Annotated in this window: 55 protein-coding genes (2 of these 55 only partly in view); 35 read left to right on the forward strand and 20 right to left on the reverse strand. The window is 67.2% G+C overall.

Features of this window, described 5'->3' with window-relative positions:
* From AC1D3B_RS04315 to AC1D3B_RS04325, 3 genes are all read right to left on the reverse strand, one after another.
* Positions 1–882, reverse strand: partial view of a GAF domain-containing protein gene (locus tag AC1D3B_RS04315; protein WP_478189417.1) — the 5' portion only. It extends 480 nt beyond the left edge of the window; the window shows 882 of its 1,362 coding nt (coding positions 1–882); it begins with the start codon at positions 880–882; its stop codon lies off the left edge, out of view.
* A complete protein-coding gene (locus AC1D3B_RS04320; protein ID WP_478189418.1) occupies positions 879–1,385 on the reverse strand; it encodes a hypothetical protein in 507 nt (168 codons plus the stop codon). Before AC1D3B_RS04320 ends, AC1D3B_RS04315 begins: the two co-directional genes overlap by 4 nt.
* A 91-nt stretch (positions 1,386–1,476) precedes the next feature.
* Positions 1,477–2,454 carry a LysR family transcriptional regulator gene (locus AC1D3B_RS04325; protein WP_478189419.1) on the reverse strand — a complete coding sequence of 326 codons (978 nt, stop codon included), beginning with the start codon at positions 2,452–2,454 and terminating at the stop codon, positions 1,477–1,479.
* Positions 2,455–2,611: 157 nt separating this feature from the next.
* Here AC1D3B_RS04325 and AC1D3B_RS04330 point away from each other — a divergent pair, with 157 nt between their 5' ends.
* The 7 genes from AC1D3B_RS04330 (at position 2,612) to AC1D3B_RS04360 (ending at position 11,890) form a co-directional block, all read left to right on the forward strand.
* A complete protein-coding gene (locus AC1D3B_RS04330) occupies positions 2,612–3,589 on the forward strand; it encodes a Bug family tripartite tricarboxylate transporter substrate binding protein (RefSeq protein ID WP_478189420.1) in 978 nt (325 codons plus the stop codon).
* Positions 3,590–3,949: 360 nt separating this feature from the next.
* The gene (locus AC1D3B_RS04335) at positions 3,950–4,885 is read left to right on the forward strand and encodes a lysophospholipid acyltransferase family protein (RefSeq protein WP_478189421.1); all 936 of its coding nucleotides are present in this window, start codon (positions 3,950–3,952) and stop codon (positions 4,883–4,885) included.
* A gap of 66 nt (positions 4,886–4,951) precedes the next feature.
* A complete protein-coding gene (locus AC1D3B_RS04340; RefSeq protein ID WP_478189422.1) occupies positions 4,952–6,151 on the forward strand; it encodes an HlyD family secretion protein in 1,200 nt (399 codons plus the stop codon).
* Positions 6,152–6,153: 2 nt separating this feature from the next.
* Positions 6,154–8,277 (forward strand): peptidase domain-containing ABC transporter, encoded by a 2,124-nt coding sequence (locus tag AC1D3B_RS04345; RefSeq protein ID WP_478189423.1) that lies wholly within the window; start codon positions 6,154–6,156, stop codon positions 8,275–8,277.
* Positions 8,270–9,742, forward strand: a complete 1,473-nt coding sequence (locus AC1D3B_RS04350; RefSeq protein ID WP_478189424.1) for a TolC family outer membrane protein — start codon at positions 8,270–8,272, stop codon at positions 9,740–9,742. The genes AC1D3B_RS04345 and AC1D3B_RS04350 overlap by 8 nt, the downstream gene beginning before the upstream one ends.
* A 115-nt stretch (positions 9,743–9,857) precedes the next feature.
* The gene (locus AC1D3B_RS04355) at positions 9,858–10,601 is read left to right on the forward strand and encodes an NADPH-dependent F420 reductase (protein ID WP_478189425.1); all 744 of its coding nucleotides are present in this window, start codon (positions 9,858–9,860) and stop codon (positions 10,599–10,601) included.
* The gene (locus tag AC1D3B_RS04360; RefSeq protein WP_478189426.1) at positions 10,598–11,890 is read left to right on the forward strand and encodes an NTP/NDP exchange transporter; all 1,293 of its coding nucleotides are present in this window, start codon (positions 10,598–10,600) and stop codon (positions 11,888–11,890) included. The genes AC1D3B_RS04355 and AC1D3B_RS04360 overlap by 4 nt, the downstream gene beginning before the upstream one ends.
* A 26-nt stretch (positions 11,891–11,916) precedes the next feature.
* Here the strand turns inward: AC1D3B_RS04360 and AC1D3B_RS04365 are convergent, their stop codons facing one another.
* Positions 11,917–12,282: a hypothetical protein gene (locus AC1D3B_RS04365; RefSeq protein WP_478189427.1), complete on the reverse strand. Its 366-nt coding sequence runs from the start codon at positions 12,280–12,282 to the stop codon at positions 11,917–11,919.
* A gap of 190 nt (positions 12,283–12,472) precedes the next feature.
* On the opposite strand from AC1D3B_RS04365, the gene AC1D3B_RS04370 reads away from it, so the two are divergent.
* The gene (locus AC1D3B_RS04370) at positions 12,473–13,885 is read left to right on the forward strand and encodes a M20/M25/M40 family metallo-hydrolase (protein WP_478189428.1); all 1,413 of its coding nucleotides are present in this window, start codon (positions 12,473–12,475) and stop codon (positions 13,883–13,885) included.
* Positions 13,886–13,888: 3 nt separating this feature from the next.
* Here AC1D3B_RS04370 and AC1D3B_RS04375 read toward each other — a convergent pair whose 3' ends face one another.
* Positions 13,889–14,767: a CoA transferase gene (locus AC1D3B_RS04375; protein WP_478189429.1), complete on the reverse strand. Its 879-nt coding sequence runs from the start codon at positions 14,765–14,767 to the stop codon at positions 13,889–13,891.
* A 104-nt stretch (positions 14,768–14,871) separates the two neighbouring features.
* On the opposite strand from AC1D3B_RS04375, the gene AC1D3B_RS04380 reads away from it, so the two are divergent.
* A complete protein-coding gene (locus AC1D3B_RS04380; RefSeq protein WP_478189430.1) occupies positions 14,872–15,774 on the forward strand; it encodes an SDR family oxidoreductase in 903 nt (300 codons plus the stop codon).
* 16 nt (positions 15,775–15,790) lie between these two features.
* Here AC1D3B_RS04380 and AC1D3B_RS04385 read toward each other — a convergent pair whose 3' ends face one another.
* Genes AC1D3B_RS04385 through AC1D3B_RS04400 form a run of 4 tightly spaced genes read right to left on the reverse strand, consistent with a single transcriptional unit; the run spans position 15,791 to position 19,924 of the window.
* Positions 15,791–16,777, reverse strand: coding sequence for an SDR family oxidoreductase (locus tag AC1D3B_RS04385; protein WP_478189431.1), 987 nt, complete (start codon positions 16,775–16,777; stop codon positions 15,791–15,793).
* Positions 16,778–16,780: 3 nt separating this feature from the next.
* Positions 16,781–17,707, reverse strand: a complete 927-nt coding sequence (locus AC1D3B_RS04390; RefSeq protein ID WP_478189432.1) for a bile acid:sodium symporter family protein — start codon at positions 17,705–17,707, stop codon at positions 16,781–16,783.
* A gap of 2 nt (positions 17,708–17,709) precedes the next feature.
* Positions 17,710–19,041 (reverse strand): flavin-containing monooxygenase, encoded by a 1,332-nt coding sequence (locus tag AC1D3B_RS04395; protein WP_478189433.1) that lies wholly within the window; start codon positions 19,039–19,041, stop codon positions 17,710–17,712.
* 34 nt (positions 19,042–19,075) lie between these two features.
* On the reverse strand, positions 19,076–19,924 hold the full coding sequence (locus AC1D3B_RS04400) for an SDR family oxidoreductase (protein ID WP_478189434.1): 849 nt from the start codon (positions 19,922–19,924) through the stop codon (positions 19,076–19,078).
* 90 nt (positions 19,925–20,014) lie between these two features.
* Here AC1D3B_RS04400 and AC1D3B_RS04405 point away from each other — a divergent pair, with 90 nt between their 5' ends.
* On the forward strand, positions 20,015–20,803 hold the full coding sequence (locus tag AC1D3B_RS04405) for an IclR family transcriptional regulator (RefSeq protein WP_478189435.1): 789 nt from the start codon (positions 20,015–20,017) through the stop codon (positions 20,801–20,803).
* A 20-nt stretch (positions 20,804–20,823) separates the two neighbouring features.
* Here the strand turns inward: AC1D3B_RS04405 and AC1D3B_RS04410 are convergent, their stop codons facing one another.
* Positions 20,824–21,222, reverse strand: a complete 399-nt coding sequence (locus AC1D3B_RS04410; RefSeq protein ID WP_478189436.1) for a DUF488 domain-containing protein — start codon at positions 21,220–21,222, stop codon at positions 20,824–20,826.
* 27 nt (positions 21,223–21,249) lie between these two features.
* Positions 21,250–23,106, reverse strand: coding sequence for a PhoX family protein (locus tag AC1D3B_RS04415; protein WP_478189437.1), 1,857 nt, complete (start codon positions 23,104–23,106; stop codon positions 21,250–21,252).
* Positions 23,107–23,180: 74 nt separating this feature from the next.
* On the opposite strand from AC1D3B_RS04415, the gene AC1D3B_RS04420 reads away from it, so the two are divergent.
* Complete coding sequence (locus AC1D3B_RS04420) at positions 23,181–24,008, forward strand: crotonase/enoyl-CoA hydratase family protein (protein ID WP_478189438.1); 828 nt, start codon at positions 23,181–23,183, stop codon at positions 24,006–24,008.
* 34 nt (positions 24,009–24,042) lie between these two features.
* Here the strand turns inward: AC1D3B_RS04420 and AC1D3B_RS04425 are convergent, their stop codons facing one another.
* Positions 24,043–24,714, reverse strand: a complete 672-nt coding sequence (locus AC1D3B_RS04425; protein WP_478189439.1) for a nitroreductase — start codon at positions 24,712–24,714, stop codon at positions 24,043–24,045.
* Between the two features lie 77 nt (positions 24,715–24,791).
* On the opposite strand from AC1D3B_RS04425, the gene AC1D3B_RS04430 reads away from it, so the two are divergent.
* From AC1D3B_RS04430 to AC1D3B_RS04500, 15 genes are all read left to right on the forward strand, one after another.
* The gene (locus tag AC1D3B_RS04430; protein WP_478189440.1) at positions 24,792–25,010 is read left to right on the forward strand and encodes a hypothetical protein; all 219 of its coding nucleotides are present in this window, start codon (positions 24,792–24,794) and stop codon (positions 25,008–25,010) included.
* 101 nt (positions 25,011–25,111) lie between these two features.
* On the forward strand, positions 25,112–25,912 hold the full coding sequence (locus tag AC1D3B_RS04435) for a GntR family transcriptional regulator (RefSeq protein ID WP_478189441.1): 801 nt from the start codon (positions 25,112–25,114) through the stop codon (positions 25,910–25,912).
* Positions 25,913–25,949: 37 nt separating this feature from the next.
* Positions 25,950–27,155: an ABC transporter substrate-binding protein gene (locus AC1D3B_RS04440; RefSeq protein WP_478189442.1), complete on the forward strand. Its 1,206-nt coding sequence runs from the start codon at positions 25,950–25,952 to the stop codon at positions 27,153–27,155.
* Between the two features lie 17 nt (positions 27,156–27,172).
* Positions 27,173–28,045: a branched-chain amino acid ABC transporter permease gene (locus AC1D3B_RS04445; RefSeq protein WP_478189443.1), complete on the forward strand. Its 873-nt coding sequence runs from the start codon at positions 27,173–27,175 to the stop codon at positions 28,043–28,045.
* Positions 28,042–29,040: a branched-chain amino acid ABC transporter permease gene (locus AC1D3B_RS04450; RefSeq protein WP_478189444.1), complete on the forward strand. Its 999-nt coding sequence runs from the start codon at positions 28,042–28,044 to the stop codon at positions 29,038–29,040. Before AC1D3B_RS04445 ends, AC1D3B_RS04450 begins: the two co-directional genes overlap by 4 nt.
* Complete coding sequence (locus AC1D3B_RS04455; RefSeq protein ID WP_478189445.1) at positions 29,033–29,806, forward strand: ABC transporter ATP-binding protein; 774 nt, start codon at positions 29,033–29,035, stop codon at positions 29,804–29,806. Before AC1D3B_RS04450 ends, AC1D3B_RS04455 begins: the two co-directional genes overlap by 8 nt.
* Positions 29,803–30,513, forward strand: a complete 711-nt coding sequence (locus AC1D3B_RS04460; RefSeq protein ID WP_478189446.1) for an ABC transporter ATP-binding protein — start codon at positions 29,803–29,805, stop codon at positions 30,511–30,513. Before AC1D3B_RS04455 ends, AC1D3B_RS04460 begins: the two co-directional genes overlap by 4 nt.
* A gap of 38 nt (positions 30,514–30,551) precedes the next feature.
* A complete protein-coding gene (locus tag AC1D3B_RS04465) occupies positions 30,552–31,508 on the forward strand; it encodes a tripartite tricarboxylate transporter substrate binding protein (RefSeq protein WP_478189447.1) in 957 nt (318 codons plus the stop codon).
* Positions 31,505–32,791: a 3-isopropylmalate dehydratase large subunit gene (locus tag AC1D3B_RS04470; RefSeq protein WP_478189448.1), complete on the forward strand. Its 1,287-nt coding sequence runs from the start codon at positions 31,505–31,507 to the stop codon at positions 32,789–32,791. Before AC1D3B_RS04465 ends, AC1D3B_RS04470 begins: the two co-directional genes overlap by 4 nt.
* Positions 32,788–33,294: a LeuD/DmdB family oxidoreductase small subunit gene (locus AC1D3B_RS04475; RefSeq protein ID WP_478189449.1), complete on the forward strand. Its 507-nt coding sequence runs from the start codon at positions 32,788–32,790 to the stop codon at positions 33,292–33,294. The genes AC1D3B_RS04470 and AC1D3B_RS04475 overlap by 4 nt, the downstream gene beginning before the upstream one ends.
* Positions 33,287–34,990 carry a hydantoinase B/oxoprolinase family protein gene (locus AC1D3B_RS04480; RefSeq protein WP_478189450.1) on the forward strand — a complete coding sequence of 568 codons (1,704 nt, stop codon included), beginning with the start codon at positions 33,287–33,289 and terminating at the stop codon, positions 34,988–34,990. Before AC1D3B_RS04475 ends, AC1D3B_RS04480 begins: the two co-directional genes overlap by 8 nt.
* A complete protein-coding gene (locus AC1D3B_RS04485) occupies positions 34,987–37,050 on the forward strand; it encodes a hydantoinase/oxoprolinase family protein (RefSeq protein WP_478189451.1) in 2,064 nt (687 codons plus the stop codon). Before AC1D3B_RS04480 ends, AC1D3B_RS04485 begins: the two co-directional genes overlap by 4 nt.
* Complete coding sequence (locus tag AC1D3B_RS04490; protein ID WP_478189452.1) at positions 37,047–37,661, forward strand: cysteine hydrolase family protein; 615 nt, start codon at positions 37,047–37,049, stop codon at positions 37,659–37,661. Before AC1D3B_RS04485 ends, AC1D3B_RS04490 begins: the two co-directional genes overlap by 4 nt.
* Entirely contained in the window at positions 37,658–39,100 is a 1,443-nt protein-coding gene (locus tag AC1D3B_RS04495; protein ID WP_478189453.1) for an FAD-dependent oxidoreductase, read from the forward strand. The genes AC1D3B_RS04490 and AC1D3B_RS04495 overlap by 4 nt, the downstream gene beginning before the upstream one ends.
* A complete protein-coding gene (locus AC1D3B_RS04500; protein ID WP_478189454.1) occupies positions 39,090–39,953 on the forward strand; it encodes an isocitrate lyase/PEP mutase family protein in 864 nt (287 codons plus the stop codon). The genes AC1D3B_RS04495 and AC1D3B_RS04500 overlap by 11 nt, the downstream gene beginning before the upstream one ends.
* Positions 39,954–39,977: 24 nt before the next feature.
* Here the strand turns inward: AC1D3B_RS04500 and AC1D3B_RS04505 are convergent, their stop codons facing one another.
* Positions 39,978–41,000 (reverse strand): glycosyltransferase family 2 protein, encoded by a 1,023-nt coding sequence (locus tag AC1D3B_RS04505; protein ID WP_478189455.1) that lies wholly within the window; start codon positions 40,998–41,000, stop codon positions 39,978–39,980.
* A 194-nt stretch (positions 41,001–41,194) separates the two neighbouring features.
* The gene (locus AC1D3B_RS04510; protein ID WP_478189456.1) at positions 41,195–41,674 is read right to left on the reverse strand and encodes a hypothetical protein; all 480 of its coding nucleotides are present in this window, start codon (positions 41,672–41,674) and stop codon (positions 41,195–41,197) included.
* 31 nt (positions 41,675–41,705) lie between these two features.
* Between AC1D3B_RS04510 and AC1D3B_RS04515 the strand changes: the two genes are divergently transcribed.
* On the forward strand, positions 41,706–42,038 hold the full coding sequence (locus tag AC1D3B_RS04515; protein ID WP_478189457.1) for a M23 family metallopeptidase: 333 nt from the start codon (positions 41,706–41,708) through the stop codon (positions 42,036–42,038).
* A 14-nt stretch (positions 42,039–42,052) separates the two neighbouring features.
* Here the strand turns inward: AC1D3B_RS04515 and AC1D3B_RS04520 are convergent, their stop codons facing one another.
* Positions 42,053–42,829, reverse strand: a complete 777-nt coding sequence (locus AC1D3B_RS04520; protein ID WP_478189458.1) for a sulfite exporter TauE/SafE family protein — start codon at positions 42,827–42,829, stop codon at positions 42,053–42,055.
* 95 nt (positions 42,830–42,924) lie between these two features.
* Between AC1D3B_RS04520 and AC1D3B_RS04525 the strand changes: the two genes are divergently transcribed.
* Positions 42,925–43,863 carry a LysR family transcriptional regulator gene (locus AC1D3B_RS04525; protein WP_478189459.1) on the forward strand — a complete coding sequence of 313 codons (939 nt, stop codon included), beginning with the start codon at positions 42,925–42,927 and terminating at the stop codon, positions 43,861–43,863.
* On the opposite strand, the gene AC1D3B_RS04530 is transcribed toward AC1D3B_RS04525, so the two are convergent.
* Positions 43,847–44,665, reverse strand: a complete 819-nt coding sequence (locus AC1D3B_RS04530) for a class I SAM-dependent methyltransferase (protein WP_478189460.1) — start codon at positions 44,663–44,665, stop codon at positions 43,847–43,849. The genes AC1D3B_RS04525 and AC1D3B_RS04530 overlap by 17 nt on opposite strands.
* A gap of 143 nt (positions 44,666–44,808) precedes the next feature.
* Between AC1D3B_RS04530 and AC1D3B_RS04535 the strand changes: the two genes are divergently transcribed.
* Positions 44,809–45,147, forward strand: coding sequence for a hypothetical protein (locus tag AC1D3B_RS04535; RefSeq protein WP_478189461.1), 339 nt, complete (start codon positions 44,809–44,811; stop codon positions 45,145–45,147).
* A gap of 13 nt (positions 45,148–45,160) precedes the next feature.
* Here the strand turns inward: AC1D3B_RS04535 and AC1D3B_RS04540 are convergent, their stop codons facing one another.
* Together AC1D3B_RS04540 and AC1D3B_RS04545 are read right to left on the reverse strand one after the other, a co-directional pair.
* Positions 45,161–45,775 (reverse strand): DUF2939 domain-containing protein, encoded by a 615-nt coding sequence (locus AC1D3B_RS04540; protein ID WP_478189462.1) that lies wholly within the window; start codon positions 45,773–45,775, stop codon positions 45,161–45,163.
* 75 nt (positions 45,776–45,850) lie between these two features.
* Positions 45,851–48,439: a hypothetical protein gene (locus tag AC1D3B_RS04545; RefSeq protein WP_478189463.1), complete on the reverse strand. Its 2,589-nt coding sequence runs from the start codon at positions 48,437–48,439 to the stop codon at positions 45,851–45,853.
* A 443-nt stretch (positions 48,440–48,882) separates the two neighbouring features.
* On the opposite strand from AC1D3B_RS04545, the gene AC1D3B_RS04550 reads away from it, so the two are divergent.
* Positions 48,883–49,404, forward strand: a complete 522-nt coding sequence (locus AC1D3B_RS04550; protein ID WP_478189464.1) for a BON domain-containing protein — start codon at positions 48,883–48,885, stop codon at positions 49,402–49,404.
* 11 nt (positions 49,405–49,415) lie between these two features.
* On the opposite strand, the gene yccS is transcribed toward AC1D3B_RS04550, so the two are convergent.
* Entirely contained in the window at positions 49,416–51,692 is a 2,277-nt protein-coding gene (yccS, locus tag AC1D3B_RS04555; protein ID WP_478189465.1) for a YccS family putative transporter, read from the reverse strand.
* A gap of 241 nt (positions 51,693–51,933) precedes the next feature.
* On the opposite strand from yccS, the gene AC1D3B_RS04560 reads away from it, so the two are divergent.
* Positions 51,934–52,167 carry a DNA-directed RNA polymerase subunit alpha C-terminal domain-containing protein gene (locus AC1D3B_RS04560; protein WP_478189466.1) on the forward strand — a complete coding sequence of 78 codons (234 nt, stop codon included), beginning with the start codon at positions 51,934–51,936 and terminating at the stop codon, positions 52,165–52,167.
* Positions 52,168–52,189: 22 nt separating this feature from the next.
* On the opposite strand, the gene AC1D3B_RS04565 is transcribed toward AC1D3B_RS04560, so the two are convergent.
* Complete coding sequence (locus AC1D3B_RS04565) at positions 52,190–52,387, reverse strand: hypothetical protein (RefSeq protein WP_478189467.1); 198 nt, start codon at positions 52,385–52,387, stop codon at positions 52,190–52,192.
* Positions 52,388–52,518: 131 nt separating this feature from the next.
* On the opposite strand from AC1D3B_RS04565, the gene AC1D3B_RS04570 reads away from it, so the two are divergent.
* The 4 genes from AC1D3B_RS04570 to AC1D3B_RS04585 form a co-directional block, all read left to right on the forward strand.
* A complete protein-coding gene (locus tag AC1D3B_RS04570; RefSeq protein ID WP_478189468.1) occupies positions 52,519–53,793 on the forward strand; it encodes an NUDIX hydrolase in 1,275 nt (424 codons plus the stop codon).
* Positions 53,794–53,835: 42 nt separating this feature from the next.
* On the forward strand, positions 53,836–54,387 hold the full coding sequence (locus AC1D3B_RS04575; protein ID WP_478189633.1) for a peroxiredoxin: 552 nt from the start codon (positions 53,836–53,838) through the stop codon (positions 54,385–54,387).
* Between the two features lie 20 nt (positions 54,388–54,407).
* On the forward strand, positions 54,408–55,343 hold the full coding sequence (locus AC1D3B_RS04580; RefSeq protein ID WP_478189469.1) for a DUF5996 family protein: 936 nt from the start codon (positions 54,408–54,410) through the stop codon (positions 55,341–55,343).
* 91 nt (positions 55,344–55,434) lie between these two features.
* Positions 55,435–55,463 carry the 5' portion of a hypothetical protein gene (locus AC1D3B_RS04585; RefSeq protein ID WP_478189470.1) on the forward strand. It continues 1,291 nt past the right edge of the window, so the window shows 29 of its 1,320 coding nt (coding positions 1–29); the start codon lies at positions 55,435–55,437; the stop codon falls past the right edge of the window.

Below are 55,463 nucleotides of genomic sequence, written 5' to 3' on the forward strand. Positions count from 1 at the left end.
GCTCTCGACGAACAGCGCGCCCAGCAGCCGTCCGCTGGACATGATGGGAACGGCCAGTTGGCTGTGCGGCTCCGGCAGGCCCGGGAAGCAGATCTCGGTGTCGAGCACCAGGCCGGGCTCCGTCTCGCGCATGCTGCTGCGCACCGCATGGCTGTAGCTGGCCGCGTTGGTCATGTGGCTGATGCGCACCGGCGTGCGCTCGCGGGCGGCCACGCCGATCACGCCGTGGCCGATTTCGATCTCGGAACCGACGCCCGATGTCGCATACCCGCAGCTCGCCACCGTGTAGAGGCGCTGCGTGGCGGCGTCCAGCATGAGCACCATCGCGTGGCGCACGTCGAGGTGATCATTCAGCACGGCGAGCACCGTCTGCAGCAACTCGTCGGTCGCGCCGCATGCCGCCAGGCGTTCGGCCGAACGCCGCACGCCGGCGAGCAATCCCAGGCGCGGAGGCTGGGGTGGAAGGCGCTCGCCTTCGACGCTCTCGACGGCCTCGACTTCGTACACATCCGAACCCAGGAGCCGGAACACGCCGGCCATGCCCGAGTACGAGGCGATGCCGGCCAGTTGCGCCTTCATGCTCTCGAACATCGGGCCGCTGGTTTCGGTGCGCAGGTAGTGCAAGTGCAGCCGGTAGTAGGCCGCGCTGGCCGGATCGATCAGCAGCACGCTGGCGTAGGGATTGGCAAGGATGTTCTGCCGTGTCTTGTTGAAGAACTGGAAGGACAGCGCCACGTGCCGCTCGTCCACGTAGTTGACCTGCGAGATGTAGGCCACGTTGGGCGTTCCGTCCGCCGCGCAGGTGGACATGATGGCCGGGATCGCGCCTTCGAAGCAGCCGCGGATCTGGTGCAGCGAGACGGGCGGGGAGGCCGGGATCATGCCGTTGCCGATGCGGGCAGCGCGCTGCCTGCCTTGGGGCCGGGGGTCTGGTCGAAGGCTTCGTTGGGGTGGAAGCGAACAGCCACCAGGTCCTCGAGCCGGAACGCGAGGATCGTGCGCACGAAGATCGGGTCGCAGCGGACGAGGCCCAGCTCGTACTCCATCGATGCAAGGTAGCGGCGGAGGACCGGCAGATCCTCTTCACCGGCCGCGCGGAGCTCGGCCGTGCGCGCCTTCACCTGCACGGTGCGGTGGCTCAGCGGCTCGCTGAAGACGACCGCGATCTGGCCCGTGGCGGCAATGTCCTGGAGGAGTTGTCGCCCCTGGCCGCGTGCGACGAAGACCGTGATCTCCGTCCCGTCAGGCGAAATGCGGGCCCCCATCGCGCGCATCAGGCTGGGCCGCAGCGCGGCATTGCGCGACGAGACGATGGTCGACACGCCCTTGTCGATCATCGCGATGTGTTCGGGTTTCAGCAGCGGGCGGGGAGGGGCGTCGGACATGGGGCAACGGCCGGGCGTGGGAGAACGGCATTGTGATTCAAAGCCCTCCCCAGCGCATGGAAATCGCGCCGTCCCGGCGTCCGTACGTGCCTCAGGCGTACTGGCGCATGGCCCGGTCGACCGGCGGCGGCGACACCCGCAGGTGCCGCGTTGCGCCCGCCGTGCGCATGACCGCCGACAGCAGCGATCGGAACCAGATGTGCCCCGGCGCCTGCTGGTTGCGCCCATGCCAGAGCTGGTAGAAACGCATCGGCGGAAAGTCGATGGGCGACTGCACGACCGCCAGCGGCAGCATCGCCGCGAAGTGCTGCGCGAAGTGGCGGCTGGTGGTGAAGATCAGGTCGGTGCCGGGCAGCAGGTGCGGCGCCATCGAGAAATAGGGCACCGTGACCGTAGGCGCACGCGACAGCCGCTGTGTCGCGAGGTGCGTTTCGACCACGCCGCGCTGCAGCGTGCTGTAGAGCTGCGGCACGACGTGGGAGCCCTCCAGGTAGTCGTTGACCATGAGGCCGTTCGCGCCCGGATGGTCGCGGTCGACCAGGCAGACGACCTCGTCTTCCAGCAGCAGCGTGGTGCGGAGATGTTCGGGCGGCTGCGGCCAGTTGCCGATGACCACGTCGAGTTCGCCTTCGGCGAGTGCGGCATCGAAGTCGTAGTCCGGGCCGAGCGGCTGCAGGAACAGGCGTGCGCCCGGCGCGGTGGTGCGCATGTAGTGGACGACGGCCGCCATCAGTGGCGGCGCGAGGTAGTCGGGCGAGCCGATGCGGAAGGTCTGGCGCGTCGTCGCGGGGTCGAAGACGTCGCCGGGCGACAGCAGCGCGTCGATCTCGCCGAGCACCACGCGCACCGAAGCCTCCAGTTGAAGCGCACGCTCGGTTGGCACCATGCGCTGCTTGTCCTTGATGAGCAATGGGTCGTCGAAGACGTCCCGCAATCGCTTGAGCGCCGTGCTGATGGCGGGCTGCGACTGGTTCAGCCGCGTGGCCGCGCGCGAGACGCTGCGCTCGCTCATCAGCGTGGTGAAGACACGCAGCAAATAGGTGTCGAATGGGTCGTTGGAGCGTGACATGGTCTGTTGCCGCACAGCTTTGGTGCCTCGGCGCACCGGCGACAGTCGCCAGCGGGCTCCGGGGCGGCCCTTTGCTATGCCGCTGATACGGCGCAAGCGATTGGCGTGCCATGTCCGCGTTCCTACAGTTCAGGCATCCCTTTTGCTGCACGACATCATGACCACCACCCACCCCACGCGCCGCGGCGCGCTCCAGTTGCTGGCGGCCGGCGCCGCTTCGTTGGCATTGCCCGCCTTTGCCCAGTGGCCGGACAAGCCGATCAAGATCATCGTGACCTTTCCTGCGGGCGGCTCGAGCGACATCCTCGCTCGCGTGATGGGTGAGCAGCTCTCCAGGAAGCTCGGCCAGGCGGTCGTGGTCGACAACAAGCCGGGCGCGGGCGGCACCATCGGCGGGGGCCAGGTGGCGGCGGCGGCGCCGGATGGCTACACCCTCATGCTGTCGAACACCACGCCGATCGCGCTGGGTCCGTTCACGCTGGAGAAGCAACCTTACGACCCGATCACGGCCTTCACGCACATCGCCTCGCTCGGCTCCGCGCCGCTGGTGATCATGGCGAGCAAGCCATCGGGCATCACCACCTTTGCCGAACTCGATGCGCGGGCCCGCAAGGACGGCCGGCTGGACTTCGGCTCCGGCGGCCCCGGGTCGATCGGCCACATCCACGGGGAGTTGATTCGCAAGGTGACCGGGGCCAATCTCGTGCACGTGCCCTACCGAGGCGGCGCCCCGATGACGACCGACCTGATAGCGAACGTGATCCCGGTCGGGATCGACGTCATCACGGCCTACGTCCCCTACTTCAAGGGCGGCCAGCTGGTGCCGCTCGCCGTGACGGGCACCGCGCGCTCGCCGCTCATGCCCGACGTGCCGACCATCGTCGAACTGGGCCAGCCCAAGCTGGTGCTGGAGAACTTCTTCGGCCTCAGCGGCCCGGCCAAGATGCCGCCGGACATGGTGGCGAAGCTCAACACTTCGTGCAATGAAGTGCTCGTCATGCCCGAGGTGCAGAAGAAGCTGATCGAGCTCGGCATCGTCGCCAAGCCGGAGAGCACCGCGCGTTTCGAAGCCATCGTGAAGGAGCAGGTCGGCGTGCTGGCGCCCACCGTGAAAGGTGCCGGCATCAAGCTTTGAACGCGGCAAGCGGCACCTGAACGTCGAGCGCGCGCTGGTTGTCTGGGATTAATCTGAAAATGAATGATTGACGTCGATCCATAAAGAATCAATGCATCCGCGATGTAGACTTCGGCCGCCCTCAATCGAGGGCGTTCTTTTTGAAACATCCTAGGGAGCATTAAAAAATGCAAAAAATCGATCGCGAAGCGTTGGCGAATTCCATGATTGCGGGTGGCACTGCCAAGTGCTGCAAGCCAAAGTCCTGCGCGCCGACGCCAACCCCCACGCCCACGCCCACGCCGACGCCGACGCCGACGCCGCCGGTGGTCGTTCCCACTCCCTAAATAGCAGGAGGACGGACCGCAAGGTCCGTTTTTCATGGGAGCGGAAATCACACGCTGGCGCCAGCGGCTGAAGCTCATGCGCCACCATTGCGGAGGTGCACTGTCGGGCCGGCTGCCATTGGCGCTGTCCGGGCGCCTGGTGCCCGTGGCATGGTGGATCGCGAGTCTTTTCAGTGCCCGAGTCCGGGCGAGCGGAAATGCGCGGGTCGAAATCGGACGGGAAGTGCTGGGGCTTTCAACGCGGCAGGTCCGACGCGCAAGCTCAATGGCATTGCAGGAAAGCCTGATCGATCGGCGTATTTATTTCGGCAGGCAGAGATGCGCCAATGAGAAATGGCCCGATCTTGGAGAAATTTCCGTAGCACTCGCAAAAGAAATTTCTCGATTGAAAGCCGAATACGGCGGACGTCCTGTCATTGTTTCGCCGTTTCACTACGTTTCCCAGTACGCGAATATCTATGTCATTGACGAGTTGCGCGCGTTATTGGGAATTGAATCGATCGCGGTCGTTTCCGGTGTGCCCCGAAATCTGTACGGCGACGACGACGCGCAAATACCTGGCGTCAAGGTGCTCTACACATTCGGCGACGAGGATCGCAATGGCCTGGGATTGCGCGTTGCCCGGGCATTGAAGCGCCACGGCGTCATCGTCCTCTTCGCCGACGTGCCGCCGTTCATGATGCACCGCTTCCCGACGCAGACGGTCGGCGTCACGATGTTCGGACGCCCGGCACGCATCCACAACGGAGTTTTCCGCCTCGGGTCACCTTTCGACGCGGTGTTGCTTCCTTTCTGCCTGCGCTTCGAGCGGGGCCGGTTCAAGGCGGATCTGTTCGACGCCATCCCGCTCTCCGCCACGGACGCGCCGCAGCACCTGGCCGCCTGCATCGAAACGGCGTTGACCGCCAACTACGCGAACTGGCTGCCCGCGGGGCATCCGTCCATGTACGCGTTCGCACCCTCCAAATAGAGCGATCGCATCCGCGTCCAGACACGCGACGCGATCCTCCGATCGGGCCGATGGCCAGTTGAAATCATGAAATCAGTCGACCTCCCTCGCTTTCAGGACGTGTCCTGGCGATGGGTCTCCTACACGGCATCGGTCTTCATCGTTGTCGCCGTCGTTTTCGCCTTCGTTCACGAGATCGAACTCAAGCAGGACGTGCAGGGCGAGATCGTCTCTCCTTCGGACGTCAAGATCCGCGGGCTGAGCGGACTCGTGTCCGTGATCCATGTCCAGCCGTCCGCAGAGGTGGCGGCAGGAGCGCCGCTCTTCGTGCTCGACAAGAACCTTTCCCTGTCGAGCGACGGTCGCCAGCGCCCGCAGTTCGACGAGCAGATGCGCAGCGAACAGACCGGCACGATGCGGACCCAGTACGACCAGCGCAGGACCGGCCTGGTGGCCCGGCTGGAAGCTGCACGCCTGACCAAGGCGAGCCGACAGGCCGAAATGGTCGCCCTCGATGCGCAGGGCGCGCAGAACCGCGCCCTGGTGAGCGAGGCGGAGAAGAAGCTGTCCAGGCTGAATTCGGTTTCGGACTACCTGCCTGCCGACCGGATCGAGCAGGCCCGTAGCGAGATGCGCCAGAGCCGGGTGGTGCTGGCACAAGGGGCGGCCCGGCGCCAGCAATTGCTGGGCGAGCTGGCTGCGTCGCGGAGTACCCAGGCCGAACTGGAGGTGCAGATCGAAGCCCTCGAATCGCAGCATGCGCGCGACTTGCAGGACCTCAACGTCCGCTTCGAGGAGTCGCGCCAGAGCATGACGATTTCCGCCCCCAAGGCCGGCGTCGTGACCTTCTCCAACCTGGTGCCCGGGCGCACACTGGAGGAAGGCGATGTCGCGCTGGTCATCGGCACACGGGAGGGCGGGCCGCTGCGTGCCGCGTTGCGGATTCCATCGCGACGCCGTGGTTTCGTGCACGAGGGCCAGACCGTCAGGCTCAAGTTCGATGCCTTCCCCTACGAGCGCTTCGGCAGCTATGCCGCGCGCATCGATTCGATCTCGGGCACCACCGTCCAGTCATCGACCGAGCCGACGGGTCCGTCCGTGTCGAAAGGCGGTAGCGAGGGCGATGATTACATCGCCTGGGCAACGCTCGAGGGCGATACCTTCGATTTCGACCGGCAGAAGTTCAGGATCCTGTCGGGCATGCGGGCCACCGCCAGCATCGTCGTCGAGCGGCGGACCATTGCCGAATGGGTGCTCGCGCCCCTCTTTCGCGTGTTGAGGGGGTGACGGTGCGGACCATCTACCAGAATGAAGTCGCCGAGTGCGGCTATGCCTGCCTGGCGATGGTGCTGTCGCACCTCGGGCGAGCCACCGAAGTGCGGGAACTGTCCGCCTTCCGGCCGATCTCGGCGAACGGGCTGTCGCTCATGGACCTGCACGACATGGCGGTCGATTTCGGCCTCTCCGTCCAGGCCTATCGATTCGATCCGGCGGACCTGTCGGGCATCGCGCGGGGATCGATCGTCCACTATGGCGGCGCGCACTTCGTTGTCTTCGAGAAATGCCGCCGCGGGTACGTGCACATCATCGATCCGGCCACGGGTCGGCGACGGGTGGCGATGGACACCTTCTCGACCAACGTGTCCGGCTACCTGATCGAGTGCGCGCCGACGCCGGAGATGCCCCGCATCCGCGCCAGGTCCGGCGTGCCGGCGGCCCTGGCCCGGGTCCGCGCCTGCAATCCGGAGCTTCGCGGGCGGATCGCGAAGGTGCTCTTCGTGGCGCTCGGCAGCCAGTTCGCCATCCTGGCGATGCCCTATCTCGGCAATCTGGTGCTCGACCACGTCGTGGCCACGGACAACCTCAACCTGCTGAACGTGCTCGTCCTGACCTTCGCGAGCATCTTTGTCATCGGGGCGCTGAGCCAGTACGTGCAGTCCTATCTGGTCGAACTGCTGCATGGGCTGGCGCAGATCAATGTCACCGAGGGCTTGCTCGGGCATCTGCTGCGCAATCCGATCCCCTGGTTCGAGAAGCGCAACGTCGGCGACCTGTTCGCCCGTGTCAGGGCGCAGGACGAGATCAACAACTATGCGACGCGAGTGAGGATCTCGCTGTGGATCGATCTCACGGTCGCTGCGCTGGCCCTGATGCTGATGCTGATCCAGAGCTGGATGCTGACCGCGGTGGCGCTGCTCGTCTTCATGTTGTACGTGGCCGTTTCGTTTGCCCTGTTCGTCCGCATGCGCGACATGCACGCGCTGGTGATGGAGAACTCGGCGCGTTGCGACGACGCAATGATCGAGACGATCCGCGCCGCGTCGCTGATCAAGCTGTCGCAGGGCGAGACGCGCCGCACCGCGATCTTCATGACCAAGTACAAGGCCTTCATGGCCTCGGTGCTGCAGAGCAGTCGGCTCGCCAGCCTGCGCGACGGCATCCTGAAGTTGCTCGACTACGCGGACATGATCGTCATCACCTGGCTGGCGGCGCAGCTGATGCTGGGCGGTGCCATCTCGGTGGGGGTGTTCTATTCCTTCCTGATCTACAAGACCGTGTTGTCGGAACGTCTCGCGCGTTCCATCAACGCGGCCTTCGGCTACTTCATGCTGAGCGTGCCGGTGGGCCGGGTCGACGACATCGTCAAGTGCGAGCCGGAACGCTACACGCCGCTGAGCGACAGCCACAAGACGGTCGAGGTGCGTGATTTCGGCGGGATCGAGATGCGCGAGCTGGGCTTTCGCTATGGCGTGTCCGACCAGCCCGTCCTGCGAGGGGCGAGCCTCGACATCCGCAAGGGCGACAAGATCGTCATCACCGGTCCCTCCGGCAGCGGCAAGTCGACGCTGTTCAAGCTGCTGGCGGCCGCAGAGCCGCTGCAGGATGGGCAGATCACGCTCAACGGCATCGCCTGGTCCAACCTTGCAGTCGACGAGATCCGTCGCCATGCCGTGCACATGCGCCAGGGCGACATGATCCTGCACGGCTCGATCACCGACAACATCTGCCTGTTCGAGGGCAATCCGGACGAGGAGCGCATTCATGCGTTGCTCGATGCGGTCGGATTGCTCGACGACATCATGCGGCTGCCCATGCGCACGCGCACCGTCGTGAGCGAGACGATGGCCAATGTCTCGGCAGGGCAGCGCCAGCGCCTGTTGCTGGCGCGGGCGCTCTACCAGAGGCGCGAACTGCTGCTGCTGGACGAACCGACCTCCAACCTCGATCCGGCCACGGTCCGGCGCATCGCCGGGTTGCTGCGCAGTCTGGATCGCACCGTGGTCGTCATCACGCACGACATGTTCCTCGCTTCGTGTTTCGACCAACGCTACCGGTTGACCGGGGGGCGGCTCGAGCGCGAGACGGTGGAGGGCCATGTCGATACCGGCAGCGATGTCCCCACCCATGCATAGGCGCGGAATCTGCGTCCTGCTGGGCTGCCTCTTCCATGCAGGCATGGCGCAGGCTGTCGATCTGGTGACGGTGGTCGAGCAGGCCACCGCGCACGATGCGGATCTGGCGCAGGCCCGCGCGGGCTACGAGGCTGCAAAGCAGGCGGTGCCCCAGGCGCGCGCCGCGTTGCTGCCGCGCATCGACGGCGGCTGGGGGCGCGGCCACAACCGCATCGATGCGGGCGACATGTCGACCACCAGCTACTGGCAGAACGGCTGGACCGTCAATCTCTCGCAGCCCTTGTTCGACTGGACGCTGTGGCGCAACTACCAGCAGGCGGACTGGATCACCGCACGCGGCGCCGCCGAGTGGGCCGACGCACGGCAATCCACGATCCTTCGTGCGGCCCGCACCTACTTCGAAGTCCTCGCCGCCGAGAACGAGCTCCGGCGCGCGGCGGACTATCAGGCGGAGATCGCTTCGCATCTCGAGATCCTGCGGCGCAAGCGAAGCGCGGGCGAAGCCACGCTGACTGACCTTCGCGAGGCGGAGGCGATGAGCGAACAGGCCCGTTTGCAGCAGATGGAAGCCCGCAACGCGCTCGAACTCCAGCGCCGGGCGATGCAGCAGGTGACCGGCCAGACCTTCACCGGGCTGTCGCGCCTGCCCGACATCCCTGCGCGGCCGAAGCTGGAGCCCAGGGACGTGGACAGCTGGGTGGCCCAGGCACGCGAGAAGGCATACCCGGTACAACTGAAGCAGATCGAATGGCAGATCGCGAAGCTCGAGGTCAGCAAGGCGAAGGGCGACCACTATCCCTCGGTGAACCTGAGCGCCAGCCACATGCCGGCCTCTGCCGCGTCCGGTTTTGCGCAGGCGACGAAGACCACGACCGTCATGCTGTCGGTGAGCGTTCCGCTGTTCGCGGGCGGCGGGATGCAGGCAAGGATGAAGGAAGCCGTGGCGCTGGAGGACAAGGCGCAAAGCGGCCTCGTGTCGGCATCGCGCCAGGCCGAAGCGGCAACGCGCGACGATTTCTCGCGCTTCCAGTGGGCGCTGGAGCGCATCGATTCGCTGACGCGACTGGTGCAGGTGTCGCAGGAAACGCTCGCTGCGACGAAGATCGGCTACGACGTCGGCACGCGCACCCATGCGGATGTGCTTCGGGCCTTCGACGCCTTGCGTGTCAGCCAGCGCGACCGGATGCGCGCGCAGTACGAAATCCTCACGACGCTGTTGCAACTCAAGGCCCAGACAGGGACGCTGAACGTTGGCGAAGTGGCGCGGCTCAATGCCATGCTGGTCCCTGGCGGATCCGTCGCGAAGGCGCCGATCCCGAAGCGTCGTTCCGAAGCGCCAGCGTCGCCTCCCGTGCCGACACCCCCGCCCGTGTCGATGCAAGCGAACCGTGCGCCCGTCCCGGCCCGCGTCCAGGAAGCCCAGGCGCAGGGCCCCGCCTTGGTGACGTGGATCCCCGAAAGCTGACACGCCGAGTCAGGGGTGCAAGTGCTTGCAGCGGGCGCTTGCATGAGCGTGCCCGCGGGATGATGATCGCTCGGGATCCGGCGTTGTCCGGATCGCCGAACACCAGGAGGTTTCGATGGCGCAACATCCATTCCTCGATCCGGTTCGCCGCAGCCTTCTCCTGTCAGGCGGCGCATGGGTCGTTCTCGCCGCGCTCCAGCCGGATCGCGCGCTGGCTCAGTCTCCGTCCGGCATGCGCATCGGCATCATCGGCGCGGGCCGCATCGGCGGGACCATCGGCGGGCTGTGGGTCAAGGCCGGCCATCCGGTGATGTTTTCGTCGCGGCATCCCGAAGAACTCAAGGATCTGGTCGCGGGACTCGGGCCGCTCGCCAGCGCAGGCACCGTGGAACAGGCCATTGCCTTCGGCGACGCGCTCTTCATCGCCGTGCCTTACGGGGCGCTGCCTCAGATCGGCAAGGACTACGGCAGCGCGCTCAAGGGCAAGGTCATGCTTGACGCCTGCAACGCGGTGGCCTCGCGAGACGGCAGCGTGGCCGACGAAGTGGAGCAGGAAGGCATCGGCGTCGTCTCGCAGAAGTACTTGACCGGTGCGCGTCTCGTGCGGGCGTTCAACACCATGTCCTACACGATCTTCGCCCGCGAGGCCAACCGGCCCCCGCCGCGACTGGCGATACCGATTGCCGGTGACGACCCGGAAGCCGTCAAGGTGGCGGCCGGTCTCGTGCGGGATGCCGGCTTCGATCCCGTGGTTGTGGGCAAGCTGGCCGACGCCCGGCGATTCCAGCGCGGTGGGCCGGGCTACGGTCAATCGGTGAGCGCGGCGGAACTGAGGCAGAAGCTGTCGCTGGCGCCATGACGGTGGCGCAACGCTGGCTGCGGCGGGCGGTCCCCGCAACGCCGCAGGAACTGGCGGCTGCGCTATGGTCTTTCGGCTATTTCTTCGCGTTGCTCGCGGGCTACTACGTGCTGCGCCCATTGCGCGACCAGATGGGCATCGCGGGCGGGACGCGGGCGCTGCCATGGCTCTTCACCGCCACCTTCGTGACGCTGCTCGTCGCGCAGCCGCTCTACGGCGCGCTGGTTGCGCGGCTGACGCGCGCACGGTTCATCCCCATCGTCTATCACTTCTTCGTCGTCAACCTGGCGGTGTTCTGGGTTCTGCTGGCGCTCGGCATCGAGCCGGTGATCGTGGCGCGCGTGTTCTTCGTGTGGGTCAGCGTCTTCAACCTGTTCGCTATCGCGGTGTTCTGGTCCTTCATGGCCGACCTCTTCACCAGCGAGCAGGGCAAGCGGCTGTTCGGTTTCATCGGCGCGGGCGGCACGGCGGGCGCGCTGTTGGGGCCCGTCATCACCATCGCGCTGTCGGTGCCGCTGGGGCCGCATAACCTGCTGATCGCGGCGATCGTTTTCCTGGAGATCGCGGTGTTCTGCGCGCACCGGCTCGAGCGAAGCGCGGGCGTGAACAGGGGCCCGCGGCACGACGAATCGCGCATGGGCGGCAGCGCGTTGGCGGGGCTGTGGAGCCTGTTCCGCTCACCGTACCTGCTTGGCGTCGCAGCGTGGGTGAGCCTCTTGTCCTTCGGCGCGACGATGCTCTATTTCGCGCAGGCCAATGTGGTGTCGGCCACGGTGCAAGGCGCCGGCGCGCAGACGCGGATCTTCGCGAGCATCGACCTGGCCGTGGGGCTGCTCACCCTGGCCACGCAGGTGTTCGCCACCGGCCGCCTCCTGCAGCGCTTCGGCACCGGGGTGGCGGCAGGCGCCTTGCCCGCCATCTATGTCATCGGCTTTGTCGCGCTCGCGATGGCACCGACCCTGGCAGTGGTCGTCGTGTTCCAGGTGGCGCAGCGGTGGATGAACTTCGCCATCGCCAATCCGGCACGGCAGGTGTTCTTCACCGTCGTGGGGCGCGAGGAGAAGTACAAGGCCAAGAATCTCATCGACGTGGTGATCTACCGGGGCTCCGATGCGCTTTACGGCTGGGTCTACGACGTGCTGCACGCGATCGGGCTCAAGATCGGCGCCATCGCGCTGTGCGCGCTGCCGGTGGTGCTCGCGTGGCTCATCCTGTCGGCGGCGCTGGGTCGTACGCAAGAACGAAAGGCTTCGTTCGACGCTTCCGTCGCGCATGGAGAGAATCCGTGACGGGTGTCCAATCGGAGGCATGAGCATCACCTCACACGCTCGTAGGTTCCCTTGGGCAGGCACTTGCTGGAGCCGGTGACCTTGAGTTCGTTGTACTTGAAGTCGGACTTGATCGCGTAGTCCTTGCCGGCGTGCGAATGGCTCTCGTGGCTGCGCGGGCGGAACTTCTTGTCGGGACAGAGGCTGGACACGAATTCGTTGCCCAGGCGGCCACCGGCCCGCCATTCGATCTTGACGTTGCCGTTCGCGTAGGTGCCTTCGAAGTCATTCTCCGCGAGCGCGCCGGTGGGTCCGGCAGCAACGAGGATCGACACGAGGATCCGCGAAAGCGGGGTGTGGAACGATCGTGTCATCAGGGCCGTGGCGCGAACGATCGAAGACGAGAGGTGCATTGGAGATCTCCTCGGACGGCAACTTGCCCGTACGGCGATTCTCGAATAGAGAAGGTGGACTTGTCATCCCGGCGCGCACCTGACTTTCACGTACGTGGCCCGATCCGGACGGGCCCATATACTGGATCGGGCCCAGCGCCGCATAGGGCGGCGAGGGCCGCAACGCGTCCAATTCGGAGACTGATACTTAATGCATAACAAGCTACGCCTTTGTGCCGCGGCAGCCCTTTTGTGTGCCGCTTCTTTCGCGGGGGCCCAGACGCCGGCCCCGATGCCTCCCTTGACCCCCGAGCAACAGCGGTTCCACGACATCTACAAGGAACTCGTCGAGATCAACACCACCCATCTGTCGGGGAACAACACCGAGGCCGCGCAGGCCATGCGCAAGCATCTGCTGGATGCGGGCTTCAAGGCCGACGAAATCCAGCTGTTCGAGCCTTACCCCAACAAGGGCAACCTGGTGGTTCGATTCAAGGGCACGGGCGGCAAGAAGCCGCTCCTGCTGCTCGCCCACATCGATGTGGTCGAGGCCCGTCGCCAGGACTGGAAGACCGACCCGTTCAAGCTCAAGGAAGACGACGGCTACTTCACTGCGCGCGGCTCCTCGGACGACAAGGCCATGGCGGCATCGTTCGTCTCGATCCTGAGCCAACTGAAGCGCGAGGGATTCAAACCCACTCGCGACATCGTGCTGGCGCTCACCGCCGACGAGGAACTCGGCGACGTGCCCACCAACGGCGCTTTCTGGCTCGTGAACAACCAGCGCGCGCTGCTCGACGCGGAGTACGGCATCAACGAAGGCGGCGGTGGCCAACTCAACAACGGCAAGCCTGTGCTCAACCGCATGCAAGTGGCCGAGAAGATGTACACCACCTACAAGCTCGAAGTGCGTGACGTCGGAGGGCACAGTTCCCTGCCGACGGCGGCCAACCCGATCTACGAGCTGAGCGCGGCGCTGGACCGTCTCGGCAAGTTCCGCTTCCCGGTGAAGCTGGCCGAAGTCACGCGCAGCTACTTCGACAAGAGCGCGCAGTTCGAGACCGGCCAGATGGCGGAGGACATGCGCGCCGTCGCATCAGGCAAGCCGGACGAGGCCGCGATCGATCGCCTGTCGCGCTCGGCGCTCTACAACGCCACGCTGCGCACGACCTGCGTCGCGACGCAGCTTTTGGCCGGCCATGCGGAGAACGCGCTGCCGCAGTCGGCGAAAGCGACGGTGAACTGCCGCATCCTGCCGCACGACGACCCCGCCGAGGTCGACGCCACGCTGCGCAAGGTGCTGGGCAGCGACCGTATCAAGATCGAGCAGAGCAATCCGCCCCTCAAGAGCCCGCCGTCATCCTTGCGCCCGGATGTCATGCAGGTCGTCGATTCGATCACGCAGCAGATGTGGCCCGGTATCCCGGTCGTGCCGACCATGAGCACCGGCGCGACGGACAGCCGTTTCATGCGCAACATCGGGATTCCGATGTACGGCGTCTCGGGGATCTTCTCGGAGCCCAGCGACGCTCGTGCCCACGGCCTGGATGAGCGTGTTGCGATCCCCCGGCTCTACGACGGGCGTGAGTTCATGTACCGGATGGTCAAGCAGCTTTCGCAGTAGGCATCACTCTTCGAGCGTGAGCAGCGGCACGTCGCGTTCGCGTGCCATTGCGTCGAGTTCGGCGCGCGTGCGCGCGCCGATCCAGCGCTCGATCGCCTCGTGCGTTCCGGGCGCGGTCATGTCCGTCGAGGCGACGCCAGCGGCTTCGCAAAGTCGCGCAGCGAAGTGCGGCTCCAGCGCCGCGACCGCCACGCGCCCGTCGGCGCAAGGGTAGACGCGGTAGCCCGCATGCGCACCGCCGACGGCGCCCGTGGGCGTGGTCAAGCCCCATGTGCGCGGCAGCGCGAGCCAGTCGGCGGCGGCGTTGAGCGCGACTTCGAGGTAGATGCCCGACTTGCCCATCGCGGCGGACCGCAGCGCAGCCTTCAGCACGGCTTCGCTCGCGAGCAATGCGCCGCCCATGTCGGCGTACAGCGTCGGCGGCAATGCGGTCCCGGCGACCAGGCCGCTCTCCGCAAGGTAGGTGAGGTCGTGCCCCGGTTCCTCGGCACGCTCGCCGGGCGCCCCGACGATCGCGACCTGCGACAGCGCCGGGTGCCGCGCATGCAAAGCATCCCACCCCAGGCCCAGCTTCGCCAGCGCCGATGGCCGGAAGGAAGTGAGGAGCACGTCCGTGTCTTGCAGTGCGCGGTGGAGGTGGTGCTGTCCGGCCTCGGTCTTCAGATCGGCGACTTCGATGGAAACGCCCTCGTGCAGTGCGGCGTAGGCCGTCCGGTTGTAGTGGCCCATCGGGTCGCCCGATGGCGGTTCGAGCTTCGTGCAGGTGGCGCCCATGGCTCGGCAACGCATGAGGGCAGCGGGCCCGGGCAGGTTGAGCGCCAGGCTCAACACGCGCACGCCAGCGAGCGGCGCGAAGGGAAGGATGGAATGGGAGGTCGGCATCGGGCGGATCCTTGGCAATGTCACCTTTGGAGCTTACCGGCTTGCGTCCGGCGCTCTACGATGTGGCTTGCACTCTGTTCCAAACCGTAGACAAGGAGACCCGCATGTACCAATCCGATCTTATGGCCGGCCAGCGCATCCTGGTGACCGGCGGCGGCACCGGCCTCGGCCGCGCAATGGCCGAACGCTTCCTGGGCCTGGGGGCCGACGTCGCGATCTGCGGCCGACGGCAGAGCGTCTGCGAGGAGACCGCCGCTACGTGGCGCACGCAGTTCCCGGAGCGCCGCGTCGACACCTTCGGCGTCGACATCCGCAACGCGCAAGCAGTGGACGAGATGGTCGAAAGCCTGTTCGCGTCGGGCGGGCTGACGGGTCTCATCAACAACGCGGCGGGCAACTTCGTCTCGCCGACCGAGGCGCTGTCGCCGCGGGCCTTCGACGCGGTCGCCAACATCGTCTTCCATGGGAGCTTCTATGTCACGCAGGCCGTCGGCAAGCGCTGGGTGGCCGAGGCCAAGGAAGGCAAGTGGAAGGCGGGCGATCCGTACCGCAGCGTGATGAGCATCATCGTGACCTGGGTCGACAACGGCAGCCCCTACGTCGTGCCCTCGGCCATGAGCAAGGCGGGCATCGAAGTGATGACCAAGTCGCTGGCGGTCGAGTGGGCGCGCTACGGCATTCGCCTCAACGCCGTCGGGCCGGGCGAGATCCCGACCGAAGGCATGAGCAAGCGTCTGAACCCCGGCGAAGAGCCCGGCGCGCGCAGCAAGGCGACCAACCCCATGGCGCGCACCGGCCTCATGAGCGAGCTGCAGAACCTGGCCGCCTTCCTCATGGCACGCGGTCAGTGCGACTGGCTCACGGGCCAGAGCATCATGATGGACGGCGGCGGCGCGCTCGCGACCGGCGGCAACTTCTACGAACTGCGGCAGTGGAGCGACGCGGACTGGCTGGCTGCGCGCGAGCGCATCGAGGCGCAAAACCAGAAGGACAAGGCGCAGCGGTAGCGCCTGGCGACAAAGCTCAGGCTCGCAGCGGCCCGCAGCGCGCGGCCTTGAAGGCGAGGAAGGCTTCGAGGCTGGTCTTGCGCGGCACGTAGCCGAACTCGTTCTTCAGTCGGGCGTTGGAAAGCACCGGCCGATAGCGCAGGAAGTCGAGTTGCTCGGGCCCGTAACGGCTGATGCCGAGGCGCGAGCCGGCCGCCAGCGCCATCCGCAGGAGCGAGGCCGGCAGCACCAGCATCGGCTTGCGAAGGATGGCCGCGATCTGCGCGAGCGTGAGCGCGCCGTCGCCGGCGACGTTGAAGCAACCGTCGCGGCCGGTGGTGATCGCGTGGACGACGCAGCCGGTCACGTCCTCGTCCCAGATGAAGACGAAGGGGCTGTCGCTGCCGCGGATCGCGAGGATGCGCGGCTTGTCGAAAAGGGCCGTGATCTGGTTGTGCACGTGAGTGCCCAGGATCGTGCCGATGCGCAGCACCGTCTGGCGCAGCGTGGGATGGGCGGCCCGGTAGTCGGCGAGCATCTCCTCGACGAGTCGCTTGTGGTGCGCATACGCGAAGGCCTGGTTGCCGCGCAGCGCGTCGTTCTCGTCGATCCACGCCGGGTTGTCGGCGTGGTAGCCGTAGGCGGCGCCGCTCGACGACACGACGATGTGCTGCACGCCTTGCGCGACGCAGGCTTCGAGCACGTTGCGCGTGCCGAGCACGTCGACCGAGTATTCGAACTCCCGCGTGCTGCCGGGGCCGGGCGTGACGATGGAGGCGAGGTGGACGACCGCGTCGATCGCGTGTTCGGCCATCGTGGCGCCCAGGTCCGGCGCACGCACGTCCTGCACGGCGTAGGTCACGCCCGGAACGCGACGGCTCGCGGGGACTTCGCGCACGTCCAGTGCAATCACGCAATCGATGTCGGGCAACCGGGCCAGCGCGGCCACCACCGTCCGCCCGAGAAAACCGTCGGCACCGGTGACGAGCACCCGGCGCGCCGCCGCGGAAGGAGAGACAACCATGATTCAGGCCGATCGTGCGGCCGGTGAGGAAAGAGGGCGACGCGCCCACCATGCGGCGAGCCCGAGGCCCGCGACGATGTCCCAGAAGCCCCAGACGCCGGCAACCACCGCCATGCCGCCGAGACCGCCGAAGAAGCTGAAGATCAGGACCAGCCCCAAGCCCGCGTTGCGGACGCCGACCTCGAAGCTGACGGCGCGCCGGTCATACTCCGCCAGGCCCGTGGCCGTCGCGCAGGCATAGCCGGTGGCGAAAGCCAGCGTGTCATGCAACACCACGGCCAGCAGCACCAGGCTCACGTAGTCGAGGAAGTAGCGCCAGTTGCCGGCAATGGCGGCCAGGATGAAGCCGATCAGGCAGACGAAGCTCAGGATGCGCGTCGGTTTCTTGATGCGCTGCGTGAGTGCCGGCAGGTAGTGGGAGAAGGCCAGCCCGATCACGAAGGGCGCACCGATGATCGCCACGATGTGCATCACCATCTCGGCCGGATTGAGCGCGATGGTCTTGAGCAGCGGTGCCGCGGTCGGGTGGATGCCGCCCCAGAAGGCGAAGTTGAGCGGCATCACCACGATCGAGATGAGGTTCGAGATCGCTGTCATCGACACCGACAGCGCCACGTTGCCGCCCGCACGGTGCGTGAGGATGTTCGACACATTGCCCGGCGGGCAGCACGCCACGAGGATCATGCCCAGCGCGATGCTCGGCGCGGGTTGCAGCAGCAGCGTAAGTCCGAAGGTGAGGGCCGGCAGCACGATGAACTGCGCGGCGATGCCGACCGCCATCGCGACGGGCATGCGCATCACGCGCTTGAAATCCTCGATGCGCGTGTCCAGCGCAATGCCGAACATCAGGAAGCCGAGCACCGCGTTGAGCAGCACCAGCGATGCCGGATTGAAATTGAGGCGGACCTCGTCGACGGGCAACGGGATCATGTTCAGCCCAGGCTGGCGGACGCTTCGCGGACGGCGCGGCGGTAGCTGTCCTTGTTGACGTAGTAGGCCATGCGCTCGAGTTTCAGGTACTTGTAGCCGCCGGAGAGATCGGGCGTGGGCCCGGCCTTGGCTTCCTTGAGTACGGCCGCCTGAGGCCGTCCTTGCGACTGCGCCTTGAAGTAGCGCGCGACCAGTTCCGCCTGCTCGTAGCGGCCCTGCCAGCCGATGCCGCTTGCCTCGATCATCCCGAGGACGGCGAGGTTGTCGAAGCCCGGCGCGAAGATGTTGAGATAGAGCTTGGGCGCCATGCCTTGCCAGTTGAGCCAGGTGCGGTCGATGAATGGATAGTGCAGCTTGTACCCCGTCGCGCACAGGATCAGGTCGTAGTCGCGCGAACTCCCGTCCTTGAAATGCACGGTGTCGCCGTCGAGCCGCGCGATGTCGGCACGCACGCCGATGTCGCCGTGCCCGATGTGGTGCAGCACCAGCGAATTCACGACCGGATGCGATTCGTACATGCGGTAGTCCGGCTTGGGGAAGCCGAATCGCACCGGGTCACCGGTGAACCACTGCAGCACCTTGGCGTCGAGCCGCTGCTTGATCCATGCCGGCAACGGCCGCTTGCCGCCGAGCGTGTCGGCGGGCTTGCCGAAGATGTACTTGGGCACGAAGTAGTAGCCGCGGCGTACGGAGATGTCGACGCTCTTGGCGTAGTGCACCGCGTCGACCGCGATGTCGCAGCCGCTGTTGCCGGCGCCGACCACCAGCACGCGCTTGTCCTGGAACAGATTCGCGTGCTTGTAGGCCGAGGTGTGCAGCAGTTCGCCGTTGAAGTGACCCTCGAAGCGCGGCATGCTCGGCTCGGACAAGGTGCCGTTGGCGATGATCACGCCCTTGTACTCGGCCGTCTCGATGCGGCCGCCGCCCGCGTCGACACTCACGCGCCACAAGGTCGACGCGCTTTCCGTGACGGGCTCGACGCGCAGCACTTTCGTGCCGAAGCGGAAGTGCCGGCGCAGGTCGAAGTGATCGGCGAAGTCGCTGAAGTAGCGGCACAGCTCGGTGTGGCGCGGGTAGTCGGCCACGGTCTCGGCCATCGGGAACTCGGCGAACTCCGTCGTGCGCTTGGACGAGATCAGGTGCGCGGACTGGTACACGGTGCTGCGCGGATTGCCGATGTTCCACAGCCCTCCGACATCGTCATAGGCCTCGAAGCCCTGGAACGGGATGCCGAGCTTCTGCAGGTTGCGCGCGCCGGCAAGCCCCGAGGGGCCTGCGCCGATCAGGGCGATTTGCTGGTGTGTGGGCACGGGAACGGACACAGGATCACTCACGAAAGAAAACTCCGACGCTCGATGGAACAGCCGCTCAGCGCGAGGCGGCTTCAGGGATGGATGCGGAAGTGTCGGTGGAAGCCGGCAGACCGGGAATGGGCGTGGCGCCCGGTTCGCCCGCACGCGGCTTGCGCGGCTGGCGCAGCAGCAAGGCATCGTGCCAGGCGGCGGGCAGGAGGCCGAGCGCATGGGCCAGCCAGCCGAGACGGCGCGGCAGCACCAGCTGCTCCCGGCCCTCGGACAGCGCACGCAGGATGGCCGTGGCGGCTTCCTCGGGGGCCATCAGGCCCGGCATGGCGAAACGATTGCCGGCGGTCAGCGGCGTGCGCAGGTAGCCCGGGCTGACCGTGCAGACGCGCACGCCGGTCGGCCGCAACTCGGCGCGCAGGCTCTCCAGATAGCGAAGCAGTCCGCCCTTGCTGGCGCAATAGGCCCCGTTGCCGGGCAGTCCGCGCCGGCCCGCGAGGCTGGCGATGCCGGCCAGCATGCCCCGGCCGCGATCGCGCATCGGTGCGACAAAGGGGTGGAACGTCGTTGCTACGCCCAGCAGGTTGATCTCGACGATGCGACGGAACACCGCCAGGTCCGCGGCTTCGGCCGTGTCGTAGCCACCGGCGACGCCCGCGTTGGCGATCACGGCATCGGGGACCCCGAAGCGCGACATCCAGTCCTGCGCCATGGCCTGCATGGCCGCGACGTCGCTGACGTCGGGCGAGTAGATCGCGCTGCGTCCGGGTGCCGATGCGGCCAGGGCGTCGAGTGCGGCAGTGTCCAGACCGACCAATGCGACTTTCGCTCCGCGCCCCAGCGCCTCGGCCGCCAAGGCGCTGCCCAGCCCGCCGCAGGCGCCGGTGATGACGAGGTTGTCCGGAGAAAAAGTCATGGAATCGTATGTTTCGGGTGCGCAGCTTAGCTAAAACGCGGCAAAATCTCGAAAATATTCCAGTATCCGTCTCGATTTAAGAGATTTCCGATGGATTATCCAGCGACAGACACCCCAGAAGACGCCGATTCGGCCCTGACACCCGGCTTGCGCCTCTTCCAGTTGCTGGAGCACGTCGTGGCCGCGCCCGAGCCGCAGACCCTGGTCGAGATCGTCCGGACGACCGGCCAGCCCAAGCCTTCCGTGCACCGGATGCTCCAGCAGTTGGAGGCCGGCGGGCTTCTGGCGCGCGGAGGCGACGGTCGACGCTATGCGACCACCCCGCGCCTGATGCAGTTCGCCGAAACCGTGCTGCGCGGAAGCACCGCGACCGGTGTGCGCCACGCGGTGCTGCGCCAACTGGTGGCGGACGTGGGCGAGACCTGCAATCTCACGGCGTTGTCCGGAGCCGAGGTGATCTACCTCGATCGCGTCGAGACGGCGTTTCCGCTTCGGCTGGAACTCGGCCCCGGCTCGCGCGTGCCGCTGCATTGCTCGGCGAGCGGCAAGCTTTTCCTGGCGAACCTGCCGCGAACCCAGCGCGAGCGCCTGCTCGACGGGATCCGGTACGACCGGCATACGCCCCACACGCTGTGCTCCCGCGAAGCGCTTGAAGCCGAGATCGAGCGCATCCAGCAGGACGGCCATTCGGTCGATGCCGAGGAATTCATCGAAGGGCTTGTCTGCGTCGCGGTGCCCGTCCGCGATGAAGCGCACGGGCCGGTGCGCTGCGCCGTCGCACTGCAGGCGCCGGCGGTGCGCATGTCGCTGCCCGAGGCCTTGCAGCAGCTCGACAAACTGCGCACGGCAGCGCAGGGGATTGCGCGGGCGATGCGCTGAATCGCCGATTCAGTCGGCGCTCAATCCACGATCTCCGCGCCGCGCTCGACCAGCAGCGCGCGGAGGAAGGATCGATGGCAGCGCGCTTCTTCGTCGCAATAGCAGCCGACCGACAGGTTGCTCTGGTGCGACAGGGCTGCGAGCAGGTCCAGGCTGCGGCTGGCGTCGTGCTCGGCCATCTCGCTCCTGAACTTGCGGCCGAATGCGGCCCATTCCGCGGGCACGCCGGACGCCTGGGCGGCCTGGGCGATCTTCATCGTCTCGACCGAGGGCGCGAGGTTCGGGTACCAGACGTCGTACCAGTTGTGCGAGGAGAACTCTGACTTGGGCACGCCGCGCGGCGGGCGACGCACGGTGCCGATGCGCAGGCCCTCTCCGGGGGCACGGTCGCTGCCGAGTCGCACGATGCGGATGGCCATTGCTGTTCCTCTTCTTCGAGTGGCTGATCAGGTTCCGACGATACCGCCGTCGCGTCGCCGGACGACCACGGTGGCCGACCTCGGCCGCGCGCTCCCGGCCTTGCTGCCATCCGGCCACGCGCTGTTGGGCCTGTCGCTGCCTTCTGCGCGCGTCTCGCCCGGATGCTGGATGTTGACGAAGAGGCTGCGCCGGTCCGGCGTCACGGTGCAGCCGGTGATCTCGCAACCGCCGGGGCCGACCAGGAAGCGCTTGATGCGGCCGCTGGCCGGATCGGCGCAGAGCATCTGGTTGTTGCCGAAGGCGGTCATCGGGGGCTTGCCGATGGCCGGGCCGCTCACGTCGGTCTGGATCCACAGCAGGCCGCCGCTGTCGAAAACCAGGCCGTCGGGGTTGCCGAAGACATCGGCATCGGCGCTCGGATAGCGTGTGGCGGCCTCGGGCCATTTCGGGTCGCCGGCGAGCGCGAAGTGATTCCAGGCAAAGGTGGTGCTGGCGGCATCCTGACCGTCCTCGCGCCAGCGGAGGATGCCGCCGAAGACGTTGTTCGCGCGCGGATTGGCTGCGTCGGCCGCAGGCTTGCCGGGCGCGCCGCGTTGCGTGTTGTGGGTGAGCGTGACGTACACCTCGCCGCTCTCGGGATGCACTGCGATCCATTCGGGCCGGTCCATCTTCGTGGCGCCGACGATGTCGCCGGCCAGGCGTGCGTGGACGAGCACCTCGGCTTGGTCCGCGAATCCGCTGGATGTGTCGATGCCGTCGCGGCCGTGGCGCAGTTCCAGCCACCGGCCGCGCCCATCGGCGTCGTAGCGCGCGACGTACAGCGTGCCTTCGTCGAGCAGGTTGCGGTTGGCGGCGCGCGCGGCAGCGTCGGTGCCGGGCCGGACCTTGTCGCGGCTCACGAACTTGTAGATGTATTCGAAGGCGGAGTCGTCGCCCATGTAGACGGCGACCCGGCCGTCACGGGTCAGGGTGCAGGTCGCGCTTTCCTGGTGCTTGCGGCCGAGCGCGGTGCGCTTGACGGGCATGGCGCCGGGGTCGAAGGGGTCGATCTCCACCACCCAACCGAATCTGTGGGCTTCGTTGGGATGCTTCGAGAGGTCGAAGCGTTCGTCGAAGCGCCAGTAGTCCACCCATTGCGCGCCGCTGGCCGTTCCGTAGCGTTTCTGCGCCGGCGTGGCATGCGACGCGGCCCCTTTCGGTCCGCCGAAGTAGCCGTGGAAGTTCTCTTCGCAAGTCAGGTAGGTGCCCCAGGGCGTGACGCCCATCGCGCAGTTGGCGAAGGTGCCGAACACGCGGTCGCCGCCGGGGTTGGCCGCAGTCCGCATCATCGGCGTACCGGCGGCGGGGCCGGCAATGCGTATCGGCGTGGCGCCATGCACGCGCCGCGCATGGCGCGACGGCAGCACCTGGCGCCAGCCGTCGGTGGTCAGTTCGACTTCGATCACCGATACGCCCATCGCGTGCAAGGACTTGCGGGTCTTCTCCTCCGTCCAGGGCGTGATGCCGGTGGCGTGGAGCAATCGCTCGTCGGTGTACTCGTGGTTCATCACCAGCAGGCCGCGATCGGCGCGGCCGTCCAGCGCGAAGAAATGCATGCCGTCGTGGTGCATGCCGGCCTGTACCGCCTGCTCGGCGGCGCTGTTCGACCCGTCCGGCACGAAGGCGGGCATGGACGACGCGATGCCGGTCGGCGTCCCCCAGGGGTAGAGCACCTGCGCCTCGTACTCGGGCGGCACCGTGACCGCATCGCGCAGTGTCGCCGGCACGGCAGTGAAGCCGAGCCGGCCATCGTCTGCGCGGGCCAGGGTGCATCCTTCGCCCATGAAGGCGACGACGGCGACAGCGGCACCGGACTGGAGAAACTGGCGGCGGGCGAGGAGCATGACGGGTTGTTGACTGGGCGACAGCGCGATCATCGCCGAGCATCGATACTGTCGGAAAGCCCTGGAGACACGCAATGAACGACCGCATCGAATCGATCCGCCACGCCGACGGCGTGGTCGAACTTCACCTGGCCCGCGCCGACAAGATGAACGCGCTGGACCCCGCCATGTTCGATGCCCTCATCGACGCCGGCACCCGGCTGTGCAACGACGCCGGCGTCCGCGCCGTGGTGCTCGCGGGGCGCGGCAAGGCCTTCTGCGCAGGGCTCGACATGCAATCCTTCGAACGCATGGGGCAGGGCAGCGGCAGCGGCGTGATCGGGTCCGGGTCGACCGGGCGCGACCTGATCGAACGCAGCCACGGCATCGCCAACGCGGCGCAGCAGGTCGCGATGGTCTGGCGCGAGGTGCCCGTGCCCGTCATTGCCGCGATCCATGGCGTCGCCTTCGGCGGCGGCCTGCAGGTGGCGCTGGGCGCGGACGTGCGGCTCGTCGCACCGGGCACGAAGATGTCGGTGATGGAGATCAAGTGGGGCCTCGTGCCCGACATGGGCGGGATGGTGCTGATGCGCGAACTGGCCCGCAACGACGTCGTGCGCGAGCTCACCTTCACCGGCCGCATCTTCTCGGGAGAAGAGGCCGTGGCGATCGGCTTCGCGACGCGGCTGGCGAATGACCCGTTGGCCGAGGCGCTGGAGATGGCGCGCGAGATCGCGCAGAAGAGCCCCGACGCGATCCGCGCCGGCAAGCGACTGCTGAACGCGGCCATGGGGCACAGCGCCGCCGACCTGCTGCTGGCGGAGTCGGTCGAGCAGAAGGCGCTGATCGGCAGCGCCAACCAGACCGAGGCCGTGCGCGCCAACATGGAGAAGCGCGCACCGCGATTCGACGACCCGAAGTAGGGGCCAGGCAACTCAAGCCGCCGCCGGCTCGTTCTCAGGCGCCCCGAAAATTCAGCCATTCCTCGGAAGGCGCACGGTCGCTCACCAGCGCGTTCACGGGATGATCGGGATCGCGATACCCGATCGCCATGCCGCAGAACAGCATGCGTTCCGGCGGCAGTTCGATCACCCGGGCGACCGTCGCCGGATATACCGCCCAGCACTCCTGCGGGCAACTGTCCAGCCCTTCGCCACGCAGGAGCAGCATCACCGTCTGCAGGTACATGCCCAGGTCCGACCACTGGGGCGGCCCCATCGTGCGGTCGACCGAGCAGAAGAGCGCCATCGGGGCGCCGAAGAAGTCGTAGTTGTTGGCGAACCAGCGCCGGCGCGCGGCCTTGTCGTCGCGGGGAATGCCCAGCCGCGCATACATCGCCTCGCCGACCTGGAAGCGGCGGTCGCGCCAGGGGGCGCGAAGGCTCGGCGGATAGATGTCGTACTCGGAGGGTTCCGGTTCGCCGCCTTCGGTGAGGCGCCGGCGCATGGTCGCCCTGAGCGCGGCCAGCGCGTCGCCCGCGAGCACGTCGATGTGCCAGGGCTGCAGGTTGCCGCCGGAAGGCGCCCGCGCAGCCATCGTCAGCACCTTGCGGATCGTCTCGCCGTCGACCGGCGTCGGCAGGAAAGCCCGGATGGAATGGCGGCTGGCAACGGCGTCCTGGATATGCATGGGAGGGTTCGAAGTGGTCCGGCCAGTGCAATTAAGCACGCCGTAAGGCGCGCCCACGCCATACTCGCGAGGTGCCCATGTACCTACTCCATCGCATTGCAGCCGAAACGCTGCCCGTCGCCGTCACCGGTGGTGCGCACGTCGACGCCGTTCGTGTGCTCAGCATGGCCGGCCATGTGAAAGCCGTGATCCCCAAGCCCGTCCGGACACTGGATGGCTACGAACAGCCGCCGGCCACCGTGACCGAGATCACCTCGCTCGGACAGAGCATGCTGCGACGCTTCCCCGTTCGATAGCGCGCCCTGCGACGGGGCGCTGTCGCGCCATTCCGGGGCATACAGTTCACCCGCAAATGTCCTATTGACGGTACAGCAGAACGCCGCGACCATCGGCCTCCATGTCCGAGATGCCGCTGCCGAAGTACCACCAGATCTATCTGCTGTTGTGCGAGCAACTGGCCGAAGGGCGCTTCGTCGACGGCCTGCCCGGCGAGTTCGCGCTGATGGAGGAATTCGGCGTGGCCCGCGTCACCGTGCGGCGCGCGCTCGAGAAGATGGCCGCCGAGGGCCTGATCTCGCGGGAGCCGGGCCGCGGCACGCGGCCGATCCGGGCTCCAGCCGTTTCCATCGCGGAGGGTGCGCGTGGCGGGCTCGGCGTCCAGCGCGCCAACCTGGGCGGCCTCCTCGAAAACCTCGTGAGCATGGGCTTGCGCACCTCGGTCAAGGTGATCGACGTGCAGACCGTCACCGCATCGGCCAGCGTCGCGAGCGCGCTCCAGCTGCAGCCGGGTGACGCGGTGCAAAAGGCCGTCCGTGTGCGCTCGACGCGCGAAGGTCCGCTCTCCCACATCACCACCTACGTGCCGGCCGATGTCGCGCGCCAGTTCGGCCGACGCGAACTGGCCCGAAAGCCCATCCTCGTGCTGCTCGAAGAGGCCGGCGTGCAGGTCGGCCGCGCGCACCAGACCATCACCGCACGACTGGCCGATGCCACGCTGGCGCAGCACCTCGACGTCTCGGTCGGCTCGGCGCTGCTCGCCGTGCGGCGCCTGGTCTTCGATGCCAACGAGCGCCCGGTGCAATGGCTGCACGGCCTCTACCGGCCCGACCGCTATGCCTACGAGATGCAGTTGTCCCGCGTGGGCGGCATCGACGCCAAGGTGTGGGTCAACAAAGAGCTTTCGGCCCAATTCATCTGAATCGACAACCAATCAACCAACCCCCCGAGGAGTCCCCATGGAGAATCGCCGCCGCTTCCTGTCGCAGACCGCCGCCATCGGCACGTCGATCGCCTTTCCGCTGGTCGGGGGCGCGCAGCCCAAGCCCATCCGCGTCGGCGTGCTGCATCCGGTGACCGGTGCGCTGGCGTACTCGGGCCAGCAATGCCGGCTCGGCGCGCAGATGGCGATCGACGACATCAACCAGGCGGGCGGCATCAAGTCGATGGGCGGCGCCAAGCTCGAGGCCCTCCTGGGCGATGCGCAGTCGCAGCCGCAGGCCGGCGCGGCCGAGGTCGAGAAGATGAACGAGGCCGGTGTCTCCGCCATCGTCGGCGCCTTCGCTTCGGCGATCTGCCTCGCGACCACGCAGGCGGCGGCCAAGTACAACCTGCCGCACGTGGTCGATGTCGGCGTGGCCGACCAGATCGTCGAGCGCGGGCTCAAGAACACCTTCCGCTTCGGTCCCGGCTACAAGAAGTCGACCGAAGTGGCCATGGCCAACCTGCTCGTGCTCAACAAAGCGGCGGGCAGCCCGGCCAAGACCGTGATGATCATCCACGAGGAGTCGCTGTTCGGCTCCGGCACCGCGCAACTGCTGGCCCGCGAGCTGCCGGGCTACGGCTTCGAGGTGAAGGAAGTCGTGAAGCACGCGAACCCCACCCGCGACTTCAACAACATCGTGCTGCGCATGAAGTCCATCAACCCGGACATCGTGATCCCGGCCAACTACTACAACGAATACGCACTGCTGGTGCGCACGATGCAGCAGCAGAAGGTGCAGCCGAAGGCGATCTTCTCGGTGCTCGGCGGCGCCGCGTCGAGCTACAAGTTCGTGAAGGAGTTTCCGGACGCCGCCAACGGCATCATCGACTGCAACCACTGGTTCAATCCGAAGGACAAGCGCTCGCAGGAGCTGCGCAAGCGGGTCGAGGCCAAGGGCGAGTTCTTCAGCTACGAGGTCTTCATGACCTACACGGCGATGGCGCTGCTGGCGGATGCATTGGAGCGGGCCAAGTCGAGCGATCGCGCCGCCATCATCGACGCGCTGGAGAGGAGCACGTTCTCGAATCACATCATGCCGTACGGTCCGACGAAGTTCGTCAACGGACAGAACGAGGGGGCGCAGCCGCTGATGACGCAAGTGGTGAAGAACGACATCAAGGTGATCATCCCGCGCGACTTCCGCGAAGTGGAGCCAGTCTTCCCCCTGCGCGCAGCCTGAGCAGGACCCAACGCAGGATGTTCGACTTCAGCATTCTCTTCCCGTCGGTCCTCAACGGCCTGACGACCGGCGCGGTGTATGCATTGATCGCGCTGGGGCTCACGCTGATCTACGGCGTCCTGCACATCATCAACTTCGCGCACGGCGCCTGCCTGATGCTGGCGCTGTACGCGGTCTATTTCCTGAAGGAGCGCTGGGGCATCGACCCCTACCTGGCCCTGCCGATCGTGATCCCGGGCATGTTCGTGCTCGGCTACGGTCTCCAGCGCGTCGTCATCAACCGGGCCGGCCACGGCAAGGACGAGAACATCCTGCTGGCCACGCTCGGCATCGCGATCGTGATGGAGAACCTCGCGCTGCTCTTCTTCAAGTCGGACACGCGCAACATCGACACGGCCTATTCGCTCAGCACGGTCGCCATCGGCCCCGCGATGATCGCCGTGCCCAAGCTGGTGGCCTTTGCCGGCGCGCTGGTGGTGTCGGCGGCGCTCTTCTGGATCATGGGGCGCACCGACCTCGGTCGCGCCATTCGCGCCGTGGCCAAGGAGAAGGAGGGCGCCAAGCTCATGGGCATCGATGTCGACCATGTCTACGCGATGAGCTTCGGCATCGGCCTGGCCTGTCTCGGTGCGGCAGCGTGTTTCCTGCTGCCCGCGTACTACGTGAATCCGCAGGTGGGCGGAGGCTTCGTTCTGGTGGCCTTCACGATCGTGGTGCTGGGCGGCATGGGCAGCTTCGTGGGCGCGCTGATCGGGGGCTTCCTGGTGGGCGTGGTCGAGTCGCTCGGCGGGCTCTTCCTGGGCGAGTCGCTGGGGCAGATCGGCATCTTCGCGATCTTCATCGGCGTCGTGCTGTTCCGGCCCGAGGGCATGTTCGGAGCGAAGGCATGAGCGGCGCGGGCATTTCAGGCGCTGGCCTGCGGCACCTGTGCGGCATCGCGGTCTTCGCGGTGCTGGTAGCGTGCCTGCCGCTCGTCACTTCGTCGGGCGTGGCGCTCAACTTCGTGATGATGGCGCTGTACGCGACGCTCATCGCACAGGCCTGGAACATCCTCGGCGGCTTCGGCGGGCAGTTCTCCTTCGGGCATGCGCTGTTCTTCGGCACGGGTGCCTACATCCAGGCGATCGCGCAATTGCAGGGCGGCATCAATGCTTGGGTGGCCCTGCCGATGGCGGTCGCTGGCAGCGCGCTGGTCGGGCTCTTCGTGGGTGCGCTCACGTTCCGCTATGGGCTCAAGGGTTCGTACTTCGCGCTCGTGACGCTGGCCTTCGCGGAAGTGTTCCGCATCGTCGCGTTGTCGGTGCCTTTCACGGGCGGCGGTGTCGGGCTGATGGTGCCGCTGCGCGAATCGGTCGGCAACCTGCAGTTTGCTTCGCGCGCCGGCTACCTGTGGGTCGTGCTCGCCTTCGTCACGGCGGCGCTGCTCGTGACCTGGTGGCTGCGCAACGGCCGCTTCGGCGCATACCTGCAGGCGGTGCGCGACAACGAGGATGCGGCGCGGGCGGTCGGCGTGAATCCGTTCCGTATCAAGCTTGCGGCCATCGGCATCTCGGGCGCTTTCATGGGCGCGGCCGGCGCGTTCTACGTGCAGGTGTTCCAGTACATCGATCCGGGCATCGCCTACGGGTCCGGTACGTCGATCGAGGCGCTGGTGGCGGCCATCGTCGGCGGCATGGGCACGCTGTGGGGGCCGTTGCTGGGTGCCGCGGCGCTGCATGTGCTGTCCGATCTCACGCGCAACCTGTTCGGCGAACTGCCGGGCATCAACATGGTGATCTACGGGGTGGTGCTGGTGCTGATCGTGATCTTCCTGCCGCGCGGCATCGCGGGCATGGGCCTGTCCGTTCGCCAGCTCTGGGCGGGGAAGGGGAGTCGTCATGGCTGAGCCACTTCTCCAACTGGACGGCATCTCGCGTTCCTTCGGCGGCCTGAAGGCCGTGCAGAACGTCAGCCTCGCAGTGAACGAGGGCAGCCTGAGCGCGCTGATCGGCCCCAATGGCGCAGGCAAGACGACGCTGTTCGCGCTGATGTCCGGCTTCCTGAAGCCCGACACCGGCACCGTGCGCTTCGCCGGGCAGGACATCACCGGCCGGGAGCCGCATCGCAATGCGCTGCTGGGCATGACGCGCACCTTCCAGATCGTCAAGCCTTTCGCGGCGCAGACGGTGCGGGAGAACATCGCGGTCGGTGTGCACCTGCACGTTCGCGGTCGCGGTGCCGCCTTGCAACGAGCCGAAGAAGTGGCGGCGCGGGTCGGCCTCGCCGCGCAACTCGACAAGCCCGCGTCCGACCTCACGGTGGCGGGCCGCAAGCGGCTCGAACTGGCCCGCGCGCTCGCCACGCAGCCGCGGCTCCTGCTGCTCGACGAGGTACTGGCCGGCCTCAATCCGCAGGAGATCGCCGAGATGATGCCGGTGGTGCGCGGCATCGCTGACGGGGGCGTGACCGTGCTGATGATCGAGCACGTGATGCAGGCGGTGATGCACCTCGCCGAGCACGTCTGGGTGCTGGCGCAGGGCCAGCTGATCGCCGAGGGCAATCCGGCGCAGGTCACGTCGAACGACAAGGTGGTCGAGGCCTATCTTGGCCATGGAACGGCTGCACGGCTGCGCAAGGCGGCCGCAGGTAGCGCGCAAGGAGTCGCCGCATGACGCCGCTGCTCGAAATTCGCGCGCTGCGCGGCGGCTACGGCCGCGTCGAAGTGCTGCGCGGTGTCGACCTGCAGGTGAATGCGGGCGAGATGGTTGCGCTGCTGGGCAGCAACGGTGCCGGCAAGTCGACCCTGAACAAGATGGTCTGCGGCCTCTGCCCGGCCTGGAGCGGCACGGTGCGTTTCGACGGACAGGACCTGAGCGGCGCGCACTACCGCGACGTCGTCAAGGCTGGCCTGATCCAGGTGCCGGAAGGCCGCAAGGTGTTTCCGAACCTCAGCGTGCTGGAGAACCTCGAACTCGGCTCCTTCACGCGGGCTCGCGAGCGACGCGCGGCCAACCTCGACAGGGTGTTCGGCATCTTCCCGCGACTGAAGGAGCGCATCCGCCAGCATGCCGGCACCATGAGCGGCGGCGAGCAGCAGATGCTCGCCATCGGCCGCGGCCTGATGGCCGAGCCGGTGCTGCTGATCCTCGACGAACCATCGCTGGGCCTCTCGCCATTGCTGGTCGAGGAGATGTTCACGCTGATCCGCCAGCTGCGCGACGGCGGGCTCGCCGTGCTGCTGGTGGAACAGAACGTCGGTCAGTCGCTGGAGATCGCCGACCGGGCCTATGTGCTCGAAAACGGCAGCGTGCGCTTCTCGGGCCTCCCGCAGGACCTGCTGGGCAGCGACGAACTGCGCCGCGCCTACCTCGGCCTTTGAGCCGCAGCCAAGACATCGAACAAGGAGACAGGGACATCGTGAAACGCAGAGACATCCTCATGGCATCCATGGCCGCCGCGCTCGGCGGCGTGGCCCAGGCACAAGTGGGCAATGCACCCGTGCGCATCTTGGTGGGCGCGCCGGCGGGCGGTTCCACCGACACGCTCGCCCGCACGCTGGCCGCCAGCATGGGACCGGCCCTTGGCCGTACCGTGATCGTCGAGAACCGCCCAGGCGCGGGCGGCAACATCGCCGCCGACGCGGTCGCCAAGGCGGCGCCCGACGGCAACACGCTGCTGATGAGCTTCACCAGCCATGCGATCAACGCCACGCTCTATCCGTCGCTGCCCTTCGACCCGGTCAAGGACTTCACCGCGCTGACGGCCGTGGCGACGTCGCCGTCGATCCTCGTCGCGCATCCGTCGCTGCCGGCCAACAACGTGCGCGAGTTGATCGCACTGGCCAAGGCCAAACCCGGCGAGCTCAACTTCGCGATCGGCTCCGTCGGCTCGTCGCTGCACATGGCGGGCGAAGCGTTCAAGATGCAGTCGGGGGTCAACATCGTGAACATTCCCTATCGCGGCACCGCGCCGGCGGTGCAGGACGTGCTCGCCGGCCAGGTGCAACTCATGTTCGCTGCCGTGGGCAACGTGCAGGCCCACATCCAGGCCGGCAAGCTGAAGGCGCTGGGCGTGACCACTGCCAGGCGCCTGCCCGCGTTCCCGGATGTGCAGGCCATCGCCGAAGTGCTGCCGGGCTATGAATCGAGCGCCTGGTTCGGCCTGTTCGGGCCGGCCCATATGCCGCCCGATGTCACGCGCAAGATCAGCGATGCGGCGCGTCAGGCGATCAGGCAGCCCGAGATGCAGCGCCGGCTGGAAGTCGAGGGCGCGATCCCTGTCGGCAACTCGCCGCAGGAGTTCTCGGCTTTCGTGCAGAGCGAGATCAAGCGGTGGTCCAAGGTCGTGAAGTTCTCGGGAGCCAAGCCGGAATGAACACAACAGATCCCGTCCGTACCTCAGGCCAGACGCTGGCCCAGAAGCTGATCGCACGTGCGAGCGGGCGCGGCAGCGTGTCGGTGGGCGAGATCGTGACCTGCAAGGTCGACATGGCGATGTTCCATGACTCCTCCGGTCCCCGGCGCCTGAAGCCGATGCTGGAGGAACTGGGCGCGCAGATCTGGGACCGCTCGCGCGTGGTGCTCGTGATGGATCACTACGTACCCGAGCGCGATGAGGATTCGCGCCGCATCGTGCGCATCGCACGCGACTGGGCCCGCGACCAGCAACTGCCCCACGTCTACGACAGCCAGGGCATCTGCCACGTCGTGGTGCCGCAGCACGGCCACATCCGGCCGGGCATGTTGTGCGTGGGCGGCGATTCGCATTCGCCCACCGGCGGTGCCTTCGGGGCGTACATGTTCGGCGTCGGGAGCACCGAGATGCTCGGCGTGATGGTCACCGGCGAGATCTGGCTGCGCGTGCCTGAGACCATCCAGATGTGGTGGGACGGCGCGCTGTCCGCCGGCGTGACCGCCAAGGACATGATGCTGCACATGATCGGCCGCTTCGGCATGAACGGCGGGCGCTACCAGGCGGTCGAGTTCTGCGGTCCCGGCGTGATGGGGCTGTCGATGCAGGAGCGCATGACGCTCTCGAACATGAGTGCGGAATTGGGTGCGCAGGCCGGCCTGATCGCGCCCGATGCCACGACCGCGGCCTTTCTCGCTGAGGCCGGTGCGCCCGAGGTCGACATGGCGCCGTGGTTCACCGACCCCGACGCCGACTTCACGCGCCATCGCTTCGACGCCGCCACGCTCGAGCCGCATGTCGCCGCGCCGCACAGCCCGGCCAATGCGCACGGCGTGAGCCGATATGCCGGCACGCGAATCGACGTCGCCTACATCGGCGCATGCACCGGCGCCAAGCTGGAAGACCTGCGCGCCGCCGCCGAGGTGCTGCGCGGGCACAAGGTGGCCGCGGGCGTTCGCCTCATCGTTGCACCGGCCAGCTTGCGCGATCAGGAACAGGCGCGCGAGGAGGGCGTCTTGCAGGTGCTGATGGACGCGGGGGGCGAACTCTTCCCGACCGCCTGCGGCGCCTGCTCAGGCTACGGCGACCCGATGGGCGACGACATCACGGTGATCTCCACCACGGCACGCAACTTCAAGGGCCGCATGGGCTCCGCGACCGCACGGGTCTTCCTGGGTTCGCCCTATACGGTGGCCGCAGCCGCGCTGCGCGGCAGCGTCACCGATCCGCGCGAGGTGCTCGCATGACGGCCACGACCACGCACCGCGTCTGGCGCCTCGGCGCGGATATCGACACCGACGTGCTCGCCCCCGGCCATGCGATGAAGCACGGCATCGACCGGATCGCCTTGCATTGCCTCGAAGCCGTCCGCCCCGAATTCGCGAGCGAAGCGCGCCCGGGTGACGTGATCGTGGCAGGCCCCAATTTCGGCATCGGCTCCTCGCGCGAGCAGGCGGCTGCCGTGCTGGTGAAGCTGGGCGTTTCCGCGGTCATCGCGCCAGCCTATGGCGGCCTCTACTTCCGCAACGCATTCAACCTTGGTCTGCTCCTGCTGACCTGCCCGGACGCCGAGACGCTGCGCGAAGGCGATCGCATCGCGCTCGACAGCACCGTCCCGGCAGTGATCGCGCCCGACGGGACGCGGCTGCCGTGCGAGCCGATCCCTCCATTTCTCATGGACATGGTCCGCGCCGGCGGCCTCATGAACCAGTTGCGCCAGCGTGCTGGCAAGGAACCCCTCGATGTCTGACCCCTCCCATGTGACCGCGCTCGACCCCGTCACGCTCGCCGTGCTGCGCGGCCGCCTCGAACAGGTGGCCGACGAGATGGATGCGACGCTCTACCGCAGTGCGTTCAACCCGATCATTGCCGAGGCGCACGATGCCTGCCACGGCCTCTATGACGCCGCGTCGGGCGACACGCTGGTGCAGGGCAAGTCCGGCCTGCCGGTGTTTGTCGGCGCCATGGCCTTCGCGGTGCGTGCGACCGCCAAGGCGGCCCAGCCGCGCGGCGGCATGCGCGACGGCGACATCTGGATCAGCAACGATGCCTACGACGGCGGCACGCACGCCAACGACTTCAAGCTGGTGCGGCCCTTCTTCCGCAACGGCAAGCTCTACTGCTACATGGCCTCGGCCGCGCACTGGCACGACGTCGGCGGCGCGGTGCCCGGCAACTACAACCCCGCTGCGACCGAATGCTGGCAGGAGGCGGTGCAGATCCCGCCGGTGCGGATCGTGCGCGACGGCGTGCTCGACCCCGACGTGCTCGCCATCCTGCAGGCCAACACCCGGCTGCCGGACAGCCTCTGGGGCGATCTCAACGGCCAGCTCGCCGCGCTGGAGCTCGGCGCGAAACGCCTGAACGGCCTGCTCGACGAATACGGTGACGACCTGGTGCTGCAGGCGCTGGGCGAACTGCGCAGCCGGGCGCTGCGGCTGATGCGTTCGCACATCGCGTCGCTGCCCGACGGCCGCTACAGCTTCGAGGACGTGCTCGACAACGACGGCATCACCAACGAGCCGCTGACCATCGCGCTCGATATGACCGTGGCGGGCGATCGGCTGCTGCTGGATTTCTCGCGCACCTCGCCGCAGTGCGCGGGGCCGGTGAACATTTCCCGCGCCACCGCCGTTGCCGCCTGCTACGTCGCGCTCAAGCACCTGTTCCCCGATGTGCCGGCCAATGCAGGCGTGCTCGACGCGGTCGACTTCGAGATCCCCGACCGGCTCGTCATCAGTTGCGAGCGCCCGCGCCCGGTCGGCGGCTACACCGAGACCATCCTGCGCATGATCGACGTGATCTTCAGCGCCGCCGCAAAGGCCGACCCCACGCGCGCCGTGGCGCAGGCCTACGGCACGATCAACGCCCTGTCGATCGCGGGCCACCGCAGCGACAAGGGCCGGGAAGGCCAGCGCTGGGTGATGTTCAGCTTCTTCGGGGGCGGGCACGGTGGGCATTCGGGCGGCGACGGGCTCTCGCACGGCAACGCGCCGATCTCCACCGCGACGATTCCGCCGCTGGAAATCCTCGAAGCTGCGTACCCGGTGCGCTTCACCGAATGGTCGCTGCGTGCGGATTCGGGTGGCGACGGGCAGTTTCGTGGCGGGCTCGGCGCGGTCTACGAGATCGAACTGCTGGAGAAGGACGCCGAAGTGTTCGTCTTCGGTGAGCGCGGCACGTCGCCCCCCAAAGGCATCGCCGGTGGCGGCCCGGGTGCCGTCAACGTTTTCCGCTACGAGAACGAAGGCGAGTGGCACGCGCCTCCCATGGTCTCGAAGATGCGCGGCATCCAGCTTGCGCGCGGCGAGAGAGTGCGGCTCGAAACCCCCGGCGGGGGCGGCTGGGGCAGCGCGGCCGAGCGCCAACCCCGACAGCGTGAGCAGGACCGTGCCATGGGCTACGTGACCTCAGGCACCGATCCGAAGAAGAAAGCATCCGCATGACTGCGACCGGCAAATCCCTCAAATCCCTCGTCGTCGGCGTCGACGTCGGAGGCACCTTCACCGACCTCTTCGTGCTCGACGAAGCCAGCGGCACGGCGCGCATCGTCAAGGTGCCTTCCACCCGCGGCGAGGAAGCGCGCGGCTTCATGAACGGCGTCGCCCGCGTGGCCGAGTCGGCCGCGGCGATCGCCACCATCGTGCACGGCACCACGGTCGGCACCAACGCGCTGCTGGAGCGCAAGGTGGCGCGCACCGGCATCATCACGACGCGCGGCTTCCGCGATGTGCTGGAGATGCGTCGCCGCGACCGCCCGCAGACCTGGGGCCTGCGCGGCAGCTTCGTCCCGGTCGTGCCGCGTGACCTGCGGCGCGAGGTGGACGAGCGCGTGCTGGCCGACGGCACGCTGCACACGCCGGTGGACCTCGACCAGGTGCGCGCCGAAGCGCGTGCGCTGCTGGCGGAGGGCTGCGAGGCGGTGTGCGTGTTCTTCATCAACACCTACGCCAATGCCGAGAACGAGCGTCTCGCCGTTGCAGCGGTTCGGGAAATCTGGCCGAACGCGCATGTGACATCGGCGAGCGAGGTGCTGCCGGAGATCCGCGAGTTCGAGCGCTGCTCGACCGCCACGCTCAACGCCGCATTGCAACCGGTGGTGGGCAGCTACCTCCAGCGGCTGGAATCCGACCTGCGCGGGCAAGGCTTCGATGGCGAACTCCTGGTGGTGCAGAGCAACGGCGGCGTGATGTCGCGGCAGACCGCGAGCGACCTGCCGGTGCGCACCGCGCTCTCGGGGCCGGCGGCGGGCGTCATCGCGTGCGCGGCGATCGCGCGCGCAGCGGGATTCCCCAATGCGATCACCGGCGACATGGGCGGCACCTCCTTCGACGTGTCGCTGGTCGCGAACGGCGAGGCCGCGCTGGCTGCGCAGACCGCGATCGAGTTCGGCATGGTGATCCGCTCGCCGATGATCCAGATCGAGACCATCGGCGCTGGCGGCGGCTCGATCGCCTCGGTGGACGCGAGTGGCATGCTGCAGGTGGGGCCCGAATCGGCCGGCAGCGTGCCCGGCCCTGCTTGCTATGGACGCGGCAACATGCGGCCGACGGTGACCGATGCGAATGTCCTGCTTGGCCGCATCGCCGCCGACCGGCCGTTGGGGGGTGGGTTGCTCGCCGCACTGGATGCTGAGAAGTCCCGCCAGGCCATTGAAGAGCACGTGGCACGCCCGCTGGGCCTCGACGTGCATGCCGCGGCAGAGGCGATCCTGACGGTGGCCAATGCGCGCATGGCGGGCGCGATCCGACTCGTGTCGATCGAGCGCGGCCACGATCCGCGCCGCTTCGCCTACATGCCCTTCGGCGGCGGCGGGGCGCTGCACGTGTGCGCGATGATGCGCGAGGTCGGCGTGGCCACCGGCATCGTTCCGCGCTATCCGGGCGTGACCTCGGCGCTGGGCTGCGTGATCGCCGACATGCGCCACGACGCGGTGCAGACCATCAACCGGCCGCTGGCCGATCTCGACGTGGGCGACCTGCAGCGGCGCATCGACGAACTCGCCGCCAGTTGCCAGCAGCGCCTGGATTCGTCGGGCGTGCGTTTCGACGAAGTCCGGGAAGTCGTGGCGCTCGACATGCTCTACGCGGGCCAGACGCACACCTTGCCGGTGCTGCTGCCCGATGCGCGCAGCGCGCCGCTGACGAACGCATCAATCCGCGGCGCATTCGAGGCGAGCTACGCGGCAGCCTTTGGCCGCGTGCTCGACGGCATTCCGATCCGCGTGATGAACCTCCGCTATGCGCGGATCGGCGTGCGGCCGAAGTTCGATCTCGCCGTGCTGGCACCTGAAGGCGCCGGCAGCATCGAGCCGCTGGGCACGCAGCGCGTGTTCCATCATGGGCATTGGCATGAGGCGGTGCGCCATGCACGGCTCGAGCTGCCGGTTGCGGCGCGTATCGACGGGCCGGCCATCCTCGAACAGGCCGACACGACGGTGTGGCTGGAGCCCGGATTCCACGCCGAGGTCGACCCGCACGGCAATCTTCTCGTGAGGCCGTCATGAGCGGCATTGCACGAACCGTCGGGCCGAAGACCGCGCTGGTCATCATCGACCTGCAGAACGACTTTCTCGATCCCAAGGGCGCCTATGCGCGCGGCGGCGACACGAATCCGCCGGCGTTGCTGCTGCCCGGCCGCGCCGCAACGGTGGCGCGCGCGCTCAAGGGCTCCGGCGGCATGGTCGTCGCAAGCCAGTTCACGTTGTGGCCGGATGCCGCGGGCGAGCCCATGGTGTCGCCGCACCTCAAGGCGCTGCGACCGTACCTGGCCAAGGGCGACTTCGCGCCGGGCAGTTGGGGCCAGGCGAACGTGGATGAACTCGCCGGCCTCATCGACGTGACGGTCGGCAAGGTCGCCTATTCGGCCTTCTTCAACACGCAGCTCGACTGGGTGCTTCGGCGCGCCGGCATCGACACGGTGGCCGTGTGCGGCATCGTCACCAACGGCGGTGTCGCCAGCACCGTGCGCGATGCACACATGCGCGACTACCGCACGCTGGTGCTGGCTGACGGCTGCGCGGCTTTCGGCGAGGAGCGGCACCTGACGTCGCTGGCCGACATGCGCAACGTCGCCGAAGTCACCGACTGCGCGGCCTTCATCGGATCGCTCGCATGACGGAGGCATTTGCAGCAGAGGAGGGCGGCCCCTCGCGCGGCGTGCGCCGGGCATCGCACGTCGACGCCGAAGTGCGCGTGGCCGTGGCGATCGTGGGCGGCGGTGCATGCGGGCTCACGGCCGCATTGATGCTGCATGACGCTGGCATCGATTGCGTGGTCCTCGAACGCGACGCCGTGCCGAGCGGTTCGACGGCGCTGTCGTCGGGATTCATTCCCGCACCGGGCACCCGCGTGCAGCACGCCCATGGCGTGAAGGACGACAGCCCTGCGCGCTTCGCCGCGGACATCCAGTCCAAGGCCCACGGGCGCGCCTCGCCGGCGCTCACGGCTGCGTATGCCGCGGCCATCGGCCCGGCGCTCGATGCCTTGCAGGCGCGGCACGGCCTGGAGTGGATGCTTCTCGACGGCTTTCTCTACCCAGGCCACAGCGCTCACCGCATGCATTCGCTGCCGCAGAAAACCGGCGCCGCGCTGATGGCGAAACTGCAGGCTGCGGCGGAGACGGCGGGCATTCCCGTGCTGACGCAGGCCGTGGTCGATACCCTGGTGCTCGACGCGAAGGATCGCGTGATCGGCATCGACTACCAGCGGCCGGACGGCCATCGCGAGACCCTCGAATGCGATGCGCTGCTGCTGGCCTGCAACGGATTCGGCGGCAACCCGTCGATGGTGCGCAGCCTGATTCCCGAGATGGCCGAGGCCACCTTCGGCGGGCACGTCGGCAATGACGGCAGTGCGATCCTGTGGGGACTGGCACTGTGTGCGCGCCTGCGCGATCTCGGTGGCTACCAGGGGCATGGCTCCTGGGTCACGCCGCAGGGCGCGTTGATGTCCTGGGCCGTGATCATGGAAGGCGGCGTGCAGATCAACCGCGAAGGCCAGCGCTTCCACGACGAGACGCAAGGCTATTCCGAGGCCGCGGTCCACGTGCTTGCGCAGCCAGGCGGCATCGCATGGAACGTGTTCGATGCGCCCCTGCTCGCGCTGGCCCGTGGCTTCCCGGACTTCTGCGAGGCGGAAGCCGCCGGCGCGCTGCGCCGCTGCGAAACCGTGTCGGAACTCGCGTCGTGCATCGGCTGCGAAGAGGCGGTGCTGCGCCACACGCTCGAAGCGATCCGCGTGGGCACGCCGCAGGCCGACGGGCGTGTGTTCGCTCGCGGATTGGACGCCCCTTACTACGCCGTGAAGGTCACCGGCGCGCTCTTCCACACGCAGGGCGGCCTCGACATTGCCTCCGACATGCGCGTGCTGCGCGAGGATGGCAGACCCTTCGACAACCTCCTTGCGGCCGGTGGTGCGGCGGGCGGTGTGTCGGGCGATGAGGTGTGGGGATACCTCTCGGGCAACGGCCTGCTGAGCGCGGTGGCCGGCGGCTATATCGCGGCGCGCACCGCCGCCGCGTTGATCCATCCAACGAAAGCATCCCATGTCGAATGAGACCTTCAAGATGCGCCTGTCGTCCTCCGATATCGTGCTGGCGCCCGGTGTGTACGATGCCCTGAGCGCGCTCGTCGCGGAGCAAGCCGGCTTCGAAGCGCTGTACCTCTCGGGCGCATCGATCGCGTACACGCGACTGGGCCGCTCGGACATCGGCCTCACGACCTTCACCGAAGTCGCGGACACGCTCGCACGCATTACCGAGCGTGTGAGCCTGCCGGTGATTGTCGATGCCGACACGGGCTTCGGCAACGCGCTGAACACGCAGCGCACCGTGCGCGGCTTCGAGCGGGCCGGCGCGGCCATGGTGCAGATCGAGGACCAGACCTTTCCCAAGCGATGCGGCCATCTCGACGGCAAGGCGGTGGTGCCTGCGCGCGAGATGGCCGGCAAGCTCAAGGCCGCACTGGATGCGCGCACGTCAAGCGACACTTTGATCCTGGCGCGCACCGACGCCGTCGCGGTCGACGGACTCGAAGCGGCGCTCGATCGCGCCGAGGCCTATCTCGACTGCGGCGTGGATGCGCTCTTCATCGAGGCGTTGCGTTCGCCCGAGCAGATGGATGCCGCGTGCCGGCGTTTCGCGCACCGGGTGCCGCTGCTTGCGAACATGGTCGAAGGCGGGAAGACGCCGGTCCAGGATGCGGATGCGCTGCAGGCCCACGGCTTCCGGATCGCCATCTTCCCGGGCGGCACCGCGCGGGCGGTCGTGCACACGCTGCAGGGCTACTACGCGAGCCTGCACCAGCATCGCACCACGCAGCCCTGGCGTTCGCAGATGCTCGATTTCGATGCGTTGAACGAAGTCATCGGTACGCCGGAGCTGATGCGCGCCGGGCAGAAATACGAATAGGCGCGCGGCGCGGCCGGCGCAGGATCAAGTCCGCCCCAGGACCTTTCGCAGGGCGGACTTGAGCGGGGTGCTTCCAAAGATCAGGCGCGAATACGTGACGAACAGCGAGCGCGGCAGCACCACGCTGCCGTAGTAGTACACGCGATGCTGCCGGGGCGCATTCAGGGTGTCGGGATGCCGCAGCACCTTGCGCAGCAACTGGCGGTCCTTGCCGTCGCCCGACAGCCAGCGCTCCAGGAAGGTCAGCCAGAGATAGCCGCCCTGGTCTTCGAGCGGGCGCCACAGGGCCGCCGCGCCGGGCTTGATCTTCTCGAGCTGTGCGCGCAGCCATTGGTCGTAGCGGCCGGCGCGCCTCCGCGTGGCCCGGATCTGGTCGAGTGTCACCATCGATCCCGTCGTGGCGGATGTGCCATGAACGCGGTAGCGGGTCAGGGGTTCGGGGATCCACGCGGTGGCGCTGAGAAAGGTCGCAGCGGTGCAGAGCTGCAGGTCCTGGAACATCACCCGGTCGCTGTCCAGCGGCCCGATGGCGGCCAGCACCTCCTTGCGGAAAGCCAATGCCGAGGTCAGCGAGAGCACGGGCGACGAGGCTGCGGTCACGGCCTCTTCCACGAGCCAGCCCTCGGGACCTTTGCCACCGGGGTAGTGGGGCGCCAGCCCCAGGTGCGGGCGCTCGTCGGAGAACCGCTGCATGCGGTGGTGGACCCAGCCGGGGTACTGCCCATCCACGGGCTTGCGCAGCGCGCTGAGCACCATCTCGATGCGGTGCGGCGTCATGGTGTCATCGGCATCCAGCAGGACCACCACGTCGCCGGCGCATGCGCGCAGCGCCGCATTGGTGGCCGAGCAGATGCCGCCATTGGCCTGGTGGATCGCCTTGATTTCCGGGTACCGCGATGCGTACTCGTCGATGACCTCGGCCGAGTTGTCGGTCGACCCGTCGTTCACGATGACGATCTCATCGGCAGGCACGGTCTGGTCGAGGCAACTGTCGAGGCATTCAGGGAGGAAGCGACCGTAGTTGAAGCAGATGATGGCAATGCTCACCGTGGGTTTCGGTGGCAACGCGGTCAACCTCAACGGTTCGATCGCAATCCGGGCTGGTGCGTTATGCGACATTCTTGCAGCCTTCAAGTGACGGATTCAAACAGTTAGCACCAACTGTGCCGACACGTTCACGCGAGGGGCGATTCTGCGAAGCGATCCTCGTTCCGGGCGTCATCCCGTTGCGGTGTATTTCGTCAGAAATGGCTGACGATAGTGTGACAAGCCTGCCTGATTGCTGACTCGGCCGAGGGTTGTGTGCCTCGACCGGGGTGCGTGACCGCATAAAGTCGGGGCATGGCATTTCTTCGACAAACGACATCCGAATCCATTGAATGGCGGCCAGCAGCCAGGTGCACATTTCGTCGCACTTCGCTTGGCTTCTCCGGCGCGGTCCTGGCCCTTGCGTTGATCGGTTGCGCCTCCAAGCCTGCACCGACATCGGGAACGAGCTCGAAATCGGCGGCGTCGTCGAGCGCATCCAAATCCGACTCGCAGGCCGAACGGTCCGCATCCTCATCGTCGCGAACCACGACCAAGGCCTCAACTTCGAAGAAGCCCGCGAAGACCGCGAAGACCGCGAAGAGCGGATCGAGCGCCAAGCCCGCCGATACCAAGCCGGCCGCGGTCGCGAAGGCGGACAGGATCTTCCTCAGGCCGGCGGGCGGAACGGTCATCGCCCGTTTCGACGGACGCGGCAACAAGGGCGTGGACTTCGCGGGCGCGAAGGGCGATCCGGTCTACGCGGCACGCGATGGGCGGGTGGTCTATTCAGCCCCCGGTCCGCGGGGTTACGGGCAGCTGGTCATGATCAAGCACGATGCGTCCTATGTGACGGCCTATGCACACAACAGCCAGTTGCTGGTCAAAGAAGGGCAGTCCGTCAAGCGGGGCCAGGTGATCGCCCGCATGGGCAACACCGAGTCCGATCGCGTGAAGCTGCACTTCGAACTGCGACGGAACGGCAACGCGGTCGATCCCCTGCAGTACCTGGAATCCGGCGAGGCCGCCGCGCCGGCCGCGGCGCCCGAAGCGCAGTGAGCGATGAACTCCCTTCAGGTCGTCAGTTCGCGCAGCACCATGTAGGCGCCCAGCAGCGCCAGGCCGACGAAGAAGCAACGCTTGAAGACCGGCACCGGAAGCCGCATCCGCACCCACTGGCCGATGGCCATGCCCGCGATCGCGGGCACGAGCATGGCCAGTGAGGCGCCGAGCAAGGGCGTCGAATAGCTGTCCTGCCCGGCCAGCGCCAGGCCCAGCGCGACGGTGGAGGTCGTGAACGAGAGCCCCATCGCCTGGATGAGTTCGTCGCGCGACAGTGCCAGCGACTGCAGGTAGACCACCGCGGGCAGGACGAAGACACCCGTCAGCGCGGTGATGCCGCCGGTCAGGACACCCGCGAGCGGTCCGAGCCATCGTTCATGCCGCGCAGGGAGATTCAATGGCCGCGCCACGAGGCCCCACACTGCGTAGCAGACCAGCGAAAGACCCAGCGCCACGGTGGCGCCTGCGCCGGCCGGCGCACCGAAGGCCCAGGCGCCCGCGAGCGTTCCGGCGACGACGCCGGCCTGCATGCCGCCCAGGCGCCGCGCGATCCGCCGCAGCGTGGCCCAGGGCCGCAATTGCCAGACGTTGGTCACGAGGGAGGGCACGATCAGCAACGCAGCGGCTGCGGCAGGCGGCATCCAGACAGCCAGTAGCGCCATCGACAGCGTGGGGAGCCCCAGGCCGATCACGCCCTTGACGGTGCCCGCGAGCGTGAAGACCGCGGCGACCAGTGCCCACACCACCATGCCCTGACCCGTGAGGGCGACCAGTTCCGTATTCGTCATGCGACCAGTCTCGCCAGAACGCACGCAGTCGAAAATGCGGATCTTGCACACGGTGCCTCAGTCCCAGCCTGAGGATGGCATGCTACCTTCGACACATGCGATTTGACCTCACCGACCTGCGGCTCTTCGCGAACATCGTCGATGCCGGCAGCATCACCGGCGGCGCTGCGCAGACCCACATGACCCTGGCTTCGGCCAGCCAGCGCGTGCTCGGCATGGAGGAAGACCTCGGGACGCCGCTGTTGCTGCGGTCCAAGCGGGGCGCGCAGCCGACGGAGGCGGGTCACACGCTGGTCCATCACGCGCGGCTGGTGCTGCTGCAGATGGAGCGCCTGCGCGGCGAACTCGGCGAATTCGGAGCCGGCCTGCAGGGCCACGTCCGCTTGCTGTGCAACGCCTCGGCGATGACGGAGCACCTGCCGGAAGTCCTAGGCGCTTTCCTCGCGCAGCATCCGCGCGTCTCGGTGGAACTCGAAGAGCAGGGCAGCACAGACATCGTCGATGCTCTTCGCGCAGGGCTCTGCGACATCGGCATCGTCACTGACGCGGTCGACGTCGAGGGACTGCAGAGCGCAGTCTTCCGGCGCGATGACCTGGTGCTGATCGTGCCGCGCGGCCACCCGCTCGCACGTCGGCGCAAGGTCGCGCTGGCCGAAGTCGTCGATGCGCGCTTCGTCGGCCTGACGGAAGGGAATCCGCTCCAGGCGCACATCGCGCTCCATGCCCGGCGGCTCGGCAGGCGCCTGAACTACCGCGTGCGCGTTCGTGGCTTCGAGGCCGTGTGCCGGATGGTCGAGCAGGGTATCGGCATCGGGATCGTGCCCAAGGCGGCGGCGGACCGGTCCGCCTCGTTGATGGACATCCGCTGCATTCCCATCGCGGAGGCGTGGGCCGAGCGCTACCTTCTGGCCTGCGTGCGCGAAGTCGATGCACTGCCGCTGAATGCGCGGCGCATGCTGGAGCATCTTCTAGCGGAAGCGCCAGCAGCCGGTAGGCGCCGAGTGCAGCGACCCCCGCTCAGTTCGTGGCCGTGACGATGTGCGCCTGGATCTTTCCGTCGACTGGTCCTGTACCGAATCGGTCGGCAATCGCCGCGGCGGACCTTGCGGTGGCCGTCGCCAGATCTGCGCCGCCGCGAGACTCGATCTCGCCGCGCAGGGGTGTGCCCTGGCAGTAGGCCATGGCGGCCGCCTCTGCCGAAGCTGCACGACTCCGTGCTTCCTTCGTTTCGAACCCGGGCAGTGCGCCGAACCCGCCCGCCGAGAGGTCGGCCGAAATCACGATCCGGTCGTAGTAGCCGTGCGGCGTGCGCGCCATGAATCGCGGTGGATCGTCGGGAAACAGGACCGCCAGCGCCTGCGTGACGACATCGGCGAATTCGTTCTCCTCGATGCGATCCCAGGCGTTGAACAGGAAGGTGCCGCCGGGACGCAGCACGCGCCGCGCCTCGGCAAACGCGCGCGCCTTGTCGGGGAAGAACATCACGCCGAACTGGCACACGACGACGTCGAAGCTGGCGTCGGCAAAGGGCAATTGCATGGCGTCGGCGTGTTGCCATGTCACGGGGCGGTGGGTGCCGGTCGCCTTGGCGCGATCGAGCATGGGCTGATTGAGGTCCGTCGCCACCAATTCGACAGAGGCGGGCAGTGCACTCGCCATGGCGCGCGTGACGACACCGGTGCCTGCCGCCGTTTCGAGCACACGTGACGGTCGGAGCGCGATGACGCGTTTCGCGAGATCCTCGGCATAGGGCTCGAAGATCATCGGCACCATGCAGGTGTCGTACAGCTCGGGGACCGAGCCGGCGAAGATGGCATCCGAAGAAGACCCGGCCATGAGTCACTTCCTTTCTCTGTCGCCGACGACCAGGAGCGCCGTCGCAGCGCCAGGCATCTTAGATGGACCACAGGCAATCTCCTACAGCGCCAGGCGGACCCCGCCCACCGGGCCCTGGTGCCGGGCTGTTAGGGTCCATGGGCATGAGAAAGTCCATCCTTGTCTTCATCGGCGTGGCCGCCTGTTGCACCGCCGTGTTCGCGGAGGAGCTGAAGTTGCCGATCGAAAGCGGCGACAAGGGGACGGTCTACGTCAATCCGAACCTCACGCCGACAGAGACCTCCGTCAACACCAAGGGCGCCACGCTCGGGGTGGAACGGCCGGACGGCGCTGGCGTTCGCGGCGGCGTCGACACATCCGGGGAACGGTCCACCTACTCCGTCGGCGGCAGCACGGGCGGGAAACGCTCTTACTCGGCGGAGGCTTTCTCGGACGGAAAGAGCAATGCCGGCGTCAAGGCGGGCGTGACCATCAAGTACTAGGACCAGGCGGAAACTACGGGGCGAGGGCCGAGGCAGGCATCCTCAGTTCGGTGAGCTTCCAGTCGACGAAGCCGCTGCGTTCGAAGACCAGGCCGAGTCGCTCGGAATCGGGCTCGTCGGGCTTCGCAGGATCCACGGCGTACGCGGTCATCCTGTTGACGCCCTGGCGGTCGATGACCCAGCGGGCCTTCTTTTCGGATGGCGTCACCGTTGGCGGCGGCGTGACGCCGCCGGCAGAAGGTGCTTCGCTTCCGGGTTGAGGCGCGGGCGCAGGCAATGGGGCCGGCCTGGCGAAGCGCCCGTTCGCCATTGCTGCCATCACCGTCTCGGGACGCACCATGGCGTCCACCAGTTGATTCACCAACCCCAGGCCGATCATGCTGCCCAGCGCTGCAAGGGGATTGCTCGAATCCTGCTTGCCCAGCTTCTGCGTGACGATGGCGGAAAACTGGCCCTTGAGGCTCTCGCGCACCTTGGGATAGTCGACGTGCGCGTTGAAGGTTTCGGCATCGCCTTCCTGCGCGGCCGTCTGCAACTGGCGCACGGCCAGAAAGGGTGACCAGTACCAGTAGGCCGCAAGGGCCGCGAGAAGAATCAACGCGGCTGCAAGAAGACTTCTGCTTTTCATTCCGCGATTCTGCACGCGCAAAAAAACGGCCCGCGCGAGGCGGGCCGTTTCGATTGGCGCAATGCGGCGCTCAGGTCATGGCACGTTGGCCGAGTTCACCTGGAACGGCTTGCCGGGCAGTGCCATCTTGCCGCCGTACTCGATCTTGGTCGTGCCGGTCGCAACCACCGGGCAGCCGCCGCTGGCCTTCGGGCACGAACCGCCGTCGGAGAAGATCACCGGGCCGTAGCGGAAGTTGTGGATGCCCTTGCCCGCAAAGTCGGCAACCGTCATCACGTAGCCGGTGTTGGCAAAGTTCTCCGCATCCTCAGCCGCGATCGGATCCTGGATCCGCGGATCCTGCAGCGTGCGAATCACACTGGCGTTGCTTCCGAAGCGCACCCACGAGATCTTGCGATCGCCGCGAGAAGTCACGAGCACCTGCTCGTTGTTCGGCTCGATGTTGCCGTTGTCCGGCTCGCCCTTGGACGTGGCCAGCGAGGTCGGATTGCGGCCGACGTTGATCGCGAACTGCGTGAGTTCCGAGATCTGCGATGCGGCCGGCGAAGCGACCGTACCACCCGGCGCGTAGTTGCCGAGGTTGTAGGTGCGCAACGAGCCGTCCAGCGTCGCGATCCAGGCGCGCTGCGTGCCGCCGAAGATCGTGGTCTTGACCGCGGTGGGCTTGTCGGCCAGCTTGATGATCTTCGGCACCGTCGGCTTCTGCGACGGCTGGTTCGCGAAGGTGTACGGCCATTGTCCGTCCGCCTGACCCAGGCTCGCCATGCGCGAGTTGAAGGTGTTGATGTCGCCGCCGAAGTACACGCTGTTGACATAGGCGAACAGCGGCTTCAGGTCGATGAACGCAGCCTTCTTCTCCGATTTGGAGATGACGACCGCCATGCCGCCCTTCGCGTACTTCCCGGAATAGCTTCCGCTGAGGAAGTTCTGCCGGTTGGTCTGGTTGGTCAGCGGGTTCTCGAGGCCCATGAAGTTGCCGCCGACCAGCATCGTCTGGAACTGATCCATGCCCGTGGTGACTGCGATCTCGGTGGGGGCGTTCATGGCCGTGCCGTCCGAAGCGACCAGGTCGACGTAGCCCAGGATCTTCATGAACGAGATGTTGCCCATGTTGGCCAGGCCCGGGTACACGCCCATCCACTCATGCCACCAGTCGTAGTAGGCGCGCTTGCCGTTGGTGCCGTTGTTGTACGGATCACAGCCATCGCACAGGCCGGCCAGGGCGATCACTGCGACCTGCCCCTTCTGGGTCTGGGTATCCCACACCGTGACCAGCGCGAATTCGCTGTCGTTCGTCATGGCGATACCGGTCGGCACCTTGTTGGCCGGGAGCTTGATGGTGGTGTCGTTGCTGGCCGTGTTGCTGCCGACGGTGCCGATGACGCCGTTCTGGAACGCCACCAGTGCCTCGGCACAGAAGCCGGCTCGGCCGCCGCAACGGGCGATCGCGACCGGGTCGCCCGACACGATGCCAGCCGACTTGTACGCCATCACGTTGAGGCTGTTCATGCCGCCACCCGGGGCCGCGGCAATAGTCCAGCTCAGCTGAGGCAGTTGGGCGAAGGTGTTGTACATGAAGCCGGACACCTGGAAGTCGGTGACACCGACGTTCGTCGACGGGTTGTCGGCCTGGAACACCAGGTTGGCCTGGTTCGTGGAGTACGACCCGGCGTTGCCGGTCCGCGATCCGATCTGCCACGTGTACGGGTATTCCGGGAACGTCTGGTTCCCGCGCGGTCCGTACAACTGGGTGCCGCCGCCGGCGCCGTAGGACGCGGCATCGGGACCATAGCGGTAGGCCATGCCTGTGGCGCCGCTGTAAGAGCCAGCCATGGCGTTGTAGGCGCTGGCCACGACATTGCCGGAGGAGTCAACCACGTCGCCAGGCAATGCTGCGCCAGGGGCGGCCGGAGCGGGTGCGGGCGCTGGAGCAGGTGCCGGAGCCGGTGCCGGTGCCGGAGCCGGTGCTGGAGCTGGAGCCGGAGCCGGAGCCGGAGCCGGAGCCGGAGCGGGTGCGGGTGCTGGAGCCGGAGCCGGGGCCGGTGCAGCAGTGCCGGCCGCTTCGCAGACGCGGGGAGCGGGGACGCCCGGATTGCCGAAGACGTCGACGTGGCACATGACCGCGGTGTTGGCCGGAATGCCACGGCTCTTCCAGCTGGTGCCGCTGCCGAAGCGGACATCTGTGTACTTCGGCACGGTGAAGATCTGACCCTCGGTCGCTACGCGGACGTAACCGCTGGGAGCAGGAGCCGGGGCGGGTGCCGGAGCGGGCGCCGGCGCCGGTGCGGGAGCGGGTGCCGGAGCCGGAGCCGGAGCCGGAGCCGGAGCCGGAGCCGGAGCGGGCGCATCGGCGGTCCCGGTTTCGCAGACCCGGGGAGCGGGCACGCCGGGATTGCCGAAGACGTCGACGTGGCACATGACCGCGGTGTTGGCCGGGACGCCGCGGCTGGTCCAGTTGGTGCCGCTGCCGAAGCGGACGTCCGTGTAGACCGGCACGGTGAAGATTTCGCCTTCATTGGCGAGATGCGTCACCTTTTGGGCGTTGGTTGATTTGCCCGACGACGCACCAGCGGCGCTGGGGTCAGCGACCAATGTGCCGGTTGCGTTCGAATCGGCTGCTGCCACGGTGGCGGCGGCGGCGTTCGTGCCGGCAACGGCGCCCAAGCCGCTCCCATTGCTTCCTCCGCCCCCACAGCCTGCTAGTGTTCCCGCTGCAATAAGGAGCAAAAGAGAACTTTTATCTATGGATTTCAAACAAAAAACCTCAAGTTTTAGAAAGATGACGGTTTGTACGTGGGAGGGGTCCTACGCGGCAAGTGTTCTTTCATTTCTTTTCCCAATGTGTATTGGCTTCCCAAGGCCGCAGTTACAACCGTTATGGACAGTCACGAGTTCAACGTGAACTTCTTGATTAATTGAAAGATTTGCGTGTAACCGTAGGCAACATTGCAGAAGTTGCTTTTATCTTGCGAGATGTTGCAAGGTGTCTCGGCTTCGGTGCCGCCGGAGGCTCTTCCGGGACCTTCGCCTACACGTTTTTGCGGTGCCGGCAGCAGCTCCGCAGGGTGTGAATCACCTAATTTGTATCGGCGACAAGGAGATGCGAAATGACAACAGATTCGTGTGGAACGCGCGCAACGCTGCGCTCCCGAAATGTGCTGATCGCGATAGTTTGCGCTCTAGAGTTGGCTGCATGCACCGATCGCGCTGCCCAAGGGTCGGCTGCCGGGCAGGTGGATGCCGCTGTCGACAAGACGGAACAGGCGGCTGTCGCAGCCGCCCGGAAGGCCGCCGAACTGGCCGAAGTCGCGCGAGACAAGACCCGTGCCTATATCACCTCCCCTGAAGTGAAACAGGACGCGGCGGCCGTGAAGGATGCCCTGAAGAATGTGGGTTCGGGCGCGGCGGCGACCACGGACGATGCTTCGATCACCTTCTCGGTGTCCGCCGCGCTTGCCAAGGACAGCGAATTGAGCGGCTCGCGCATTGATGTCCGGACGAAGGACGGCACGGTCCACCTGGTCGGACCGGCTCCCAGTGCGGCAGCCAAGGCGCGGGCCGGCGATATCGCCAAGGCGGTCAATGGCGTTGCCCACGTCGACAACGAACTGGTCGTGAGCCCCGGCTGAAGGGCTTGCGGCTAGCCGCGCGGATCCCCTGCCTCGTGGATTTCGTCGGGGAAGGGCCGGCCCGGCCCGTCCCATGTCGCCACCATCGAGGGCGAAGGCGCATCGTCTTCGAGTTGCAACCACTTGCGAGCAAATCCGCGCAGCGCTTCGATCTGCAATCCGATCAATGCGAGTTCGGTTCGAACGAGATGCACGGCCGGGTCGATTTGGCCTTCGTGGGCGGGCAAGGGCGAAAGCGCTTCGAGCGTCGCGAGATTCGCCTCCGCCTCCGCCGGATGCACCGCCGCCTTGTCGAGCCCGTCGGCCAGCGCGTCGAGCCGCGCCGCCGTGGCTTCCGCCGCCGCGCGCAGTGCGCCGACGTCCTCCGGATCGTGCAGAGCCGTGCGGTGCGCGCCGAGGGCCGAGAGATAGCTCAGCAGCGTGTGCGACTGGATCAGAAAGCGCAACGCCACGCCCGCGCGCGGCCGCACGAAGCCAGGCTCGCGGAACATCTCCGACACTGCGGTGGCCAGCGCCGCGTCAGCGTTGTGGGCGTTGCGCCGCGCCAGCCGGTAGGCCAGGTCGTCGCGCGGGCCCGAGCGGTATTGCCCGGCGATCTCGCGCAGGTAGCCGCCATGGTTGCGCATGGCCGTGGCCGCCAGGTCGCTGAAGCGCTTCGCCTGCCAGTGCGGCAGCACCAGCAGCATGGCGAGCCCCGCGATCAGGCTGCCGATGGCGGTGTCGATCAACCGCGGCACGATCAGCACGCCACCGTCGCCCACCAGGTTGAAGCACATCAGCACCAGCACGGTCATGCAGGCGGTGGCGAGCAGATAGCGCGTGGTGCGCGTCGTGAAGAACAGGACGCCCGTCGCGACGGCGAGCAGCGACTGGACCAGATACTGGGGAAACAGGTCCAGCAGTGCCCAGCCGGCCACGACGCCGACCGCCGTGCCGGCCATGCGCTGGCCCATGCGCGAGATGGTGTCGCCCCAGGTCTGCTGGCAGACGAAGAGCGTCGTGAGAAGAATCCAGTAGCCCTGCGCCGGATGGATCAGCCGCATCACCGCCCATCCGGCCAGGAGCGCGATGGCCAGCCTGAGCGCGTGGCGGAACAGGGCCGACTTCGGGCTGAGCTGGCGCCGCACCCGATCCGCCGCATCGCGCCATGAACGCGGCGACCGGTCGAGCAGGCCCATGTCGTTGCGGCCGGCTTTCGCGGTGGGCTGGCTGGCCCCGGCGAGTTGCCCGTCGAGTTGCGCCAGGTTGCGCGCCAGGGCCTCGATGGATGCGAGCAGGGCCTGCCGTCTTGGCTCGTCGGCGTGCGCATGCTCATAGTCGATGGCGCTTCGCAGGTCGGCCAGCGCCTGGACGGTGGCGTTGTCGACCGCGAAGGGCTCGCGCCGCGCGATCGATTGCGCAAGACGCAGGCAGGCCTGGCCCTGCATGTCCAGCACGCGCTGGCAGCGGTAGAGCAGGTCGCTGTGGAAGAAGGCGTCGGCGAGCGCGTTGTAGTCGTCGTGCGACGAGCTCGCGCGCTCATGCACGTCCTGCGCGATCAGGTAGAGGCCCCGGTAGCGCGCGATGCGGCCGGTGGGCGCGCGCTTGCCGATGCGCCGGAAGATGCTCTCCTTGGCGGCGTTGAGTTCGCCCACGACCTCGGCATTGAGCTGCGCGAGCGACAGCCGCTTGCGTTCGATGTCGATGCCGCGCAGCGGCTCGAAGAGCGAAGCCTTGAAGCGCACGTATTGCCCGAGCACCGAGTACAGCCGGACCAGCCGCGCCTGCACCGGCTGCGCCGGAAAGGCCGCGCACCAGGCCACCGAGAACACGCCGTACCAGGCGGCGCCGATCAGCAGCAGCTGCACCTCGTGCCTCCGGATCTCCTGGGTCGCGGGCTGGTTCTCGATGCCGAGCGTGGTGTACATCGCGAGGATCAGGGTGGCATAGCCGATGGCCTTGTAGCGTGCTTCGACCGCGCCCAGCATCGTCAGCCAGAAGGCAGCGAATGCCAGCCCTGCGATGAAGAGAGCCGGAATCCGGATCAGGGCCACCACGGCGAAGGCCGCAGCCGCGAAACACAGGAGCGTGACCACCTGCGCGCGAAAGCGCCCCCGGCCGCTGTCGTCGGTTTCGGCGAGCGCACTCGCGATGGCGCCGAGGAACAGCGGCGTCACTGCTTCCGGACGGCCGCTGAGACCGCAGATCGCCATCAGGCTTCCGAGGGTGAGCAGCACCCGCAGTGCCTGGGCCCGACTGGCCACCTCGCGGAGCCGTTGCCGGAAAGTGTCGACTGCGGAACGAAGCATCGGCATGGACTCTGCACGATACGTGCCATCAAGGCGCCGGCGATGGGTTTTCCAGGCCGCGCCGGGAGTTCTGGAAAACCCTGTATGAACCCTATGCAGTTGCCTAATAAACAAACAATCGATCTGTTTCCATTTCAGGCGATCGAAGCGATCTCCCCGAATGAAACGCCCAGGATCTCCTCACTCTGATCCGATGGCACGAACTGTGCAAGTTCCAGTCAATGTTTTTGAGGAGCCTGCCATGGACCATCGCCCGAACACTGCCACCGCCGACGCCGTCCTGGATGCCGACATCGCCGTCCTGGAACTGTCTCTTCGCACCACCAAGGTCTTGCGCGTGAACCAGCTCCACACGGTGCGGGACGTCACCCGGGTTCCCGCCAGGAAGCTCTTCGCGCTCTCGCGGCTGGGCCGCAACTCGCTGAGGGAGATCGTCGAGAGCGTCAACCAGAGAGGACTGCGGTTGGCGGACTGAACGCTGAAGGCGAGGCGGCCGCTCAACGGCCCTGGTTCAGGCGCTGGAGGCCCTGCTCGGTCAGGAACTTGTAGCCGTGGCGGTCCGATGCGACAAGCCCGTTGGACCTCAGCCGCTCGGAAACCTTGATCGAATCGGTCGGGTAGCCTTGGGCATGGGCCTCGCGCAAGGCCTCGAGCGTTTTCCACTGTTCATTGTTGAGCTGAATCTTCTTGACCACGACACCTCCGTCGATCAGCGGAAGTTTGGAACAGCCGCGATCCTCGTGCCTCCCCAAAATTGACGATTTACGGGCGTCGTCGGCGCGACGGGTCTTCAGGGGCGCTTGCTGGTAAAACTGGCGGCGCTCACATGACGACACCCACGCATTCCCCATCCCCCGCGCCCGTGCGCCCCGTGCGCGTCGCCGCCACCCTGATCGTCCTGCGCGATGGCGCCTCCGGCATGGAGGTGCTGATGCTGCGGCGCGCGGAAAAAGAGGCTGATCAGAACAGCGGTGCCAGCGTCTTCCCCGGCGGCACGCTCGATGCGCAGGATCGCGCGCTGCATGCGCTGTGCATCGGCGTCGACGATGCGGCGGCATCCTCGCGCCTCGCCGTGCCGGCACACGGTCTGGACTACTACGCGGCGGCGGTTCGGGAATGCTTCGAAGAGGCCGGCCTGCTCTTTGCCAGCGGCGCCGATGGCCGGCTGGTCGAGCTCGACGCGATGCCGCCCCATGAACTCGTGGCGCTGCGGCTGGCGGTGGAGGAGGGCGCCGACGCGCTGGGCAAGCTGTGCACCGACCGCGGATGGCGCCTGGCCGTCGACCGGCTGGCCTACTTCAGCCACTGGCTCACGCCGCTCGGCATGCCGCGCCGTTTCGACACCCGCTTCTTCGTGGCGCTGGAACCGCGGCGGCAGAGTGCCCGGCCCGACGGGCGGGAGACGGTCGAGCACACGTGGTTTCGTCCGGCCGACGCGCTCGATCCCGCACGCGGGCTCAAGCTGATGAACGTGCAGCGGCGCATCCTCCAGCACCTCGCCACCTTCGAGAGCGCCGAAGCGTGCATGGCGTACGCGCGGGGAGCGCGCGAGATCCCGCTCATCATGCCGCGCATCGCGGACGGTCCGCGCGGCCGCCTGCCCGTGAATCCCGGCGAACCGGCCTACGAGGAACTGTCCCGCATCGACCCCGATGGTCTCGTCAATGGCCGGTACGAGCTTTCGCCAGGGCTGGCGATGCAGTTGTCGCCCCGCGTGCTGCGCGTCACCGCCTTGAGCGGGGATGCCCTCGTCAACAGCTACTTCATTGGTGGAGACCGCAACGCGTGGGTGCTGATCGACGCTGGACAGGGCGACGAGGCCCACGCCGACGTTTTGCTCGCATCGGCGCCGGGCCGCGTGCGATGGACGCTGGAAATGCACATCCCGACGCTGTCGCACGGCCACCGCATCGATCTGGGCGGCTGCACCTTGCGCGTGCTGCGCCCGTCGGACCGGGAGGATGCACCCGCGCGTTTCCTGCTCGAGGAAGAGAAGACGCTGTTCGTCGTCGATGCCGATTCGCCCGGCGCGTTCGATGCTGGCGAGGTCGAATGGCTGGCGCCTTCGCGCGGTTTCATCAGGCGCGCTGGACGGGAATAACATGCGGCTCATCGAACTTCCGGGATCGAAGACATGAAGTCATTGGCCAGAAGGGCAGTCGCGTCGGCGCGCGCGATGCTCGCTGTCGGTGTCGTKGCGCCGGCCGGCGCGGCACTCGACGTCGGTCAGCCCGCGCCGGCATTCAGCGCGCCTGCTGCGATGGGCGGAAAACCCTTCACTTACTCCCTGTCGTCGGCGTTGGCCAAAGGTCCGGTCGTCCTGTATTTCTTTCCGGCGGCTTTCACGATGGGTTGTTCGCTCGAGGCGCATGCGTTCGCCGAGGCGGTCGACAAGTTCGCGGCCATGGGCACCACTGTGATCGGCGTGTCGACCGATGACATCGATACGCTCACCAAGTTTTCCAATCAGGCCTGCCAGGGCAAGTTCCCTGTCGCCTCGGATGCGAACAGGTCGATCAGCCAATCCTTCGATGCGCTGCTGCAGACGGGTCCGCCGCTCGCGACCCGCGTTTCCTATGTGATCGCGCCCGACGGAACCGTGGCGGCCCGATACCAGAACGTCGATCATGACAAGCACGTCGAGAAGATGCTTGCGGCGGTGAAGGAACTGCCGCAGAACCGCGACAGCAAGTAGCCACTGAAAGGTCCGATGCCATGGTTGCAGCGCAGACAAGCTCGAACTGGCCGGCGCTATCGCTCGCCGAATGGCGCGACACCTACGCCACCTTGCACATGTGGACGCAGATCGTCGGCAAGACGCGTCTGGCGTTGGCGCCGATGGAGAATCACTGGTGGCAGGTTGCCTTCTATGTCACGCCCCGCGGGCTGACGACCTCTCCCATGCCTTGCGGCAAGCGCACACTCGCCGTCGAGTTCGATTTCGTCTCGCACGCGCTGGTGCTGAAGTGCAGCGACGGCGCCTCGCACGGTTTCGACCTCGCGCCGATGTCCGTCGCCGACTGGTTCGCGCGTTACCAGGAAGCATTGAAGAGTTTCGGTGTCGACCCGAAGTTGATGCCGTCGCCGGTGGAAGTCGAGACGGCCATTCCCTTCGCCGAGGACCGGACGCACGCGTCCTACGATGCGGACGCCGTGCATCGCTGGTGGCGCATCGTCGTGCAGGTCGATCGCGTGCTGAAGCGCTTTCGCGGCCGCTTCGGCGGCAAGCAGAGCCCGTCGCATTTCTTCTGGGGTGCCTTCGACCTGGCGGCCACGCGGTTCTCGGGCCGGCCGGCGCCACTACATCCGGGCGGCGTTCCGAACTGTCCCGACCACGTGATGGTCGAGGCCTACTCGCACGAGTGCAGCAGTTGCGGGTTCTGGCCCGGGGGTGGTCCGGTGGCCGAGGCTTCGTTCTATGCCTACGCGTATCCCGAACCACCCGGCTACGCGGATCGCGCAGTCCAGCCCGCCGCCGCGCACTACGATCCGCAATTGCGCGAGTTCGTCCTGCCGTACGAGGCCGTGCGCAGCGCGCCGGATCCGGACGAAGCACTCCTGGCGTTCCTTCAATCCACCTATGACGCGGCTGCCGATCTCGGGCGGTGGGACAGGGCGTCGCTCGACCGGCCTCCTCAAGTCTGGCCCTGAATCGCTGTACAGCCGCAGGCGTTGCCGATACATTGCGCTCCACGTCCGGGCCCGGAGATTCCTCCGATGACCGCCACAAGGAGTCGATCTCGTGATCCTGTACCCGTTGCCCGGCTCGCG

The organism is Variovorax sp. P5_A3 (assembly GCF_056400665.1).

Bases quoted from the DNA above. Each gene is read 5' to 3' on its own strand.
- AC1D3B_RS04380 (WP_478189430.1), top strand. From the start codon at position 14,872: ATGTACCAATCCGATCTTATGGCCGGCCAGCGCATCCTGGTGACCGGC.
- AC1D3B_RS04490 (WP_478189452.1), top strand. From the start codon at position 37,047: ATGAGCGGCATTGCACGAACCGTCGGGCCGAAGACCGCGCTGGTCATC.
- AC1D3B_RS04480 (WP_478189450.1), top strand. From the start codon at position 33,287: ATGTCTGACCCCTCCCATGTGACCGCGCTCGACCCCGTCACGCTCGCC.
- AC1D3B_RS04510 (WP_478189456.1), bottom strand. From the start codon at position 41,674: ATGACCGTTCCGCCCGCCGGCCTGAGGAAGATCCTGTCCGCCTTCGCG.
- AC1D3B_RS04400 (WP_478189434.1), bottom strand. From the start codon at position 19,924: ATGACTTTTTCTCCGGACAACCTCGTCATCACCGGCGCCTGCGGCGGG.
- AC1D3B_RS04350 (WP_478189424.1), top strand. From the start codon at position 8,270: ATGCATAGGCGCGGAATCTGCGTCCTGCTGGGCTGCCTCTTCCATGCA.
- AC1D3B_RS04385 (WP_478189431.1), bottom strand. From the start codon at position 16,777: ATGGTTGTCTCTCCTTCCGCGGCGGCGCGCCGGGTGCTCGTCACCGGT.
- AC1D3B_RS04535 (WP_478189461.1), top strand. From the start codon at position 44,809: ATGAGAAAGTCCATCCTTGTCTTCATCGGCGTGGCCGCCTGTTGCACC.
- AC1D3B_RS04320 (WP_478189418.1), bottom strand. From the start codon at position 1,385: ATGTCCGACGCCCCTCCCCGCCCGCTGCTGAAACCCGAACACATCGCG.
- AC1D3B_RS04470 (WP_478189448.1), top strand. From the start codon at position 31,505: ATGAACACAACAGATCCCGTCCGTACCTCAGGCCAGACGCTGGCCCAG.
- AC1D3B_RS04500 (WP_478189454.1), top strand. From the start codon at position 39,090: ATGTCGAATGAGACCTTCAAGATGCGCCTGTCGTCCTCCGATATCGTG.
- AC1D3B_RS04375 (WP_478189429.1), bottom strand. From the start codon at position 14,767: ATGCCGACCTCCCATTCCATCCTTCCCTTCGCGCCGCTCGCTGGCGTG.
- AC1D3B_RS04445 (WP_478189443.1), top strand. From the start codon at position 27,173: ATGTTCGACTTCAGCATTCTCTTCCCGTCGGTCCTCAACGGCCTGACG.
- AC1D3B_RS04365 (WP_478189427.1), bottom strand. From the start codon at position 12,282: ATGCACCTCTCGTCTTCGATCGTTCGCGCCACGGCCCTGATGACACGA.
- AC1D3B_RS04335 (WP_478189421.1), top strand. From the start codon at position 3,950: ATGGGAGCGGAAATCACACGCTGGCGCCAGCGGCTGAAGCTCATGCGC.
- AC1D3B_RS04460 (WP_478189446.1), top strand. From the start codon at position 29,803: ATGACGCCGCTGCTCGAAATTCGCGCGCTGCGCGGCGGCTACGGCCGC.
- AC1D3B_RS04580 (WP_478189469.1), top strand. From the start codon at position 54,408: ATGGTTGCAGCGCAGACAAGCTCGAACTGGCCGGCGCTATCGCTCGCC.
- AC1D3B_RS04325 (WP_478189419.1), bottom strand. From the start codon at position 2,454: ATGTCACGCTCCAACGACCCATTCGACACCTATTTGCTGCGTGTCTTC.
- AC1D3B_RS04520 (WP_478189458.1), bottom strand. From the start codon at position 42,829: ATGACGAATACGGAACTGGTCGCCCTCACGGGTCAGGGCATGGTGGTG.
- AC1D3B_RS04440 (WP_478189442.1), top strand. From the start codon at position 25,950: ATGGAGAATCGCCGCCGCTTCCTGTCGCAGACCGCCGCCATCGGCACG.
- AC1D3B_RS04405 (WP_478189435.1), top strand. From the start codon at position 20,015: ATGGATTATCCAGCGACAGACACCCCAGAAGACGCCGATTCGGCCCTG.
- AC1D3B_RS04530 (WP_478189460.1), bottom strand. From the start codon at position 44,665: ATGGCCGGGTCTTCTTCGGATGCCATCTTCGCCGGCTCGGTCCCCGAG.
- AC1D3B_RS04540 (WP_478189462.1), bottom strand. From the start codon at position 45,775: ATGAAAAGCAGAAGTCTTCTTGCAGCCGCGTTGATTCTTCTCGCGGCC.
- AC1D3B_RS04415 (WP_478189437.1), bottom strand. From the start codon at position 23,106: ATGCTCCTCGCCCGCCGCCAGTTTCTCCAGTCCGGTGCCGCTGTCGCC.
- AC1D3B_RS04495 (WP_478189453.1), top strand. From the start codon at position 37,658: ATGACGGAGGCATTTGCAGCAGAGGAGGGCGGCCCCTCGCGCGGCGTG.
- AC1D3B_RS04360 (WP_478189426.1), top strand. From the start codon at position 10,598: ATGACGGTGGCGCAACGCTGGCTGCGGCGGGCGGTCCCCGCAACGCCG.
- AC1D3B_RS04475 (WP_478189449.1), top strand. From the start codon at position 32,788: ATGACGGCCACGACCACGCACCGCGTCTGGCGCCTCGGCGCGGATATC.
- AC1D3B_RS04420 (WP_478189438.1), top strand. From the start codon at position 23,181: ATGAACGACCGCATCGAATCGATCCGCCACGCCGACGGCGTGGTCGAA.
- AC1D3B_RS04560 (WP_478189466.1), top strand. From the start codon at position 51,934: ATGGACCATCGCCCGAACACTGCCACCGCCGACGCCGTCCTGGATGCC.
- AC1D3B_RS04485 (WP_478189451.1), top strand. From the start codon at position 34,987: ATGACTGCGACCGGCAAATCCCTCAAATCCCTCGTCGTCGGCGTCGAC.
- AC1D3B_RS04430 (WP_478189440.1), top strand. From the start codon at position 24,792: ATGTACCTACTCCATCGCATTGCAGCCGAAACGCTGCCCGTCGCCGTC.
- AC1D3B_RS04525 (WP_478189459.1), top strand. From the start codon at position 42,925: ATGCGATTTGACCTCACCGACCTGCGGCTCTTCGCGAACATCGTCGAT.
- AC1D3B_RS04570 (WP_478189468.1), top strand. From the start codon at position 52,519: ATGACGACACCCACGCATTCCCCATCCCCCGCGCCCGTGCGCCCCGTG.
- AC1D3B_RS04425 (WP_478189439.1), bottom strand. From the start codon at position 24,714: ATGCATATCCAGGACGCCGTTGCCAGCCGCCATTCCATCCGGGCTTTC.
- AC1D3B_RS04355 (WP_478189425.1), top strand. From the start codon at position 9,858: ATGGCGCAACATCCATTCCTCGATCCGGTTCGCCGCAGCCTTCTCCTG.
- AC1D3B_RS04370 (WP_478189428.1), top strand. From the start codon at position 12,473: ATGCATAACAAGCTACGCCTTTGTGCCGCGGCAGCCCTTTTGTGTGCC.
- AC1D3B_RS04410 (WP_478189436.1), bottom strand. From the start codon at position 21,222: ATGGCCATCCGCATCGTGCGACTCGGCAGCGACCGTGCCCCCGGAGAG.
- AC1D3B_RS04435 (WP_478189441.1), top strand. From the start codon at position 25,112: ATGTCCGAGATGCCGCTGCCGAAGTACCACCAGATCTATCTGCTGTTG.
- AC1D3B_RS04330 (WP_478189420.1), top strand. From the start codon at position 2,612: ATGACCACCACCCACCCCACGCGCCGCGGCGCGCTCCAGTTGCTGGCG.
- AC1D3B_RS04550 (WP_478189464.1), top strand. From the start codon at position 48,883: ATGACAACAGATTCGTGTGGAACGCGCGCAACGCTGCGCTCCCGAAAT.
- yccS (WP_478189465.1), bottom strand. From the start codon at position 51,692: ATGCTTCGTTCCGCAGTCGACACTTTCCGGCAACGGCTCCGCGAGGTG.
- AC1D3B_RS04450 (WP_478189444.1), top strand. From the start codon at position 28,042: ATGAGCGGCGCGGGCATTTCAGGCGCTGGCCTGCGGCACCTGTGCGGC.
- AC1D3B_RS04455 (WP_478189445.1), top strand. From the start codon at position 29,033: ATGGCTGAGCCACTTCTCCAACTGGACGGCATCTCGCGTTCCTTCGGC.
- AC1D3B_RS04340 (WP_478189422.1), top strand. From the start codon at position 4,952: ATGAAATCAGTCGACCTCCCTCGCTTTCAGGACGTGTCCTGGCGATGG.
- AC1D3B_RS04390 (WP_478189432.1), bottom strand. From the start codon at position 17,707: ATGATCCCGTTGCCCGTCGACGAGGTCCGCCTCAATTTCAATCCGGCA.